Here is a 57,671-nt window from a genome sequence, read left to right as displayed (position 1 = left end):
TCATCGGCGTGGAGAAGACCCCGATGCCGTGGCTCTTCGAATGGCTCGAATTCCTGGTCATCGACCTGGGCGGCACGCTGGGGCAAATCGGCGTGGGCGAACACGGCACGGCATTCACGCATGCCGGCATCACGGCCGGCCCGGCGATCTGCTACGAAGGTCTCTACGGCGACTTCTACGGCGGCTTCGTCCGCCGCGGCGCGCAATTCATGGCCATCATCTCCAACGACGGCTGGTGGGGCGACACGCCAGGCTACCGCCACCTGTTCGCCATCTCGCGCCTGCGGGCCATCGAGCACCGCCGGGCAATCGCCCGCTCGGCCAACACGGGGCGTTCGGGCTTCATCTCGGCACGCGGCGATGTGGGCGCCACCCTCGGCTGGGCGGAGCGCGGCATCCTCACGGCCGACGTCCCGCTCCACTCGCAACAGACTTTCTACACCCGCTACGGCGACTGGTTGGGCCGCATGGCCGAATACGTCCTGCTGCTCTCGGTGCTCTACTACCTCGCCTACCGGATAAAAAAGCGAAACCACCTCATAGAATAACGACGCCCGTCCGGCGACACACACCCAGACTATGAACTATACCCAAACCCTCGAATTCCTCTTCCAGGCCCTCCCCGCCTACGAAACCAAAGGCGCCACGGCCTACAAACCGGGATTGGAGCGTATCGCCGCGTTCTGCCGCCACATGGGCAACCCGCAGCGCAACTTCTTCACGATCCACGTGGCCGGCACCAACGGCAAAGGCTCCGTATCGCACATCATCGCCTCAGTACTCCAACAGGCCGGGTATCGCACAGGGCTTTTCACTTCGCCGCATCTGACCGACTTCCGGGAACGCATCCGCGTCGACGGCGAAATGATCCCCAAGCAAAAAGTGGTCAACTTCGTGGACAAACACCACGACAAGATGGTGGAACTCGGCCTCTCGTTCTTCGAAATGACCGCAGCGCTGGCCTTCGACTGCTTCGCCCAGAGCGACGTGGAGGTGGCCGTCATAGAAACCGGACTGGGCGGACGGCTCGATGCAACGAACATCATCGTACCCATCGTGAGCGTCATTACCAACATCGGTCTGGATCACACCGACCTGCTGGGCGACACCCTGCAAAAGATCGCCGCCGAGAAAGCGGGCATCATCAAGAAAAGCATCCCCGTCATCATCGGCGAGGGCGACGCGCGCTACAATCCGGTAATCGAACAAGCCGCCGCAGCCAACAAGTCGAAGACGATCTATGCCGAAGAAGTCTTCGCCTGCGAAGAACAGTCCGCAAAGGACAACGGCCAACAGTTCCGCCTGCGCCGCCTGCGCGACAACCGGGCCTACGACCTCCACCTCGATCTGGCGGGCAGCTACCAACGCCGCAACATCGTGACGGCCGCGGCGACGGTCGACTTCCTGCACGAGGAGACGCCGCTTACCATATCGCGCCGCGCCTTTGTGGAAGGCGTACGCCATGCAGCGGCCAACACCTCGCTATGCGGCCGCTGGCAGCGGATCGCCGAAGCGCCGCTTACCGTATGCGACACGGGACACAACGCCCACGGCATCGCCTGCGTAGCCGAGCAGCTCAACGCCACGCCCCACAAGAAACTCTATTGTGTGATAGGATTCGTACGCGACAAGGATCTGGCCCACACCCTGCCGCTCCTGCCCCGCGATGCGCACTACATCTTCACGGCGGCGCAGAGCCACCGCTCCCTGCCGGCCGCCGAACTGGCCGCGAAAGCGGCGATTTATGGACTGAAGGGCGAGACTGCGGAGACTGTGGCGGAAGCGCTGGCCCGGGCACGCGAACTGGCCGCCCCCGAAGACATGATCTTCATCGGAGGCAGCACCTATGTAGTGGCGGAGGTATTGTAAAACGGTTTCGAAACGCCACGGCACTGGGAAACCGGTGGTTTCCTGATTCGGTATAGATGAAACGAGGAGCCTTCCGGAAGGCTCCTCGTTTATTACGCTTCCCCCATCTTGGGGCCGGCGTCCGATGCCGGCGGAGGCGTGGGAATCTCGATCTTGCCCACGTTGCTCTCGTAGCGTACGATGTTCTCCTGCAAAGAGCGGAGCAGCCGCTTGGCATGCTCGGGCGTAAGAATGATGCGGCTCTTCACGCGCGCTTTCTGCACGCCCGGCAGGACGGCCGCGAAGTCGATGATGAACTCCGACGACGAATGCGATATGATCGCCAGGTTCGAATAGTGGCCTTGCGCCGTCTGCTCGTCCAGCTCCACATCGAGTCCGAATTGTTTCATTTCTGCCATATCTTCTTGAAAATTAGAAAAGACGACTCCGGCACCGCACAGCCACGCAAATCTTTGCAGCCGTTCGCCCGATTATCCTCGTCGATGCAAATTTACCTTTTTTCAGATTCGGTGCGGCATCCCCCGAACCGAAGTTTTCGATATTTTATCAACATATCCGACCTTAAGCGCAATCGGCGTGCCTTTTTTCGTCGACCGTGGTGCGGATGTCGCACCTTTTTCATATCTTTGGCTGCGCCCAAGATACTCCCGCTCGGCAAAATGCAAACGAGTTTGCTTTTGCGCTCGCTTATTCGACTTTGGCTGCGCCCAAGATACTCCCGCTCGGCAAAATGCAAACGAGTTTGCTTTTGCGCTCGCTTATTCGTATCTTTGTGCGGGATAACCGCCGCCCCGGCGCAGCCGAATCCGTTCGCTTCGCCCGCAGCAGGGCTATCCCCGCACACCCAACCGAAACCATGTCATTCGAAACCCTGGAAGTCCTCTTTCGCGGCATCTGCGTAGGCATCGCCGCTTCGATTACCGTCGGCCCCGTAGCCGTGCTCTGCATCCAGCGCACGCTCTCCAAGAACCGGCGTTCGGGCATCGTCTCGGGCATCGGCGTAGCCTGCGCCGACACGTTCATGGCCATGGCAGCGTTCTTCTTCTACTCGATGCTCCAGAGCCAGATCGAGCAGTACAACACCCTGCTGCGCATCGTGGGCGGATTGTTAGTAATCGTCGTCGGGGTCTACATCTTTTCGCAGAACCCCGTGCCGCAGATCCGCCGCAACCGCGCCGGCAAAAGTTCGCTGTGGCAGGATTTCGCTTCGATCTTCGGGCTGACGATCGCCAACTTCATCATGGTAATCCCCTACATCCTGGCGTTCTTCGCCGTGTTCAACATCTCGTCGGGCGACGTCACGGGCGCAGGCTTCGGCGGCTTCGTGCGGGCGCTTTTCGTCATCGCCGGATTCTTCGGCGGCGCAGCGGCCTGGTGGACGCTCCTGGCGTTCGTCATCAACCTCTTCCGCCGGCGCTTCCGCCCGCGCCACATGCTTACCATCAACCATGTGGCAGGCGTCGTCATCGGTCTGTTAGGCATCTATACAATATTATCCACTTTTTTTGATATTCTCCCCAATGTCGGACACTAAGCACAAGATCATAATCGCCGTGGACGGTTTCTCGTCATGCGGCAAAAGCACCTTCGCCAAAGCCATCGCGGCACGTCTGGGCTACATCTTCATCGACACGGGCGCCATGTACCGCGCCGTGACGCTCTACGCCCAGGAACACGGCGCCATCCGCTCGGGCATCGTCGACGAGGAGGCCGTCTGCCGCCTGCTCGACCAGATCGCCATTACCTTCCGGTTCAACCCCTCGCGCGGAGCCAGCGACATCTATGTCAACGGCGATCTGGTCGAGGGCAAGATCCGCACCATCGAGGTAAGCAACTGCGTGAGCCAGGTCTCGGCCATCCCCGCCGTGCGGCAGAAGCTGGTAGCGATGCAGCAGGAGATGGGACGCCGCCGCGGCGTGGTAATGGACGGCCGCGACATCGGCACGGTGGTCTTCCCCGATGCTGAGCTGAAACTCTTCATGACGGCCGACCCCGCCGTGCGTGCCCGCCGCCGCTACGACGAGCTGACCGCCAAGGGACAGCAGGTCTCCCTCGAAGAGATCGAGCGCAACGTGCGCGAACGCGACAAGGCAGACATGAGCCGCGCCATATCGCCGCTGCGGCAGGCCGAAGACGCCATCGTGCTGGACAACAGCCGCATGACCGTCGCCGAACAGATGGAGTGGTTCATGAAAACATTCAGCAACATAACAAAATAGCACAAGCGACCGGATAATCTGCCCCCGACCGGCAACCGGGCAATCGAACAATCGGGATTCGGGGTTCGGGTAATCAAGCCATCGGGTTCGGATTCGGACATCCAGCCTATAAAATAATCTACTTTCGTGGTTATCGAGATCGACCATAAATCGGGATTCTGCTTCGGCGTCGTCCGGGCTATCGGCGAGGCCGAGGCGGCGTTGGCCGAGGGTGGCACGGTCTTCTCGCTGGGCGACATCGTCCACAACCGGCTCGAAGTGCAGCGGCTCGAAAACCTGGGGTTGCAGACGCTGACCCGGGCCGACATGGCCCGCGCCGCAGGGTGCCGCATGCTCATCCGCGCCCACGGCGAGCCGCCGACCGTCTACGCCGAGGCCCGGCGTCTGGGCATCGGCATCATCGACGCCACTTGTCCGGTGGTCGCCCGACTGCAAGCCCGCGTGGTGCAGGCCCACGAGCAGATGCGCCCCGTCGGCGGGCAGGTCGTCATCCTCGGCAAACGGGGCCACGCCGAGGTGGTGGGCCTCACGGGGCAGGTCGACGACCCCACGATCGTCATCGAAAACGAAGCCGACCTGACGCAGATCGACTTCGCCCGCCCCATCCACTTTCTCTCCCAGACCACGCAGAGCATCGCGCTTTTCGAGCGGCTGGGCGCCGAGATGCGCCGCCGGGCCGCCGATCCGGCCGCCGTGCGCATCGACGACACGATCTGCCGCCAGGTCTCGGGCCGCGAGCAGCATCTGACCGAATTCGCTTTGCGCTTCGACATCGTGATCTTCGTCTGCGGCCGCAAATCGTCCAACGGCAAGGTGCTGTTCGAAGTGTGCCGGCGCGCCAACCCCCGCACCTACACCGTCGAGGAGGCAGCCGAACTCCTCCCCGAATGGTTCGAGGGCGTCCGCTCGGCAGGCATCTGCGGCGCCACGTCGACCCCCGGACGGTTGATGGAGGAGGTGGCAGAAAAAATCAAGAACATAAATATAAATAATCCATAACCCCCGCAAACCCTTTTTCTCATGTATCTACTGCGTGCTTTCAAATATTTCGTCGCCATGTGCGTGCTCTGCGTAGCGATCATGGCCCTGATGCTTCTCTCGGGCACCTCCGCGCTCTCGCTCGATGAGACGATCTACGTCATGCTCCACACGGATCGTTACCTGACCCTGCTCATCGCCATCATCGTGCTCGCCGCCTTGTATCCGCGCTTCGGATTCGTCTCGCGCAAAGTAGAGGGCGACCTGGAGCGGCACCGCCAACAGCTCGTCAATGCGTTCAAGTCGGCAGGATTTTCGCTGTCCGAAGAATCGGACGGCAAACTGACGTTCCGCGCCGACACGCTCCTGCACCGCACGATGCTTCTGTTCGAAGACCGAATCGAAGTGTCGCAATACGGCCAATGGATCGTGCTGGAGGGGATACGCCGCGGCGTCGCCCGGGTCGGTTACCGGCTCGATTCTTACATACAAACGGCAGAACGCAATGAATAGAAAATACCTTCTCTGCGCCGCAGGGGCCATCGGCGCCGCGCTGTTGCTGACCTACGCCCAACCCAACGATTTCGGTTTGGGCCGCAACATGGAGATCGCGGTCAACATGATGCGCGAACTCTCGCTCGGATACGTCGATCCCGTCGATCCGGACAAACTCATGACCGGAGCCGCCCAGGGCATGGTGCGCGGACTCGACCCCTATACGGAATTCATCCCGGCCGACGAAATGTCGACTTTCGAAATCCTTACCACCGGGAAATACGGCGGCGTAGGTTCGCTCATCCGCCAGAAAGGCGACCGCGTGATCTTCGCCCAGCCCTACAAGGGTTCGCCCGCCGACCGCGCCGGGCTGAAGATCGGCGACAAGATCATGTCCATCGACGGCAAGGACGCCCGCGGCTTCACGACCGACCAGGTGTCGGCCCTGCTCAAGGGCGACCCGGGCACACAGGTAAAAGTCAGCGTCGAGCACCTCGACGGGCAGCAGCAGACCGTGACGCTGACCCGCGAACGCATCGCCATCCCGAGCATCCCCTATGCCGGCTGGGCAGCCGAGGGAATCGGCTATATCCGCCACAGCGACTTCACGGAGGGTTCCTACGAAGAGATGCGCGCCGCCATCGAACGGCTCCGCAGCGAGGGCCGGCTCCAAGGGCTGATCCTCGACTACCGCTCCAATTCGGGCGGCATTCTCCAGGAGGCCGTCAAGATTCTCTCGATGTTCCTGCCCAAAGGCACCGAAGTAGTGACCACCAAGGGGCGCACCGCCGAGTCGGCGCAGGTCTACCGCACGGCCTCGGAGCCGGCATTTCCCGACCTGCCGCTGGTCGTGCTGGTCAACGGCAACTCGGCTTCGGCAGCCGAAATCGTGGCCGGCGCGCTGCAAGACCTCGACCGCGCGGTGCTCGTCGGGCAGCGCACTTTCGGCAAGGGGCTGGTGCAGAGCACCCGCCCGCTGGGCTACAACGCCATGCTGAAACTCACGACGGCCAAATACCACATCCCCTCGGGCCGCTGCATCCAGGCCATCGACTACTCGCACTCGCAGCAGGGCGCCGTGAACGCCGTTCCCGACTCGCTGATCTCGGAGTTCACGACCCGCGCCGGGCGCAAGGTTTACGACGGCGGCGGCGTGATGCCCGACCTGCGCACCGAGCCGGAGTACATCAGCCGCTTTGCGGCGACGCTCTATGCGCTGGGCTTCATCGAGGATTTCGCCGACGACTACATGCGCCGCAACCCCGGGAAGCCGGACGACTTGGTATCGTTTACCATTACCGATGCCGACTACGACGACTTCCGCACCTTCATGCAGGACAAGGAGGTGCCTTACGAGTCGGATTCGCGCCGGGCGCTCAAACAACTGCGCGACGCGGCCAAGGCGGATCGCTTCGACGCCATCGACGAGCAGATCGAAACCCTCGAAAAGAACCTGCGCGACGACACGCAGGCCAACCTGGAGACCTACCGCAAGGAGATCGTCCGCTCGATCGACAACGACATCGTGCTGCGCCATGGCTACACCGAAGCGGTGCTCGCCCACTCGCTGCCCGACGACCGCGACGTGCAGCAGGCCATCGAGCTGCTGCACAACCCGCAGGAATATGCGCGCATCCTGACCGAGCAGGATACACCGCGCAAGTAACCGCCGCCCGCCATGAAATTCCGTCGCATCTTCTCGTTCCGCAACCGCGTGGTAGTAATCATTATCGGCGTGCTTCTGGGTGCGCTGTCGCTGCTCTACACCAACAACATGGCCCAGCGGCTCAAACAGAAGGAACAGCACGACGTCGCGCTCTGGGCGCATGCGATGGAACGCGTCAACCGCAATGCGACGGGCAACGCCATGGCCGACCCGCTGATCGCCGACATCGTGTCGAACAGCAACAACATTCCGTTCATCATTACCAACGAGAATCTGGAGGTCATCAACTCGCACCTCATTCCCGACCGCGTGATCGACCATCCCGACCTGCTGCGCCGCCAGATCGAGCGCTTTACCGAGGAGAACACCCCGCTGCCCGTGCGGTTTTGGTGGACGAACGACCACTACCACATCATCTTCTACGGCAAGTCGCGGCTGCTCAAGTCGCTCTACTGGTTCCCCTACGTGCAGCTGCTGGTCGTCACGCTCTTCATCCTGCTGGGATTCATCGCTTTCCGTTCGACCAAGCAGGACGAGCAGAACCGCGTATGGATCGGTCTGGCCAAAGAGACGGCCCACCAGCTGGGCACGCCCACCTCGTCGCTGCTGGGCTGGATCGAGTATCTGCGCTCGCAACCCGTGGATCCGGCGGCCGTCGAGGAGATGAACAAGGATCTGACGCACCTGATGAAGATCGTCGACCGCTTCTCGAAGATCGGCTCCGAAACGCCGCTTACCCCGGCCAACATCAACGAGACCGTGGGCGAATCGGTCATGTATTTCCGCAAACGCATCCCCCGCAACGTGACGCTCGACTACAACGGGCTGGCCATCGCGCCCGTGCAGGCCAACATCAACGCGGCGCTCTTCGAATGGGTGGTCGAGAACCTGATGAAGAACTCGCTCGACGCCCTCCAGGGCCACGGGGCGATCGACGTGCGGATTTCGGCAGACGAAAAACACGTGATGATCGACGTGCGCGACACCGGCAAAGGCATCCCCAAAAGCAACTGGAAGCGCATCTTCGAACCCGGCTTTACCACCAAGACCCGCGGCTGGGGCCTGGGATTGTCGCTCTCGCGCCGTATCGTCGAGGAATACCACCAAGGACGCATCGCCGTGATCGACTCCGAACCGGGCAAAGGCACCACGATCCGCATCACGCTCAAACGCATTTTTGAGACATGACCGGCACCCAGACACCCCGCAGCGACAGCTTGCCGCCCCAAACGACCGACAGACAGCCGGCAGGCGACGCAGTGACGATCGCCCCGACGGCCGCACCCGCTCTTTCCGACGTCTCTGCTCCAAAGACGGCGGACACGACCGCAAACGCGCGCTCGGCAACCCCGCCCCACGATGCTTCGGCCGCAACCCGGCCGACGACCGCCGCATCGTTGCCCGAAGAAAACACCGTTTCCGGCTCCGATTCGTTAATGGCCACGGCCTCTCTTTCCGGCCCCGATTCGCTTCTTGCTTCCGGCTTGTTCTTTTCCGACGACCTTGGGCATGCGCACGATTCGCTGCCCGCAACAACCGTCGCCGAACCGGCCTTCCGCAACGTTGCACCGCAGGAGGTTTTCGGCGCCGCCTCGTTCCGTGCGGCCGGCATTCCGGTTCCGTCGCCCGCGACCGCCCCGGCCCGCTCCCTGACCGGCACCCCGGCGTTCGAAATCCTGGTGTTGCTGCTCACGGCGGCCTATGCCATCTTCCTCTATCGCCATCTGAACGACATCGTGTTGCTTTTCCGCCGGATTTTCCACACCCGGGCTTCGCACGAACGGCTCACGGAGAGTTCGGGCAGCGGCAACAACATGCTCCGGTTCCTCAACATCGCGGCAGTCTTCGGCCTGCTGTTCCTGGGCGCCGCAACGATCAAATGCGTCGACACGCTGCTGCCCGCCGAGATTCCGGAAGCCTGGCCCCGCGAACTGCTTGCCACAGCAAGCCTGCTTGCCACAGCGCTGTGGGCTTTGATCGCCGTCTACCAGTCGTTGTTGCTGAAGACCGTAGGCACGGTCACGCTCGCCATGTTGCTGACCGACCAAATATGGATGCTCAAACGCACCTATTTTGCATTGGCGGCCATTTTCGCCCTCCCGCTGTTCCTGCTCCTGGCGCTCGTTCCCTCGGACTTGGGTACCAGCTGGCTCTACATCACGGCCATCGGATTGGCCATTACGGCAATCTTGTGCCTCAGAGAGACGTCGCAGCTGTTTCTTGTAAAAAAAATTCCGATTTTATATTGGTTTTTGTACCTTTGCATCGTGGAAATCTTCCCTTTCAGCCTGCTGTGGCTGTTAGCGGTAAGATAAACCCCAGAAGCAACAATAACCGTAAAAGGAGGTACATTTGAAAATCGACAGCGTATTGGTTTCGCAGCCGAAACCAGCCATCATCGAGAAATCCCCGTTCTACGAATTGTCCCGGCGGCACGAAGTGGAAATCGACTACCGCCCTTTCATCCGCGTGGAGGGCGTCTCCCTGAAAGAATTCCGCGCCCAGCGGGTCGAGATACTCACACACACGGCCGTCATCTTCACGTCCCGCACCACCGTCGATAGTTTCTTCCACATCTGCGAAGAGGCCCGCATCGCCGTGCCGGAGACCATGAAATACATCTGCCAGACCGAGGCCGTGGCCCTCTACCTGCAAAAATACATCGTTTACCGCAAGCGCAAAATATCGTTCGCCGACGGGTCGTTCACGTCGCTCGTCGAACTGATCATCAAGCACAAGGAGGAAAAATTCCTCCTGGCGCTCAGCGAGCCGCACAAACCCGAGCTGCCCGATGCGCTGTCGAAGCTCAAACTCGCAGTCGACCCCGTCATTCTGGCCCGCACGGTCGCCGCAGACCTCGATGCGGTGCACGTCTCGGAATACGGCCTGCTGGCCCTCTATTCGCCCTCCGACGTCAAGACGCTCGTGGCGAAGTACAAGCCGGCCGACCTGCCCCCCGTGGCGGTCTTCGGCGACGGCACGCTGCGCGCGGCGCTGGATGCCGAACTGCGTGTGCTGGCCAACGCTCCCACGCCCGCCGCACCCTCGATGGCCAAGGCGATCGACTTGTATCTGACCAAAATCGAACGCGGCGAAGAGGTCGAGCCGGTAGCCCTGACGACCGACACGCACAAGGAGGAGTTCCTGCGCACCCAGCAGCACAAACTGGCCAAGAGCCGCACGCGCCGCGCCAACGCCGAATCCCGCAAATAGCCCCGCAGCATGTCCGACCGTTCGCTTCCCCGCGCAGAGCGGCTTCGGTCGCTCGGAGCGATCCGCCGTCTTTTCGAGCAGGGCCGAAGCGGCTTCGTCTTTCCGTTCCGTTATATCTGGCTCGCGGAATCCGCCGCAAACGACGCCGGCCGGCCGGAAGTCTTGTTTTCCGTACCCAAGAAATACCACAAGCGGGCCAACAAGCGCAATCTGCTGCGCCGCCGCACCAAAGAAGCCTATCGCCAGCAAAAACAGCTCCTCGCCCCCGGCCAAACAGGGACGGATCTTACGATGGCTTTGATCTATACATCGAAAGAGGCGCTGCCTTACAAACACATCGAACGCGCCGTCGTGAAAATTCTTTCGACAATAGGCGAACAAATGCAAACGGCGGGTCGGCAGCCGGACGATCTCCTTTGACCGATTCGGCCATGAACGACAAAACGCATACTTTGTTCAAGCGCTTATTAGCTCTGCCCCTGCTGCTGCTCGTGCGATTCTATCAGCTGTGCATCTCGCCGCTCACGCCGCCCGCATGCCGCTACACGCCTACCTGCTCGCAATATGCGCTGGAAGCACTGCGCAAATACGGCCCGCTGAAAGGAGGATGGCTTACCTTGCGGCGCCTGGCCCGCTGCCACCCCTGGGGCGGAAGCGGATACGATCCGGTGCCATAGAAAACCAGAACGGCGACTTCGCCTCCCGCCGGAGAGTACGGCACTCGCACGGCAGAAAAGCCGCCCAACGCACCGGATCGCAACATTCCGATTATTTCATTCGCACCGCCCGCTGCAATGTTCCGCAACGATTTCGCATTCGAGCGTCGCATGGCAGATGCCCGCCTCGGAAAGCATTGCTTTGAGCCGGGGTTTTACCTGCACCATCATACACGGATCGGAGAGCAGCACATGGGCTGTCAGTGCATTTTCAGTCGTGCTCATGGCCCAAACGTGGATGTGATGCACCGCTTCGACCCCCTCGACGGCGATCATGCGTCGTTCCAACTCGGCGACATCGATCCCCGCCGGCACGCCGTCGAGCGAAAGGCGCAGGCTGTCGCGCGTCAGCGACCACACCGAAGCCACGATCACGACAGCGATGATCATCCCCACGATGGGATCGACGATCGTCCAGCCCGTGCGGACGATTACCAACCCCGACACCAGCACGCCGACCGACACCAGCGCATCGGCCGCCATGTGAAGATAAGCTCCCTTGACATTGAGGTCGCGTTTGCGATCTTTCATGAAAAGCCACGCCGTAAAACCGTTGACCAGCACGCCGATGCCAGCCGTCCACGCGATGGCGCCGCCCTGGATCGGAGCAGGATGGAGCATGCGCCCCACGCTCTCGGCGATGATGATCCCCACGGCGATGAGAAGCAGCAACGAATTGAACAACGAAATAAGCACCGTGCTTTTCTTATAACCATAGGTATAACGCTGCGTGGGCCGCACCTGCGCCAGCCGAAACGCCAGCATGGCCAACAGCAGACTGAAGACGTCCGAAAGGTTGTGTCCGGCATCGGAAAGCAAGCTCATCGAACCATACCACAGTCCGGCAAGAAATTCCACAACCACGAACAACACGTTGAGCGCGATGCCGATCAGAAAAGCGCGGTTGAGCGACGAAATCCGATGGTGACCGTGTGATGCGTGGTGGCGGTGCGTCATGCTTGCGTATCGGTTATGGAGTCCTTGATTTCCGAAAGTTCGACCAGCTTGTTGACGATGGCATAGATCGTCAGTCCGGCCGCCGAATGGATCTGCAATTTCGATGCAATATTGCGCCGGTGGGTAATGACCGTATGGGTCGAAATACACAATTCGTCGGCGATCTGCTTGTTGGTCAACCCTTTGACTACACAAACAATAATCTCCCGCTCTCGGGCGCTCAACGGTTCCTGCCGCTCGGCGCACGCCCCGTCGGCCGCCAGCCGTTCGACAGCAGGAATGAAAATCTGGTTTTCGACCGCATTGTGCGAGGTCAGCTCCTCCTCGCACGTAAAGATATCGTACAGCACACCGTTCAGTTCGTTGCTGCCGCCCGAAGGATAGTATTTGATGATGATGTTTTTCAACTCGCGCAGGCGCTCTTCGATCCGATCGTGGTGGCGCCGGAAGACCTCCATCGAATAGTCGGCCTTCTTCTCTCCGGCAAGCAATGCTTCGACATAGGGAAACACCGACTTCTCCTCGTAGGCCATATGACGGTCGACCTCGGCAGCATATTCATCGAAATAGCGCATGATAGCGAACGAAACGTCGCTCAAGCTGCAATCGACAGCCTCGATCAACTTGCGCCGGATGGCCGGCAGGCGGAAGTCGAGGAAATAGCCGTGGGAATTGTGCAGATAATCCAGCAGCGAACGCACCGAGACATCGGCCGCGCACTCCTCGCCGGCACCCGGGCCGGCCGAGAGGTTGACGACGGCCAGGAACGTAGACGCATCGACTTCGTTTTCGGCGCACACCTCGGCCACGGTTTTGTCGCCGAATCCCAGCGCGATGCCGAAACGGCTCATGACCTGCAACACCGCATAACGGTCGCAGACCAGATCGCACATCCGTTCGTCGGAAGAATAACGAGACTTCAACATAACAACAATCGTAAATTTATTCGCCCCCGGACTCCTTGCCCCGGGCACCATGCCGGAACGGCTGCCGCGCACACTCCGGCAACACCCTTTTTATCGGTTCAAAAATAATTGTTGCTCCGCAAGCAGACAATACCTAAAAAAGGGGATTCGAACCGTTCGATGCCACGTTCGAAATCGATACCCCCTCGAATCCGCCCGAATCCCTCCGGAGCGGCCCGGCACTGTCCCCCGCCATCCGCCCCGTCCGGTCATCGGTTTTCTATATCGACATAAGTCGTCTGCAACAGGGTGCGGCCAACGTCGGTCAGCGCCGGCGCATCCTCCGCCACAATCTTGCCCGTCACGGCATCCCATATCGCCTCGCCCGAGGCGTCGACCACACCGAAACCGTCGTTGAACGTATAGTAGGCGAACTTCGGAAGCGCCGGATCGAAAATGTCCTTGCTATAATCGAAATCGTCGTGCGCCACGCCCAGCTGCCCCAGCACCGTGGCGCAGAGGTCGATCTGCGACGCATACTCCTCCACGACGAGCGGGCCTGCCACGGCGCCGCCCGTCCAGATCATCGGAATGCGGTGGCGCAGCGGTTCGTTATAGGCCAGCGGCGGCGGATAGGGCACCCCGTGATCGGCCACGAGCACCACCAGCAGGTCGTCCCATGCAGGCGAGTTCTTCCAACCTTCGATCATGCGGCCCACGCAATCGTCCGCAAAAGCCGTAGCGTTGAACATCCGATCCTCGAACCGGGCGAACGGCACGTCGAACGGCGGATGGCTGCTCAAGGTAAGCAGCCCGGCGAGAAACGGCTCGCCCGAAGCGCTCCACTCGATTACCTGCCGGCCGAACCAATCGCACATGACCCGGTCGTCGTAACCCCAGTCGGCAGGCGGCGTATCGAAATCGAAATCTTTCTGCCAGAAAAGCTCCTGCCAGCCGGTAGCATACATGTAAGATGCTTGGTTCGTAAAATTGAGGTCGCCGCCATAGGCGAACCTCGTGGCGTAGCCCTCGCGGTTCAGCGACCGAGCCAGCGACGGCAGATTGCGGCTCTTAGCCGGAAGTTTCATGATCGACATCCGCGTCTGGGCGGGGAAGCCGCTCAAGATCGCCACTTCGCCGCGGTCGGTGCGGAATGAATTGGCGAAGAAATTCTCGAACCACACGCCCTCCCCTTTCAGCCGGTGCATCCAGGGCATGACCGGCATGCCGTCGACCTGGGCGTCCATGACCGTGCGAGCGAAACTTTCGAGAATCACGACCACGACATTGGGCCGCCTGGTGCGGAGCACCTGTCTCCCGGGTGCGGAGCCGGGCCGGTTGCCGCGCAACGCCTCGAAGCGCTCCGCCCGGGTCTGCTCGTCGAAGAAAGGATATTCGGCTGCATAATCCGTGCGGTCGCCCAAGGTGGAGAGCAACGAAAAGACGGGATTGACGGCCGCATGATTGAGCAACATCCGGGAGCTGAAATAGACTTTCGACACGTTGGCGACCGAAGCCCCCGTGCCGCCGCGGATAGCCAAAAAATCGAACCCGGCCAACAACAATACCCCGAGACTCCCGGCCCCGGCGGCCCGCCATCCGAGCGTCCGGCTGTCGAACAACCGCACGACCCGGCCATAGACCCAGATCATGGCTGCGGCATATGCTGCAAAGATCGCCGTTTGCCGCACGCCGAGCCAGAAATCGACGCTGGCCATCGCCTCGCGCGGATCGGTCAGGTAGATCAACACCGTGGCGTCGATCCGAAACCCCCAATGCTCGTAAAGCGCAAGGTCGACAGCGAAAATTGCCGCCACAACAACAGAAACGACCGCGAAATAGGCCATGAATGCCCGCCGCATGATCCGTTCGGGCAGCGGCACCCACAGCGACAGCAGCACCACAAGCACGGGCAGCGCCGAGACATAGCCGGCCACAGTCATGTCGAGCGACAAGCCGTGCCGCACGACCTGCCACCAGTCGGCCGCCGAAAAGCCCTGCCCGCAGGCATACCACACCAAGAAGACGGGTTTCTGCACGGCCAGAAGCAATACCGTGGCCGCGAAAACGGCGAAAAGAAAGACCGATTTATGTTTCATCGCCCGCATGGAATCAGATCGAAGAATATGAATCCCGCTATCCCTGGCCAAAATCTCTTTCTATATTTTCTCCCCGTACGCCAGGTCGCCGGCATCGCCGATGCCGGGCACGATGTAGGAACGCGAGGTCAGCTCCTCGTCGACGGCCGCCGCCCAGACGGTAGTCGTCTGCCGCGGCATGTTCTTCATCACGTAGTCGACACCCTGCTCGCTGGCGATCACAGCGGCGACATGGGTATGGGCCGGCACGCCGCCCCGCTCGCACAACGCCTGGTGGGCCAGCACGAGCGACGAACCGGTAGCCAACATAGGATCGACCAGCAACAGAGTCTTGCCCTCCAGATCGCCGCACGAGATATACTCGACCTTGACCGTAAACTTCCCGTCCTTGGTGCTCTTGCGGTAGGCCGAGACGAAAGCGTTCTGCGCATCGTCGAAGTAGTTGAGAAAACCCTGATGGAACGGCAGGCCGGCACGCAGAATAGTGGCGATGACGATCCGGTCTTCGGGCAGCTCCACGGTCGCCACGCCCAGGGGCGTCTCCACCGCCCGGGGTGCGAAACCGAACGTCTTCGAAATCTCGTAGGCCGTGATCTCGCCGATGCGCTCCATGTTGCGGCGGAAACGCATCGAATCGGTCTGCACCGACTTGTCGCGGATCTGGGCGATGAACTTGTTGAGAACCGTGTTCTGCTGGCTGAGGATATGCAACTCCATAATAACTTGAGGTTTGATGGTCAATAGAGAAAATTGTTGAACGGGTAGCGCCCGGCGTGGATTTCGCGCACCATGCCGTACAAATCGGTGCGGAACTTCTCCAGGTTGGTCTTCGCCCGGGCCGAGAGGAAGATGCACGGCGTATTGGCCTTAGCAATCCAACTGCGCTTCAGGTCATCGAGCGAGAGGTTCTCGCGCGTGGCGGGCGTGAGGTCGTCCTCGTCTTTCTTGACATAAGTATAGGCGTCGATCTTGTTGAAGACCAGATACACAGGTTTGTCGCCTGCGCCGATCTCCTGCAACGTGCGTTTCACGACGTCGATCTGCTCCTCGAACTGCGGATGGGAGATGTCGACCACGTGCACCAGCAGATCGGCTTCGCGCACCTCGTCCAGCGTCGACTTGAACGACTCGATCAACTCGGTGGGCAGCTTGCGGATGAAGCCCACGGTGTCGGACAGCAGGAAAGGCAGGTTGTCGAAGACGACCTTGCGCACCGTGGTGTCGAGCGTGGCGAAGAGCTTGTTTTCGGCAAACACCTCGCTCTTGGAGATCAGGTTCATCAAGGTGGATTTGCCCACGTTGGTATAGCCGACGAGCGCGACGCGCACCAGCTGCCCGCGGTTGGAGCGCTGCACGGCCATCTGGCGGTCGATCTTCTTGAGGTCTTCCTTGAGTTTGGCAATGCGGTTGCGGATGATGCGGCGGTCGGTCTCGATTTCGCGCTCGCCGGCGCCGCCGCGCGTACCGGTGCCGCCGCGTTGCCGCTCCAGGTGCGTCCACAACCCCGAGAGACGGGGCAGCATGTACTCGTAGTTGGCCAGCTGGACCTGCGTCTTAGCATAGGCCGTCTGGGCGCGCGACATGAAGATGTCGAGAATCAACCGCGTGCGGTCGAGGATGCGGCACGGCATGGCCTTTTCGATGTTGCGCGTCTGCGAGGGCGACAGCTCATCGTCGAAAATCACTACGTCGATTTCATTCTCGCGGCAATAGTCGGCGATCTCCTCCAACTTGCCCGGGCCGACATAAATCCGCGACGAGGGCTGGGGCAGGCGCTGCGTGAAGCGGCGCACGGCCCGGATGTCGGCCGTCTCGGCCAGGAAATCCAGCTCGTCGAGAAACTCCTCGACCTGCCGCGGCTCCTGACCGTCGCGGATCACGGCCACGAGCACGGCCCGCTCGCCGTCGGCAGGCGCAGGGTCTATCGTATGGTTCTTGTTCTCTTCCAAAATTCAAAATTCAAAATTCGAATTGCGTCGTTCGTATCGTTGCGCCGGATACCCGTATCTTATTCCGGGCGGCAAACACCATGCTACGCCGCCCCTTTCGGGTGCCGGACGGACGATCCGGTCAAAAACAAGGGTATCCGCCCGAAAGAGGATACCCTTTAGATTGCCTTGCAGCGGCCGCACACGCTTAATTCTGCACGCGGAAATCGACGGGCAACGTATACTTGACACGCACCACCTGGTTGCGCTGCTTGCCGGGACTCCACTTGGGCGACTTGTTGAGCACGCGGATCGCCTCCTCGGAAAGCGACCGGTCGGGAGTCTGCAAAACCTGCACGTGAGTCAGACGGCCGTCCTTCTCGATGACGAACGTCAGCACGACGCGGCCCTGAATGCCGTTCTCCAACGCGATCTGGGGGAACTTGACGTTCTGCTGCACCCAGTTGCGGAACGTATTGAGGTCGCCGCCCTGGAACGAAGGCATGGTCTCGGCGATCAAGAACGGCTGGTCGTCCTCGACGACCTCTTCGGCCACCTCGACCTGCTGGATCACTTCGGTATTCTCATCGAACTCGGCGAAGTCCACGTCGGTGGTAATCTTCGTCTCGTTGGTCACGACCTGCAACAAGTCGGCGATAACTTTTACCTCGACTTTCTTGGGAGCCTCGGGCGGCTTCTGGTCGTGGCGCGTGATCTCGACGATCTGCTCCTCGACAGGGCCGTAGTTCAGATCGACTTTCTCGATGCGGTGCTCCCGCGGCGTATAGGCGAAAGCCACGATCACCAGAGCCAAGGCGATGATGAGACCGATTTCGAGCAGCAGCCCCCGCTTGTTCTGGAGGTCTGCCTTGGGCGATTTCTTGATTTCCATCTATTCTTAAATTTTTGATCGTTCGGTTAAGGGCGCGCCGAAGCCCGCACTACACCACAAATATATAGATAAAATTTCAAAATCGGACTGCTTCGGACAAAAATCTTCAACTTTTACCTATTTTTGCACTCCGGAAACGCACTCCGGAACAGAAAAACACTGGCAAAAACCACTCCATGACCGCAGAAAAGAGACCTGACGCCGCCTATCTTTACGGACGCTCGCCCGAAGAATTGTCCGCCTTGTGCAAGGAACTGGGCATGCCGCGTTTCGCGGCGGGACAGCTGTCCCGCTGGCTCTATACACGGCACGAGGAAGACCCGATGAAAATGAGCGACATATCGGCTGCGCACCGGGCCGCACTGGCAGCCCGCACGGTGCCGGCGTTAAGGGCGCCGGAACGGGTATGGGAATCGGCCGACGGGACGAAGAAATACCTTTTCCGCACAGGCGAGGGGGCTTTCATCGAATCGGCCTACATCCCCGACGGCGAGCGGGCGACGCTCTGCGTCTCGTCGCAGGCGGGGTGCCGCATGGGCTGCCGCTTCTGCGCCACGGGGCGCCAGGGGCTGCAACACTCGCTTCCGGCGGCGGAAATCATGAACCAGATCGTCTCGCTGCCCGAACGCGACCGGCTGACGAACGTCGTCTTCATGGGAATGGGCGAACCGCTCGACAACCTCGACAATGTGCTGCGGGCGCTGGAGATCATTACCTCGCCCTGGGGCTTCGGCTGGTCGCCGACCCGCGTGACGGTCTCGACGGCAGGCGTGGCGCCCCGCCTGCGGCAGTTCCTCGACTCGACAGACGCCCATCTGGCCGTGAGCCTGCACAACCCGTTCGCCGAAGAACGGGCCGCCATCATGCCTGTGGAACAGGCCTGGCCCATCGCCGAGGTGGCGGCCATCCTGCGCGAATACGACTTCACGCACCAACGGCGCGTGTCGTTCGAATACATCGTCATGAGCGGATTGAACGACACACCGCGCCACATCCGCGGACTGTGCCGCCTGCTCGACGGCATCAAATGCCGCATCAACCTGATCCGGTTCCACAAAATCCCCGGTTCGCCCTACTTCTCGCCCGACCAGGAGGCGATGCTCCGGTTCCGCGACGCACTGACCGCCCGCGGCATCCACACCACCCTCCGTGCCTCGCGCGGCGAAGACATCCAGGCGGCCTGCGGCCTGCTGAGCACGGCCGAGCGGACAACCCCATGACACGGCCGTCCTGCATCCGACCCCACGCAACCGCTCCCCGCTTTTTGGGTGCGGTATTTGCAAGTCCGAACAAAAAACGAACGCAAAATGAAAAAATGGCTCCTTATTCTGGCCGTAACGCTCGCAGCGAACGCCGCACAGGCCCAGGTAAAATTTGAAACCGCCGCGACGGACAACGTGCGCGAAATGGCGATCAAACAAGGCAAGTTGGTCTTCATCGACCTTTACGCCTCGTGGTGCCCGCCCTGCCGCATGATGTCACGGCATGTCTTTTCACGCAAGGATGTGGGCAAATTCATGGACGAACGTTTCGTAGCAGCGAAATACGACACGGACAAGGAACCCGGGAAAACCCTGCTGGCCCGCTATGGCGAGGGCGCCATTCCGCTTTATCTGGTATTCGACACCAACGGCGAACTATTGGGCCGCATGCAAGGCGCCTCATCGGCCGAAGAATTCATGGCCGGAATCCGGAAGATACTGAAATCACGAAACGGGGCCGAAAAGAATCGGGGGCAATTGAAACGCTAAGAAAACACATCCGGAACACCTCTGCGGGGGGGGGCTATCGGGCCGTATACACCACTTTCTTGGTCTCGAAAAACTCCTCGTCGAAGAAGCGCGGGATGTCGTAGATGTCCCATCGTTTGCCAGTCAGGGCCAGCTCCTCGGCCAAGTCGCCGCCTTTAAGATAGAGGATGCCGTTGGGCAGCGTTCCGCGCTGCCCTTTTTCAATGCGGTTCCACACCCACCCGACGAACTGGGGCATGGCCGTCACGGCGCGCGAGACGACATAATCGAACCGCTCGCCCATGGTCTCGACCCGCACGCAGCGAGGCACAAGATTCTTCAATCCCAAACCGGCCGCCACGCCCTCGACCACGGCGATCTTCTTGCGGATCGAATCGGCCGCCGTGAACTGCGCTTCGGGAAAGAGCACGGCCAGCGGCACCGACGGAAACCCGCCGCCGCACCCGACGTCGAGCACCCGGGCGCCGGCATCGAACGCACAGACCTTGGCGATGGCCAGCGAGTGGAGCACATGCCGCAGGTAAAGCTGGTCGAAGTCCTTGCGCGACACGACATTGATCTTTGCGTTCCACTCGGCATAGAGGTCATACATGGCCGCGAACTGCCGACGCTGTTCGTCGGAAAGCTCCGGGAAATATTTCAGAACAAGTTCCACCATCGGATCATGAATTGTGCGGGGCGGGAATCACTCCTCCCCCTGCGTGATGAAGCGGCACATCCGCTCCCGGGCGCGATGGATCTGCGTCTTGACCGTGCCGAGCGGCAGATCGAGTTTGGCGGCGATCTCCTCGTAAGAATACTCCTCGAAAAAACGCATCTCGATCAACTTCCGGTAACGCGGGGAGAGACGCTCCAGATAATTTTCCAGCTGCCGGCGCTGCTGTCCGTTGATGACGCTCTCCTCGGGGGTGGGAGCGCTGGAGGCCGGGGCCGCGAAGCGTTCGTCGATGGGCAGGTCGTCCTGCCGGCGCCGAACATAGTCGACGAACGTATTGCGGGCGATGGTATAGACCCACTGCCCGAACGTATAGGCGGCATTGTAGCGGTGGAGGTTGACGTAGACCTTGACGAAAGTCTCCTGCAACAGATCGTCCACGTCGCGGGCGCCGCCCATGCGCTGCATGAACAGCCGCCGGATCGCCTCATGGTAGCGGTCGAAAAGATACTCGAAAGCCGTATTGTCGCCGGCGAGCACCAACTCGACCAAGCGCCGGTCGTCGGCTACAATGTAGTCGGCTATCTCCATACGCGCTTGTCTTTGCGCAGCAGCATGAGCCGCACGAGGATGGCCCCCGGCAGACTCAACAAATCGTAGATGAAATAACACCATGCGATGCCTCGCTCGCCCACGCGCTGGGCGATGCGCCTTACCTCGATGGCCACGATGACATAACGCAGCAACACGAGCAAAGCAACGGCGGCCTTATACTCCAACGGCATGAAGATCAAGGCGCAAAGAACGGCGGCGAAAAAGAGCAGCCGCGAACCGATCTCCCATTGCACGTAGTTCTTGGCCGAACGAGGATAGAACCGGAACGCCGAACCGAAATAGCGCAGCTGCCCCAACCCCCAGCCCAGGCCGCCCCAAATCTTCTCGCGCAACGTAGCGCGCGGCGAGAGGATGACGCTCACGTTGCTGCGCGTCATGACCTGCTGCAAGAAAAGATCGTCCTCGCCGATGTTCATGTTGAGCCGGTTGAAGCCGTTGGCACCGAAATACAAAGTCTTGGTAAAGCCGAAATTCTGCAACATGCCGCGGTAGGGACGCCGGCGCACGGCACGGCCCAACCACTCGGCGGCGTGCATCATGCGCCAGGTGCGCATGAGGTAGTTGACCAATCCGCCTTTCTGCTCGACGCCGCAATACCCCACGACGACGTCGCCCCGCGTGAAACCCTTGGCCATGAGCGACAACCATCGGTCGGTCTGCGGACAGGCGTCGGTCGAAGTGAAGATCATGTGCTCGTAATGGGCCGACTTGATGCCGACGTTGAGCGCCATCTTGCGCGAAATGGGGAAGCGCGGATTAAGGTGGATCTTAGTCGTCGTGATCTGCGGAAACGACTGCTTCAACCGCGCGAGGTCTTCGTAGAAATCGGTGTCGTGGCCCACGTAGACGATTACCACCTCGAACTTGGGATAGCTCTGGGCCAAGATCAGCGGCAGCCGCTCCTCGACGAAAGCATAGTCTTCGGAAAAAAGCGGCATGACCACCGAGACGGGAGGATCGGCATCGAGCACCACGGGCCGGCGGTTGTTCTTGTAACCGGCGATACGACCGTAAACGAAAATATAATAATAGAGCTGCACACCCAGCAGTACCAGAAGCACGGCGGCAAGCGCTGCGCCCTCCCTGCCGTAGCAAGCCAGAAAAGAGTCGAAGAAAGAATCGAAAAACTGCATAATCCTAAAATAAGCACAAAGGTAGAAAACAATTAAGAATTAAGAATTAAGAATTAAGAATTTTTTTGCGTACTTTTGTCGAGTTATAGGCTTTCCTTGCCCTGGGACGGTTCCACGCAGGATTCGGCAGAAGCGGCGACGCCCTGCAAACCGGGCGCGGAACAAACCGGCTCCAAGAACCGGCCGCTGCGAATAAACCGGACGCTGCGGCGCGCAGGTTTTTCCCGGGAGCAACAAAAGCCGGAACGAAAGCATAGAACGATGGAATTCATCTTGCAACATAAAGACCCCTCGTCGCAGGCCCGTGCGGGCGTATTGCGCACCGACCACGGCGAGATCCTCACGCCGATCTTCATGCCCGTGGGCACGGCCGCCACGGTCAAGGGCATCTACCACCGCGATGTGCGCGACGAAGCACGGGCGCAGATCATTCTGGCCAATACCTACCACCTCTACCTGCGGCCCGGCATGGAGATCATCGAGAAGGCGGGCGGCGTGCACCGTTTCTCGACCTGGGAAGGGCCGATGCTGACCGACAGCGGCGGTTTTCAGGTCTTCTCGCTGGCCGCATGCCGCAAGCTCAAGGAGGAGGGGTGCCACTTCCGCTCGCACATCGACGGCTCGAAGCACCTTTTCACGCCCGAAAGCGTCATCGACACCGAACGCACCATCGGCGCCGACATCATGATGGCGTTCGACGAATGCCCGCCGGGCGATGCGCCGCGCGACTATGCGGCCAAGTCGCTCGACCTCACGGAACGCTGGCTCGACCGCTGCTTCGAACGCTATGCGCAGACAGCGCCCAAATACGGCCACTACCAAGCGCTCTTCCCCATCGTCCAAGGCTGCACCTACCCCGATCTGCGGGCCAGAGCGGCGGAGAACGCGAAGCGCTACAACGCCGACGGCTATGCCATCGGCGGTCTGGCTGTGGGCGAACCCACGGAGACGATGTACGAGATGATCGAGGTCGTCAACGCCATCCTGCCCGACAACCGCCCCCGCTACCTGATGGGCGTCGGCACTCCGGTAAACATATTGGAAGGCATCGACCGCGGCGTGGACATGTTCGACTGCGTGATGCCGACGCGCAACGGCCGCAACGGCCAGCTCTTCACGGCCGAGGGCATCATCAACATCCGCAACAAGAAGTGGGAGGACGACTTCTCGCCGATCGACCCGCAGGGCACAGCGTTCGTCGACACGCTCTACTCGAAAGCCTACCTGCACCACCTCTGCGTCTGCGGGGAGATGCTGGCGGCCGAAATCGCATCGCTGCACAACATTGCGTTCTACCTGCGGCTGGTCGGCATGGCCCGCGAACACATAGCGGCCGGCGACTTCAAGGCGTGGAAAGAGACGATGGTCGCCAAACTGCAACGAAGACTCTAAGATGATGAGGTTCGGTTCCATGCAGTTTTTCGCCTCCCGGCGCAAGGCGGACAAGCCCGGCCCGGTCTCCGGCTTGTCGAAAACGTTCCGATTTCCGGGATACAAGATTCTCGACCGCTACATCTTAGGCAAGTTTCTGTCGACCTACTTCTTCGCCATAGCGATGATTATCGTGGTAGTCGTGCTTTTCGACTATGTGGAGAAAATCGACGACTTTACCGAGCTGCATGCACCGCTGCGAAGCGTGATCTTCGACTACTACCTGAACTTCATCCCGTTCTTCATCAACCAGTTCAGCGGCCTGTTCACTTTCATCGCCTGCATCTTCTTTACCTCGAAGATGGCCTACCAGACCGAAATCGTGGCCATGCTCTCGGGCGGCATGTCGTTCCGGCGGCTGATGTGGCCCTACTTCCTGGGCGCCCTGATCATCGGCGGCCTTTCGCTCACGCTCAACCTCTGGGTCATCCCGCTCTCGCAGCGCAAGATCGTGGAGTTCGAATCGCAGTACATCAAACGCAAGCAGAATACCCAATACGACCAGCACATCTACCGCCAGATCGAGCCGGGCACGTTCGTCTACATCCGCGGCTACCGAGACGCTTCGCACCAGGCCTCGTTCTTCGTACTGGAACACTACGAAAGCGGCTCGATGATCCGCTCGCTCGAAGCCTCGGAGACCCGCTTCGACCCCGAGACCAAGCGCTGGACGGCTCCGCGCTACACCAAACGCGAATTCGACGCCTCGGGAACGGAGACCTTCGAACAGTTCCGCAACCTGGACACGCTCATCAATCTGGAAGTGAGCGAACTGGGGCGGGTCAACGAACTGATCCAGACGATGAACATCTCGGAACTGAACCGTTTCCTGGCCCAGCAGCGGGCCAAAGGCTCGGACGCAATCAACATCATCGAAGTCGAACGCCACGCCCGCTACGCCTATCCGCTCTCGACGTTCATCCTGACGCTCATCGGCGTGTCGCTCTCCTCGCGCAAGGTGCGCGGCGGCACGGGCCTGCACATCGGCATCGGCACGGGCCTCTGCTTCTCCTACATCCTGTTCAACCGCTTCTTCGAGGAATTCGCCAAAAGCGGCTCGCTGCCCCCCTGGCTGGCCGTATGGCTTCCGAACATCATCTATCTGTTCATCGCGGTCTACCTCTACCGGAAGGCCCCCAAATAATGCGAAAGACATGCAGAAACCCGCATCCCTGTGGCAGCGGCTCAAAGAGCACTCGCTGATCTACAACCTCTTCCTGATCTGCGCGATCATCGCGGCCCTGGCCGTGACCGCCCACATAGCCATGCAGATCGGCACCCGCCACGGACACCGGCGCACGGTGCCCGACTTCTCGGGCATGCCGCTGCGCGAGGCCCAGCGCACGGCCCGCAAACACGACCTGCGCCTGCAAATCAACGACTCTCTCTTCGTGCCGACCTACGAAGGCGGCATCGTGCTGGATCAGCTGCCCGCGGGCGGCGTGGAAGTGAAGCCCGGCCGCACGGTCTACATCACGATCAACTCCTTCCGCCAGAAGATGGTGCCTGTGCCCTATGTGGCCGACCGCTCGCTGCGCCAGGCCAAGAATATGCTGGAAATCGCAGGACTGGAAATCAGCGAACTGATCTACCGCACCGACATGGCGACCAATTATGTGCTGAGCCAATTCGTAGCGGGCCGCGCCGTCACACCCTCCAGCCGCCTCGAAGCCGAAATGGGCTCGGGCGTGACACTCTACGTGGGCGTGGCGCCGGGACACAACGCAACCTATGTGCCCGAGACCGTGGGTCTGACGCTCAAAGAAGCCAAGGGCCGGCTGTGGGAATCGGGACTCAACGTCGGAAAGATCGCTTTCGACAAGGGCATCAACCTGCTCAACCAAAAAGATGCGCGCGTCTATCTACAACAACCCGCCGCGGAACGCCGCCTGCATCTGGGCGCGAAAGTCGACCTGCAACTGACCCTCGACGAAGCGAAATTGGAGAAAATTCGCCAGGACGCAGAACAACGGGCCATCGAGGCGGCCCAGGCCCGCCAGCGCCGCGAGCAGGAGCGCGCCGACTCGATCGCCCGGGCGAAACTGGAATACGCCGAACCGACGGCTGCCGAACCGGTCGTCGAAACCCCCGCTGCGGGGAAACAAAACCAATCCGACCCCGACAGCTTCTTCGACTGATGGACAACGCACCCTACATGGACGACGACCTGCTCGACGACCCGGCCCTGGGCGAGGAGGAGAGCGAGCAGGACGGCCTCTACGAACACTTCTCGGTCGTAGCCGACAAGGGGCAGACGATGCTGCGCCTGGACAAGTTCCTGGTGGCGCGCATGGAGCACTGCTCGCGCAACCGCATCCAGGCGGCGGCCGACAGCGGCAACATCCTGGTAAACGACATGCCGGCCAAGGCGAGCTACAAGGTCAAGCCGCTCGACCGCATCCGGATCGTGCTGCCCTATCCGCGGCGCGACAACGAAATCCACCCGGAAGAAATTCCGCTCGAAATCCCCTACGAAGACGACGACCTGCTGCTGGTCGACAAGGAAGCCGGCATGGTGGTGCATCCGGGCGTGGGCAACCACTCGGGGACGCTGGTCAACGCCCTGGCCTGGCATCTGCGCGGCACGGAGATCGCCGACAGCGGCGGCATGCGCGCGGGGTTGGTGCACCGCATAGACAAGAACACGTCGGGACTGCTGGTCGTGGCCAAGAACGAACAGACCCATGCCCGGCTGGCGAAACAATTTTTCGACCACACGATCTACCGCCGCTACGTGGCTCTGGTGTGGGGCGACTTCGCCGAAGACGAGGGAACGATCACGGGAAACATAGGCCGCAGCCCCCGCGAACGACAAAAAATGTATGTATTCGAAGACGGCTCGGACGGCAAACATGCCGTAACCCACTGGCGCGTGCTGAAACGCTACGGCTACGTGACGCTGGTCGAATGCCGCCTGGAGACGGGGCGCACGCACCAGATCCGCGTACACATGGCTTGGCAGGGACATCCGCTTTTCAACGATGAACGCTACGGCGGCGACCGCATACTCAAGGGAACGACGTTCGCCAAATACAAACAATTCATCGAAAACTGCTTCGCCCTGATGCCCCGCCATGCCCTGCATGCCCAGTCGCTGGGTTTCGACCACCCCACGACCCGCCGCGAAATGCGCTTCGAGAGCGAGCTGCCGGCGGATTTCCGGGCCTTGCTGACCAAGTGGGACAACTACGCCGCGACAGCCGAAAAAGAGAACTGAAAAACAAACATCCCCGTATAACAAAAAGGGAATCCGACCGCTCGATTTGTTTTTGCCTACAACCATAAAAGAAGTGCGTGCCCGAGGGTGGGACGAGCTGGACGTCGTGCTTTTCACGGGCGACGCCTACATCGACCATCCGGCATTCGGCGCCGCAGTGATCGGGCGGCTGCTCGAAGCCGAGGGCTACCGGGTGGCGATCGTGCCCCAGCCCAACTGGCGCGACGACCTGCGCGACTTCACGAAGCTGGGTGCCCCGCGTCTCTTTTTCGGCGTGACGGCCGGGGCGATGGACTCGATGGTCAACCACTACACGGCCAACCTGCGGCTGCGCCACGACGACGCCTACACGCCGGGCGGCAAAGCGGGATTCCGCCCCGACTACGCCGTGACGGTCTACACGCGGATACTCAAACGACTCTACCCCCACACGCCGGTGGTCGTGGGCGGCATCGAAGCGTCGCTGCGCCGACTGACCCACTACGACTACTGGAGCGACACGCTCAAACCCTCGATTCTGGCCGAATCGGGCGCCGACCTGCTGATCTACGGCATGGGCGAAGGAGTGATCCAACAAGTGGCCCGCGCGATGCGCAACGGCTACAACGCCAAGCTGCTGCGCAAAATCCGCCAGGTGGCGTTCCTGGCCGACGAAGCCTACGTCTCGCGGCTCGATCCGACGACGACGATCCGCCTGCACAGTTATGAGGAATGCTGTGCGGACAAACGGGCGTTCGGCGAAAACTTCACGATCATCGAAACCCAAAGCAACCTGCCGGAGCCGGAAGCGACGCTGGTCGAACGCGCGGGCGACCGCTACACGGTGGTAACGCCGCCCCAGGCGACGCTGACGACCGAAGAACTCGACCGTTCGTTCGACCTGCCCTACGAACGGGCGCCCCACCCGCGCTACAACGGCAAGGGCGCCATACCGGCGTGGGAGATGATCAAATTCTCGGTAAACATCCACCGCGGCTGCTTCGGAGGCTGCTCGTTCTGCACGATCTCGGCCCACCAGGGCAAGTTCATCCACTCGCGCAGCGAACGCTCGATACTGGCCGAAGTGGAACGAATAACGAAGATGCCGGGATTCAAGGGCTACCTGTCGGATGTCGGAGGCCCCTCGGCCAACATGTACCGCATGGGCGGCCGCGACCGCGAAGCGTGCCGCAAATGCCGCCGGGCGTCGTGCCTGCACCCGGCCAAATGCCCCAATCTGAACAACGACCACCGGCCAGCGCTCGACCTCTATGCCAAGATCCGGGCCGTGAAAGGCATCAAGAAAGCCTTTATCGGCAGCGGCATCCGCTACGACCTGTTCGACGACTCGCCCTACCTGGCGACGGTGCTCAAGCACCACACGTCGGGCCGGCTGAAGGTGGCGCCCGAGCACACGGAAGACCCGGTGCTGAAGCTGATGCGTAAACCTCCGTTCGCGATGTTCGAACGGCTGCACACCGACTTCCGACGCATCTGCCGCACCGAGGAGCTGCCCTACCAGCTGATCCCCTACTTCATCTCGTCGCACCCGGGCTGCACGGAACGCGACATGCGGGCGCTGTCGCAAAAAGTGCTGGGCAAACTCCACTTCACGCTCGAACAAGTGCAAGACCTGACACCCACACCGCTGACCCTCTCGTCGGTCATGTTCTACACGGGCGAAAACCCCTACACCCACGAAAAAGTCTACGTCGCCCGCTCGCAGGAGGAGAAACGCCGGCAGAAAAGCTACTTCTTCAAAAAATAAAAGGCCGTGAGGCCTTTTATTTTTCAATTTAGAGCATCGGTTTCAACACCCCGAAGAAGAGACACGCCACGATCAACGTGACCACGACATTGAACGCCTGCGCCCCGAGGAAAGCCCACAGAAGATTGCGGTTCTCGCGGGAAACAATATCCTTGAGCCGAGTATCGAGACCGATGCAGACGAACGCGAGCGAAAAGAAAACCGTGGAAAACATCTTGGCGACGCCCGGCTCGATCCATTTGCCCTTGTCGGAAAGCGTGAAGACCCCGCCCGACTGGCACAAGCTGAACAGGAGCGATGCGGCGACGAAGCCGATGATGAACTTGGGAAACTTCTCCCACACGATGCCCAACGACGGACGTCCGGAGCTGCCTTGCCCGCCGCGGGCCGAAAGATAAAGTGCGATGAAGAACGCCACGACGCCGATCAGGACGTTCTGCGCCGCCTTGATGATGACGGCATGCTGGTTGGCGACCTCACCGACGATGGTGCTCGACGCGGCGACGCCCGACGTGGTGTCGATCGTACCGCCGATCCAGGCGCCGGCCACCTCCTGCAAGGTCTGCGGGTCGGAGAAGATCAAAGGCAGCACCGTACGCGCCAGCCAAGGCATGAGGTAGATCATGGGCACGACGACGATCAGAACGAGCGAGACGATGTACGACAACTTCTTGTCATCGCCGCCGGCTACGCGCGCAGCCGTGATGCAAGCCGAAACGCCGCAGATCGAGACGCCCGACGAAAGGATCATGGCCGACCGCTCGTCGACCTTCGCCCGGCGCGAAAGCCGGAATGCGAAGAACCACACGACGGCGACCACGACGCATGCCTGCAAAAGCCCGAAGATGCCGGACTTCATGACATCGCTGAACAGGATGGTGGCACCCAGACACACGACGCCGATCTTGATGTAGAACTCGCCCTGCACAGCGGGCTTCATCCACTCGGGAACATGCCATAGATTGCGGATCAACAATCCGAAAACAACAGAAAAGAAGACCGACTCGAATCCATAATAAGCCACCTGCGGAATCTTGGCAACGACCTGAGCGAGGAGCGAAACGGCGAAGACCATGACGAACGACGGCAAAAGCCCTTTCATGGGGCGCTGCAAAAGCCATGACCCGACATAAAGCACCGCCAGGCAAAGGAGAAACAACAAGGCGATGTTGTACCACGCGACGCTGCCGATCAAAGTCGACGGAACAGCAGGCAACTTTCCGGGAACCGCGAGCGCCAACAACAACAGCGGCACGGAAATCCAAACTACGACCCAATCTTCGGTGCGGAGTTTTTCAAGCAAATTTTTCATAAGAAGAGGTTTGATCGATCGAAAGAACCGCAGCCCGGCAAGGGCTGCTTGTCACTCAGAACATGCCCGTGAACATGACGGCAACTACGCTGCGGGCCGCAGTATCGAAGGCCGGGCCGTAGTTTTCATAAGTATAGTTGATCTGACAACGCAAATGCTTGACAGGTGCCCAGAGCAAACCCACGGTATAGTTATCCTGTCGAGTCGCGGAACGCGCAGAAGTATTCTCGGCAAAGGTATCGAACCGCACGACGGGCATCAGATTATACGGAGCACGCCAACCGGCCAGCAGATACCAACCGTCGCTGCCGAACTCGCCATGATCGCTGCCGGTGCGTCCGCCGATCCACTCGCCGCGGACGACGACGGCACCGCGGTCGTAGCAGATACCGGCCCCGTAACGCTCGCGCTTGAAATATGACGCACCGTATTCGCCCCAATAATAAGACCCCGACAGCAACAACCCGTCGACGGGGCGCAAGCTCAGACGGGCAACGACATCCTTGGACTTGTTCTTGTCCCAGGTGTTGATCCCCTCGCCGTTGAAGACGCTGAAATCATAGCCGACGACATTCCGGCCCTGCCGCGGAAAGAAACCGCCGGAGAGCGTGGCCCCCAACTCGCGTCCGGAAGCCGAAATCCCGCACAGATCGGAACCGAAGCCGACGAGCTTGCACAAAGCAAGAGGATACTCGATCAACTCAAAACGGGTAGGAGGATAATCGGTATTCTCGATCGAAAAGGGAATCTTGTACTGACCGACCTTGAGCTTGAGCTGGCGGAAAGGACTATACTGCAAATAAGCGTCGACCAACTGCGGCTTGCAGAACTCGAATTGTATCTTGTAGTCGAGTTTCGGCACGATGTCTCCGGCGATGCTCAAACGCACGCGCTTGAGAAAGAACGAGGACGCCTCCCCGCCATATTGGTATCCGGCCTGCACGTAGCCCGAAAACTCGGGCAGCCGGGACACGATCTTGTCCCAGGTCGAAGTCCGCGCTTCGAGCACGGCGACGCGAGCAGCGAGGGTATCGGACGGGGAAGACGCTTCGACGTGATTCCGAGCCGTTGCAACACGGCAAAAGATCGAAGACAAAAAAAAGAGAAACAAATATTTCTTCATGGAACGGGAAAATTCGGGTTGTAAGTACAAAAGTCGGAAATCCCGGACAATGAATCAATAAGCGAAAATACGTAAAAACAGCATATCGTTACCGCGGCATGGGGAACGACAGGGTGCGCGCATCGAGATACGCATTCAGAAACGGCCCCCAATGCCAGGCCTGACCGTTGGAGAGGTTGAAATAACGCCCCAGGCGCAGCGTGTTGTTGTCGATCACAACGATATGGCGGGGCCGGTTTTCGAGCTGAACCTCAACGACCGAAGCCATCGAAACCAGGGGCGACGTGCGGATCGGCTCCATCGACCGGAAGTCGGGCGTCCAGGGCGCAAGCACCCCCAGCGAATCGGACACGACGAAACCCTCCTGCCGCAGGGAGTCGACCAGCAAAAAACCGGGCTGCGGCTCCTGGGCACGACCGACGACGCAACAAAAAACCGCCACCAAGACGGCTCCGCCCCACGCTGCCGACCGGCAGCGCAGATTACGACGCCAAAGGTTCGTGGAGGTGTCTGACGGGTATTTCACGCTATGATTCATCGGCCTCATATGCTCGGAACAGAGTTTTAAAACACCTCCCGCAAAATCCGCACCGATTGTACGGCACTGATGGCGTCGAGATGATAACCGAAGTAAACCAGCATGGCATTGAGAAACTCGACCCGCTGCGCCCGGTTGAGAGCGACGGCACCGAGTTCCTGCACGCCGCAATCCATCATCTCGCGCAGCATGCGGGCGCAATCGCGCGTCATGACCTCGGTATGGGCCGGCTGCACCGGCACGAACAACCCCTCGCGAATGTCGAACCACGCGCCGGGCACATAGTCGTTACCAGGACAGAAACCGAGGAAGCGGCTCAGATTGGCCAAAAACCAGAGGTGGAAATTGGCCACGCCCTCCTGCATGGCGTCGAGCGCACCGACCGAATGCCACACGAAATCGAACAACGCTTCGTTCGGCTCGCTCTCGCGCACCAACCGGTAGAGCACCTCCGCCATGAAAAGCCCCACGGTGGATTTGCGCACGTCGAAAGGCAAGCCTTGCAAGGCGAAAGCCGTACGTATCTCCTTGAACCGGTGCATCTGCCCGCGGGACGGCTCCAACCCTTCGAACTCCACGGGAAACATGGGCTGGAAAAGCGCCAGCTTCGACCCGCGGCCGCTGCGGCTGCGAACGCCCTGCACCATGTAGCTGCGCCGCCCGCCGACGTCGGTCAACAAGAAAGCGACCATCGACGAATCGCCATATTTGAGCGTATGGAGGACTACTCCGCGCCCCTTATAAGTCTTCATGAAAACCCGGTCTCTTTGTCGCGGCCCGGAAAGCCGACCCGGCCGCCGCGACGGAATCGCCGCCGCTCCGTCAATGCGATTTGCAATGCACCATCATCCAACCGTCGCGCGAAACGACATCGACGCACGACAACCCCTCCTGTCCCGCCGCCGCAACGACGGCCTCGACGTCGGCTTCGAGGAATCCGCTCATCAACAGATCGCCGCCCGGCAGAAGCGCCGCGGCATAGGCCCTCATATCGCGCAGCAGGATGTTGCGGTTGATGTTGGCCAAAATAAAATCATAGCTGCGACCCGCGATGCGGCCCACGTCGCCCAACATGGGTTCGACGAGCGCCCCGACACCGTTGGCGGCGACATTTTCGCAGCAATTGGCATCGGCCCACTCGTCGATATCGACGGCATCGACATGCGCCGCGCCGCACTTGGCGGCGAGGATCGCCAACACGCCCGTCCCGCTGCCCATGTCCAGACCGCGGCGCCCGGCCACCTCCAGACCGAGCACCCCGCGGGCCATCAGCCAGGTGGTGGCATGCTGCCCGGTGCCGAACGACATCTTGGGCATGACGACGATTTCCAACTCGCCTGCGGGCGCCGGCTCGTGGAACGGCGCGCGGATGCGCAAGCGCCCCTCGACATCGGTAGCAGGAAAATTCTGCTCCCAGAGGGCGTTCCAATTCTGCGCCTCGATGGAAATATAACGTCCCGCGACACCGTACCGGGCCAACAAAGCGTCGACCTCGAACTTGCAGTCGGCCAGGCGCTCTTGGGGGATGTAGGCCTTGAGCACACCCCCCTCGGTCTCGAAACTCTCGAACGGAAAATCGGCCAACTCGGCGGTAAGAATCTCGGACAGCTCCTCGGAGAGACCGGAAACATTCAAAGCGACAAAATCCATATTATGTAAAATTTTCGTATCTTCGCAAAGGACAAAGTTACGGATAATCCCCCGAAAAGCAGCTGACCGATGGCGGAAAACACAAAAAAATGGGAAGAGGCCGCCCGCCGCTACCGCACCTACATCAAACTGGAGAAACGCCTTTCGGCCAACACGGTGGAAGCGTACATGCGCGATCTGCACCAGTTCGCCCATTTCATCCTGCACCAGTGGGACGTGGGTCCGCGCAAGGTCGAGCGCGAAATGATCGACCGCTACATGGGCCGTCTCTACGAACGCGGCAGCGAGAAGACTTCGCAGGCCCGCCGCTTGAGCGGCATCCGCAGCTTCTTCAACTTTCTGCTGCTGGAGGAGAAGATCGACGCCTCGCCGGCCGAATTCATCGCCGCGCCCAAGTTCGGGCGCCAGCTTCCCGACGTACTGACGACCGAAGAGATCGACCGCCTCATCGGCTCGATCGACCCGGCGACGCCCAAGGGCCGCCGCGACACGGCGATGCTGGAAGTGCTCTACTCGTGCGGTCTGCGGGTCTCGGAGCTGACCTCGCTGCGGCTGTCCGACCTCTTTTTCGGCGAGGGCTATATCCGTGTGATCGGCAAGGGCGACAAACAACGTCTGGTGCCGGTAAGCGCCACGGCGCGCGACAAGATCCAAAACTGGCTGGACGACCGCCGGACGATGGATACGACGGGCCGCGACCGGGAAATCGTCTTCCTGAACAACCGCGGCTGCCGGCTTACCCGAGTCATGGTCTTCACGATCATCCGACAAGCCGCCCGGCGGGCGGGAATCGACAAACGCATCAGCCCCCACACCTTCCGCCACTCGTTCGCCACGCATCTGCTCGAAGGCGGAGCGAGCATCCGCCAAGTACAGGAGATGCTGGGCCACGAAAGCATTCTGACGACGGAGATCTACACCCATCTGGACAACGATCACCTGCGCCGCACGGTAGAAGAACACCTGCCGCCCCTGAAATAAAAAACGCACCGAACCGGGTTTTTACACCTTCATGATGCAGGAGTGCGGCGTGAGACGCAAAGTCTCGTAATCGAGTCCGGAAATGACGACCGGCACTCCGCATCCGGGAGTAACGACAGCCGCCAACGCTTCGGCGAGCGGAATATCGAGCTGCATTTGCATCCGGGCGAAAACAGCACGGAAATCGCGAGGAAAATCGGGCACGAGCAACCCGGCAAAAAACGCCGTGAACGGCTCCCGGTCGGGATCGGCGGACGTCCCGATCCACCGCACATCCCCGTACTCCCCAACTTCAGCCACCGGATGGCGGACGATGCCGCCGGGAGTCCAGAGCAGGTGGGCAGCGATCCGACGGACAGTCATCGGGATGCAGGATTTGCAGACGGAAGTTTCGGAGAACCGCTCCCGGCCGCCGAATCGACCTGCGGGCCGTCGGCTGCCGGCGTCCGATTTTCCGCTTCGGCCCCCGGCCGCTCCTCCCGGTCGTCCGCAAGGCCGCCGAAAAATCCGTCGGCGAAAATCCGGATGTCGAGCTGCTGCTCGTAGAGCCGTTCGACCGCCTCGCGCTTGGGCAGCGTGCGGACGACCTCGAAATCCCGCACCGTGACATGAGGCCGCTGCGGCCGGTCGGCAAACCCGACCAAAACGACATGCAGGCGCCGGTGGGAAGAATCGGTCTTGAAATGGCGCGAGAGCCGCTCCTCGCGATGGCGCCGCAAGACGGACGCGGAGAGCGACGTCTGCGAACCGTCGGCACGCTCCAACCACATGGAACAGCGGATTCCCTTGGCATTGCGGTCGAGGGAATCGATCTCGTAAACCAGACGCACGTCGTAATCGCCGGGCACGACATCGAAGACGAAACGCGCCTTCGCCGTGTCGGCCAACGACCGCACTCGGATCAACGAATCGGTGTACACGATCTGCCGGGAACTCCGCACGGCCACGTTGTCGATGGTGTCGAGCACGGCAACCTCCCGATTGTAATACTTGCCCTCGGCTTCGAGCATGGCGATGGCCCGCTCGACGACATCGCCCAGGCGGGCGCTCTTGCGTTTGGAGAAATTGCCGATCGTATAATGGACATCCTCGGTCGTATAACCGTAACGGGCGAAAATCGGCTCATAGAGGTTGAGCGAATCGCGCGTCATGTTGCGGTTGCCGACATAGGCATTGGCCAAGAAAGCATCGTGGAAAATCAACGCCAACTTGCTGTCGGGAATGATCTTGTGGCGGACACAAGCGACAGCAAGCACCCCGAAACCGACACAAAGCAAACTACGGAGAAACCGTTTCATAGTCAACAAGTTTTTTTTATCATGCTGCGGACAGTAACGGTCGAAAGCACGTAGGCGACGACGGCGAACGCAGCGATGACGATCAACAAATCGGGAAGCCGGAACTCGACGGGGTAACTCTCGATGAGAAACGTTTCGGCCGGAATCTTAATGAATCCGAAATACTGCTGGGCGAGGCTGGCTCCGACGCCCAACAACACGCCGCCGACCGCTCCGACACCGCAGATCAACAATCCCTCGGCACGAAAAACGGCCCGCACGAGCGAACGGCCGGCACCCAAGGCCCCGAGCGTACGGATGTCGTCGCGCTTATCGACGATCAACATGGCCAACGACCCGACGATGGAAAACGACGCGACGACGAGCACCAGCAAGGCGATGAAAAAGATGCCCCACTTCTCGTAAGTCATGATCCGGTAAAACGAAGCCCGCATTTCGTAACGCGTGCGCACCTCGAACTCCTGGCCGGCGACCCGCCCGACCTCCTGCCGCACGGCCAGAGGATCGGCATCGGGCGAAACGCGGACTGAAAGCGCCGAGACCCGCCCGCGATGCGAAAAAAGCGACTGCGCCAGGCGCAGCGACGCAAGGACATAGGTCTGCTCCGAATCGGCATCGATGGAGAAGACGCCCCCTACGGGCACTGAACGCCGCGTATAATTGGCCACCGGCAACAACGACGAGAATGTCCCCCGCCGCACGGCATAAAGATCGACGTCGGCATCGGCCAGCGAACGGATGCCGAGCAGGTAAGCCATTCCACGGCCGATGACGAGCCGTTCAATGTCGCCGATCCGCACGTCGGCGAAGCCGGAAGCGACCGCCTCCCGGAGCGGGAAGACCTCGCCGTAACGATCGTCGACACCCCGGACGGTGGCGGTGGCCTGCCGCCCGTCGTGCTCCAACAAGGCGCTCTGCTCCAAGATGAAGGAGAACGCTCCGACACCGGGAATGCGAGAAAGACGTGCGGTGTCGATGTCCTGCGCGGCGAACGTGCGCCCCTCGCGCGGCAAGACCGTGAGGTCGGCATCGAAAGCAGAACAATTGGCCTTGACGAACGACTCGAACCCGTTGAACACCGACAACAAGACGATCATCGCAGCAACGGGAACCGCCACGGCAACGACGCTCAAACCGGAAATCAAATGGATGACCGACCGGCAGGCGGACGAAAAGAAATAACGACGGGCGAAAAAGAGAGGAAGCATGATTTCAAGCACTCCGGACGGACGTCGTCTCCGATTATTTTTTCAACGCCTGGTCGATCTGTTCGATGTATTCGAGCGAATCATCGAGGAAGAACTGGATTTCGGGCACGCTCTTCAACTGATTGCGGATGCGCTGGCCCAAAGCCCGGCGGACGAACCAGTTGTTCTGCTCCAACTCCTTCATCAACTCCTGGCTGCGCTCGAAAGGAAAGATGCTGACGTAGATCTTGGCATAACCGAAATCGGGCGAGACGCGCACAGCCGTAACGGTAACCAACGACCCGCGGACGAGGGCGGCACCCTCCTTCTGGAAGATTTCGGCGACATCTTTCTGAATCTGTTTGGCGATTTTCTGCTGACGGGTATTTTCCATAATGCGAGAGAACGATTAAGGGAGTGCCATTCTTCGCTGCGCTCGGAATGACGGCTCCCGATATGCTTTACAATCCATATTTGAAAACCTCGCGGCTTTTCTGCCGCTTGGGCCGGGGCTTCCATGTCTGGAAACCCTCCTTGTTGAACCGGTAGCTCAAACCCACGCTGATGGTAATGTTGTCCAGCGGCGAACGCAAGGGCGTAGCCCAGAAAGGGTTCTCGGAACCGTCGGTAGCGTTGTCGGCATAACGCGTACGGTTGCGCAAGATGTCGGAGTAACCGAAATAATAACGGGCGCGGAAATTCAACTCGAACCGCCGGATGAGAAACGCGACGCCCCCGCCGCCGGCCAGGCCGTATCCCCACCGGTTGTCTCGTGCAAGCCGGAAATGGTAGTCGCCGCGCCAATCCTCCCTGCCCTGCGCCTGGGCCTGCCGGTTCTCATAAGAAGAAGAAAAATTGTAGGAGAACGTAGCCGCTGCTTCGAGATAAACGCGGATGCGGTTGCGCACCATATAGAAATGGGGCTGCCAGACGATGGGCAGCACCACAGAATTGATGCGCCGCGTATAATAAAGGTACTGGGACTTATCGTCGACCTGCGAAGCATTAGGCGCGAACGAAAAGCCCTGCTGGAGAAACTCCAGATCGGCGCCGAAGCCGCCGACGAAACGCTGGGAGCCATAATAACGCCACGACAGGCCCCCGCTGTACATGCCCCAGACGGCCCGCGACTCCTGCTTCGGCTCGAAACGCCCGTTGCCCATGCCGTAACCGGCGATCGCCCCCAACGTATGCTGCGCGACGGCGCCCTGCGCCATGACGAGCGCCCCGAAGAAGGCCAAAAAGAAAACCCTATGTTGTCGAACCGCCATACGCCTATCTCATAGAATTGAACATCCCCGACGCGGAACCCAAACCGCCGCCCATGCCGCCGAACCCGCCCATGCCGCCCATGCCGTTCATGCCGTTCATGCCGTTGCGGCTGTCCGAAGACCGCGAACCGGAAGTCTGCCCGTTGCTGGGTTTCTCCTTGGCGCGCTTCTCCTCCTCGCGGCGCAGACGCTGCAACTCGCGCTCGTCCAAAAGCCGCGACAACGACTGCATGGTAACGGGAGCGAAAATGCGGCCCATATCCATAGTGAACTCGATATCCCAATTAGCCTTGGTGGCAAACGTCTCCTCGCCGTTGGAATCGGCGAACATCTCAGCCCGCTCGGGCTGCCGCCGGGCGACGACATCGCCCGAATCCCAACGGCCGTTGCCGTTGACATCCTCGATGATGCGGAACTTGATCTCTCCCGGCGGGACGTAGTTGAACTGCACCGGCCCGGAGACGACGTTGCGCCGCTCCTGCTTGAGCACCCCGCCGCCGTCGAGCAACTGGACGATGTACTGCATCCCGGGACGGCCCTCGACGGCGATCTTGACCGTGGCGAACTTCTCGGGATCGGAGACCGTATACTTGCCGACGATCGAATCGTTGGAGAAACCGGCAATATCGGTAATCGCACCCTCGGGAATGGTCAGCGTATATTGTCCGTCGGGCTTCCAGGGAGCGCGGAGGTGCCACCGCCGCAACGACGCGGTGTCGGGCACGAAATGCAGCGGAATGTCCTCGACCGACTTGTCGGAACGGGTAACGGTCAAAAGCAGGGCGGCGGAATCGACGCGGGCGAGGGGATAATCGAAATCGACGGTAAGATGGTTCTCGGGATTGACCTCGCCGGACAAAGGCAACTTGAAACCGAAAGGATTGTCCGGCTTCGGCTCCGTCCACTCCTCGCCGGCCTCCTCGGCCTTGCGGCGCTCGCGTTCGAGCTTTTCGCGCTTGCGCTGCTGCTCCTTGGTCTCGATGAAATGCCACGAGAGCTTCAACGGCTCGGTAACGCGCTGCAAGAGATTGACGGAATCGTGCCTATAATAAGAGACCGACCCGCGGATCGTATCGGGCAGCTCGGCGGAAGGAACAGTAAACCAAAGGGCCAGCGTATCGCGCCCGAGCGTCTGCGGTTCGACGATGAACCCGCCTTCGGGAATGCTGTCGAAGCGGATGCTGTCGATCTGCGGATGCGGCGCGGAGAAATAGAGCATGGCCTTGTGCTGGAGCGGCCGCTCGGCCTGGGCAAGCAGCTGCCGCCGGAACTGCTTGTCGGTAAACATCCGCAGATACAACTGCGGCTCGGCGGAGACATAATGCCGGAGCGAATCGAACCACATGGCGAAATCGGGCAGCTCGGCGGGATTGTAAGTGCCGTCGAGGAAGCCCACCTGGTCGGTGCCCGGCTCGTACATCTGGTTGTCGTTCTTATCCTGGACGGCATAGACGCGATAGGAAACGGGCTTGAGGTTCTGGGCGATGAATATGCCGTTGTTCTCGGCCCGGGCGATGACGGCGGGCTTGTACTTGAAGATCGTGGAGTCGTACTCGGCAACGTTCTCGACCGAATCGGCGGGAAAGAACCAGACGAACGTCTTGGAGACCGAATCGGCCTTGTAGGCATCGGCAGTATAACCGGAAAGGATCATGGAGTCGATCTCGGGACCGGTGGAGAAGACATAGCGCATGGAGTAGAGCGGGTTGCCCTCGTTGTTGTCGCGCAGGGCGCTGCCGAAGTTGAGGGCATAGGTGGTGTTGGCTTCGAGCGTATCGCGCAGCTGGATGACGACGCCCCGCCCGCGCAGGGTAAGCGTAGGTTTCTTCTTCATCTGCGGCGAGGTAAAGAACTCCTTCTGCTGATCCTTGAGCTGGACGAACTCGTCGAACTCGATGTAGATCTTGGGGTGGCCGACCGTGGGCCGGTCGGTGGAGAAGTTGTCGGGCGTCATGTTGACGATCACGGGCGGCAGCGTATCCTTCGGCCCTCCGGTAGGGGCCATCATGCTGGCGCACCGGCTCAAAAAAGCCGATGCGAACAACAAAACTACGATGCCGCGCAATCCTGCGACGATATGTCTGCGTGCGCTCATTGCTCGGGATGTTGAATTTGTTCTTCGTCGTCCTGGGGCGCGAACCGCTCGTCGACGAAGCACCAACCGTCGCGCAGGACGATCCACTCGTCGACCCAAGGCCGGAAGAGAACGGAAAATGTAGGACTTGCCCCCGCCAGGTCGACCTCCGATTCGGTATAAGCATAAATCCGGTGCGAACGGTCGACGACCACGAGCATCAACGTCGAAGCGGAAACCTCCATGCTGAAGAGGTCGCTCTCGGGAACGGGATAAGCGGGAAAATCGGGCGACGTGCGCGTCTGCCCGGAAGCCTTGGATGTGATGATGCCGGCAACGGCATCGTCGTAGGAAGCGATCCGCCAAGCCGTAGTGTCGGCGGCATAGGCATAGACCTTGGAAGACTGGAGCGGCGCCCCGGCAGCGCCCTCCTCATCCTGCGCCTGGGCATCGACGAAGCAGTCGAGCAACAAAGGCGGCTCGTAGAACGGATTGTAGACGCTCCAATTGCTGCTCTTATAGGAAAAACCCTCTTTCCAAGGCTGGAAAACCAACGAAACGTAGAGCGGACTGTGGTTGACACCGATCAACAGATCGGTATAGGCATAGAGCCTGTCGACGGGGTCGACGACCACCACCATCTGCCGCTCCCGGTCGAGAAACAAGCTGATCCAACCCCTGTCGCCGTAAGACTGCGAAAAAGCGAAAGGGGTATCCCGCTTGACGGCCGGATCGGACTTGGAGGTGATGATCCCGGACACGGCATCGTCGTAGGAAGCGACCGTCCAGGCGGTCGTATCGGCATCGAACGCGAACGCCGCGGCACCGGGGACGACGGAGGGATTGCCATCGTCGGCCGTAGCCTGCTGCAAAGGCTTGACCACGCACTCCGTGCGGTAGGCGACCTTCTTGAAACAAGAGACCGCCGCCAAAGCCAAGGCACAAACGAATATGTATCCTACTCTCCGCATGTCCGGTCGGATGATTGCGCCCGCAGGGCGTCGAGCATCTGCCCGACGGTCGATCCCAAAACGGGATGCCGCTTGTCGCGCATGATCTCGCAAAGCGGCACGAGGGCGAATTCGCGCAGAGCCAGCCGGGGATGGGGTACGGTCAACCGCTCCTCCTCGATGACAGCATCGTCGTAGAAAATGATGTCGATGTCGATGGGCCGCGAAACGTAATCGGCACCCGTACGGGCCTTTTCGAGCGTCTCGGCAGCGCGGTTGCGCCCCAACTCGCACTCGATCTGCTGGAGGGCGTCCAACACTTCGAGGGGCGAAAGGTCGGTGGAGACCTCGATGGCCTGGTTGGAGAACACGGCATCGGAAGCGAAGCCCCAAGCGGAACTCTCGTAACGGTGCGAACACCGCAAGACGGCGCCGACGCGCGCGTTGATGAGCTGCTGCGCTGCCTGAAGGGTGCGCTTGACATCCCCCAAATTGCCGCCTGTCAGAAGAACTGCACGTGCCATAGCTACAAACGTTTTATCAATTTACTTACCGCGAGAGCGAAATGGGTAAAGACGATCGCGGGATTGCCGTTTTGCGTCAACTGCACCGAGGCGCTCTCGATCTGCTCGATGAGCGGCTCGATATTCTGCGGCCCGACGAACGGTGCAAACTTGGTGCAGAAAGCCAACTCCTCGCCCCACAGATACCCGATTTGGGGAATGCCGGCGTGGAGCATGAAACTTTCGCGCAACAGCCGCGAAGCGTCGAACAACAACGACCGCTGCTGCTCGCGCGAAAGCTGTGCGGCCTCCTCGGCCCACCCGAGCAACTCCAAATGCTTGTCGTTATAACTCAACCGCATCAAGGAACAGAACAACTCGAAGTCCTCGTGCCGCGAAACGTTGCTTTCGCCGGCGATCAGATGCTGCAACTCCAAGAGATTGCCATCGGCCAGACGGGCCATGTTGCGCGCCTGGAGAGGGTCGGAAATCCCGCGGGCGACGGCGAAACGCTCCAACACCTCGGGCGCGATACGGGGCACGACGACCTCCTGGGTGCGGGAAAGGATCGTGGGCAGCAACTTGTCGGGCCGCTCGGAAACGAGGATGAAGACCGTACGCTCCCATGGCTCTTCGAGAATCTTGAGAATCTTGTTGGCGGCCTCCTCGTTCATGGTCTCGGGAAGCCACACGAGCATGATCTTATAATCGGACTCGAAACTCTTGAACGAGAGTTTGCGGATGATCTCGTCGGCCTCGCGCGCAGAAATCATCCCCTTGAGCGTCTTGCCCAGATCGAGCCGGTTGTACCAGACGTGGGGCGAGACGTAACCGCGCCGCTCGGCGAACAACTCGCGGAAACGGGGCAAAAACTCGTCGCTCAACATCGCCTCGCCGGACTTCTTGCCCTGCTTGTTGACAGGGAAGACCATGTGCAGGTCGGGATGGGCCAAGGTCTCGATCTGCTTGCAGTCGGGACACACGCCGCACGAATCGCCGTTGCTGCGATGCCGGCAACAAAGGTACTGCACATAAGCGACGGCCAAGGCCAAGGCTCCTGTTCCGGCGCTGCCAGCGAAAAGCTGGGCATGACTCACGCGCCCGGCATCGATGGACTGCACCAGATGCCGCTTCAACTCCTCCTGCCCTATGATATCCGCAAACCGCACGATCGGCTACTTTCTTTTCCAGGCTGCCCGCAACAATGCCGCCACGTCGATATGCTCGCGCCGGACGAGGTAGAGGGCATAACCCGCAAACAACACAATATTAAACGCATAGCCCGCGAAGATATTGCCTGCACGGGCACTGAAGAATTCAGCGGCGAAGAACGCAGCCAACGCCACGACGACCGCTTCGCCGATACGGCCCCAGGGGTAGGGCGTAGGGAAGAAACGCCGGTTGAGCCACCAACTGACGGCGACCATGACCGTTTCGCTGACCAGACGCGCCCAAGCGGCGCCGTAATATCCCCACAAGGGGATGAACCACCCACCGAACAACAACATGGCGGCCAATCCGCTGCCGGTAACGACGATAGCCAGCGACGTGCGCTCCTCGCGCTTGTACCAGAACGAGAGGTTGAGCCACACGCCGGCGAGGATGTTGGCCCCGAGCACGACGGGCAAGATGAAGATCCCCTCGCGGAAATCGCGCCCGACGATCAAGGCGAAAAAATCGCGGAACAAAGCGATGCCGAGGAAGATGAGCATCGAGACCATGACGTAATATTTCAAAGCGGCGGCGTTCATCGCGACGAAGTCGGACTTCTTGAAATTGGAAAGGAAAAACGGCTCGGCCGCCAGCCGGTACATCTGGTAAAAGAGCATCATGACGACGGCGATCTTGGTAATGGCGCCGTAGACGCCCAACTGCGCCATGGCGCCGGAGGGCACGAGATACTTGATGAGCTGCCGGTCGATAAACTCATTGGCTGTGCCGGCAAGCCCACCGACGAGCAACGGAAGGGAATAGACGAAGACGGCGGCGAGCAACGCCCGGTCGATGCGCGGAACGGTGCGGTCGACGGTAGAAAGGATGACACCCCACGTAACGACGCTGGCGATGAGGTTGGCGACGAAGACCCACCCGACGCCGAAGTCGGAAGCGAAAAGACCCGCGATACCGAAAGCGAAGGCGAGCGCGACGTTGAGAACGACGTTGAGCGCCTTGAACCCGACGAACGTGAGCGACCGTCCCTGCTCGCGCAAGCGGGAGAAAGGGATGCAAGCCCAGACGTCGAACAAAACGATGGCGCCGACCCAGACGACATACTCGGGGTGGGCGACGTAAGCAGCCCCCATCCAACGGGAGAAAGAGCCGCGGAAAAAGACGACGGCAGCGAAAAAGAGCAGCGCCGCTAACGAAGTGACGCCCCAGGTGGTCGCGAAAAGCCGCCGCTTGGCCGCGACGACATCGCCGCCAGCCTGATCGGCCTTGGCGGAAAAGCGGAAGTAACTGGACTCCATGCCCATAGTAAGGAGCGTGAGGGCCAAGGGGATAAGGGCATAGACGTCGGTAACGATGCCATAGGTCTCCTGCCCGAAAATACGGGTATAGTAAGGCGTGAGCAGGTAGCTGAGGAACCTGACCACGATGGTGCTGATGCCGTAGACGGCAGTCTGTTTGACCAACTTTTCGAGCATGGGAAACCGAATATATCCAGCAAAGATACGAATAAGCGAGGGCAAAAGCAAACTCGTTTGCATTTTGCCGAGCGAGAGTATCTTGAACGAAGTTAAAGATACGAATAAGCGAGGGTAAAAGCAAGCTCGCTTGCATTTTGCCGAACGAGAGTATCTTGGGCGCAGCCAAAGATAAGAAGAAAATCGGATAAAACGGGCGAACGAAGCGTAATAAATAGGTGGTTGAAACGCAGAATCGCAACCGATAGTTTCTCGGCTCCTTGCCGAACGGTCGGAATACGGGATCGAAACGTCGAGCGAAATGTTCGCCGCCGATTCGTTCTTCGATTCGGAAACGGCAACGGATCAGGGAACGGATCGCACTCCACAACCATTTTACAAACAACGATTTGCAGCGGGAATAACGCCGAAATAAGAATAATAGCAATCGTGTTTTTGTACGATTTTACCATTTATCCGGATATTTCTTTCATCGCAAAAACCGCCAAGAGGATTACTTTGTTAAAAAATACCTCTCCATGCGACCGCAACTGCTTCTTTTGCTTCTTTTCGTCATTCTCTGCACGCCCTTGCAGGCCGAAGTACGGCTTCATTCCTTATTCGGCAATCACATGGTGCTCCAACAACGGAGTTCAGCCATGCTGCGCGGAACAGCCGAACCCGGGCGTCAGGTCGTGGTTCGCTGTTCGTGGGAATCGAACGACCGGATTGTCAAGACAGCGGAAGACGGCAGCTGGCACATTGCGCTCGATACTCCGGAAGCCTCGTTCGAACCGCAATGGATCGAAGTTCGGGAGGAGAACACGATTCGTCTCGACGACATCCTGATCGGCGAAGTATGGCTGTGCTCGGGACAATCGAACATGGAGATGCCCATGCGCGGCTTTCCGTCGCAGCCCGTCGAAGGTGCTGCCGCGGAAATCGCCGCTTCGCTGAAATACAAAGGATTGCGTCTCTTTACGGTGGGCCGATGCTGCGCAGATACGCCGCAAAGCGGATGCAGGGGCGTGTGGTCGCAGGCCACGCCCAGGCAGGTCGCGAACTTCAGCGCCGTGGCCTACCTCTTCGGACGCCGCCTGACCGAAACACTCGATGTGCCGGTGGGACTCATCGTATCCAGCTACGGCGGATCGCGCATCGAATCGTGGATGGATGCGGAGACGATCGCGAAATTCGACCCCAAAGACTATATCGCCCATGCCGACAAGCCCTACCGCGACCCCTGCAAACTCTACAACGGCATGATCGAGCCTCTGACCGGTTATGCTGTTCGGGGCGTGGTCTGGTTGCAGGGCGAGAGCAACCGCCGCAACGCCCACGTCTACGCTCCGATGTTGCGCGAACTGATGGCCCTCTGGCGCCGGAAGCAGGCACAACCCGAACTTCCTTTCATCGTTTGCCAAATCGCGCCCTGCCCCTACCATGGCGAGGGCAAACTTGGTGGCGCGCGTCTTATCGAAGCTCAAATCAAAGCGACCGATGCGGACAGCCACGCCTGGATGGTCGGCACCTCGGACATCGGCGACGAACACTTGGGCCACTACCCCAAAAAGGACAAGGTCGCCGAACGGGTTTTCTACTCGGCACTGGTCAACGTCTACGGAATCGAAGGACTGCCCGCTTCGGGGCCGACGGTCTCAAGGGTCGACTACATCGAAGGAGGCGCCATCGTCCATTTCGACCACGCGGAACGAGGACTCAATCCACTGAACCGGCCGATAACAGGCTTCGAACTGGCGGGAGCGGACGGCATCTATCATCCGGCTACGGCCCGGGTCGGCACAGCGCGGTCTACCGTCGAGGTGCGGTCGGCGGAGGTGCCGGCACCGTGTGCGCTTCGTTATGCTTTCGCCGACTGGCACCGAATCGACTTATACAACCACGCAGGGCTGCCCGCTTTCCCGTATCACTCCGATTCGGCCGACTGCGACGCGGCACAACCAAAATAAAAGGGCCGGCAACGCATCGGTCGTTCGATTTTTGCAAGAGACCCTATACCGAGCAGCATTCCTAAAACAAAAAAGAAATGAATGCCATGAATCGTTGTCGTCTACTGGCTGTCGTTCTTTGCATCGCCGCGCCATGGACAGTGCACCCTGAAACGCGGGACATCCAGATGCGTTTTCTCAGCGTTACCGAAGGCCTTTCGCACCAGACGGTCAATTGCTTCTGCCAGGACGAGTTCGGATTCGTGTGGATCGGGACACAAGACGGTCTCAACCGATTCGACGGACGCACGGTCGACCAGTTCAAACCCGACGGCTCCCCCTACGGAATCAGCAGCAACAACATCCGCCAACTGCACAGCGACCGCAACGGCCACATCTTCATCCGGTCGCTGCAATGCGTCGAACGCTACGATCTGCGGCACGAGCGGTTCGACCTGCTATACAGCGGGGACGTAAGCGCCATGGCCTGCAACGGCGATGAAATCTACATCGTCGACAACGACCGTATCCTGCGCATCGACAGCACGCTGCCTGCGGGAGAATACCCCCAGCCCGAAACCGTCTTCTCATTCAACGGCCTCGAAGAACATCCGGGCCATGTCAACAACCTGATCGTTTCGCACAACAGACTGATTCTCACTTCCTCCAAACTCGGGATGCTCTGCATCGAGAATGGGCGGATCGTGCACAGGGAGCAAATGGGAACCGTCAACTCGTTGCAGACCGACGCCGAAGGGAATCTTTGGATCGCGACGCGGGACGCAGGATTGTGCCGCATCGACCCCATGTGGCGCACGAGTTGGTACCAGCATCGCAGCGGCGACAAAACATCGCTGATACACAACAATGTAAGAGCCGTCGTACAAGCCGAAAACGGATTCTACTATGTCGGCTCCTACGGCGGACTCCAGATGCTCGACCTCCATTCGGGACGCTTCATCCTGTGCAACTACGAACAAAACGAAGAGATCAACGTCCGCTCGATCATCTCCATGCTCTGCGACGACAACGGCACGCTGTGGATCGGCACATTCCACTGCGGCGTGCAATACCACAACGTAGCCAACGACAACTACCGGTTCTACCGCGTCTCTTCGAACCATCACGGAGAACACATCTCCCCGGTCATCAGCGCCATCGCCGAAGATAACGACCGCACGCTGTGGCTTGCTACCGAAGGCAACGGACTGATTCGGTTCGACCCCGAAAATGCCTATTTCGACCTGTTTCCCGGTTTAGCGAACAACACGGTCATCAAGACGCTTCATTACGACGCCGACCGGCATCAGCTGTGGGCCGCATCGCTCTTCAACGGCATCGACTGCATCGATCTGCGCACGAGACAATGCACCCATGTGGAACCCTCGGTGTGGAACGCAGAAGAACGCTGCGTGGGTCGGGCGCACAACATCCTGCGCATCATCGACGACGGCCGATCGGGTCTGCTGTTGGCGACCCGCATCGGCCTGGTGCGGCTCAACCGGGAAAAGATGCGGCTGGAAGCGGTCGACAACGAAGCGATTTTCCGGCGCAGCGTATCCCAAATATGGGACATCGCCCGCAGCAACGGGAAATTGTGGATAACCACTTCGTTCGATCTGATGCAGCTCGACGAAGCAAGCGGCGCCGTGCGTCATTACTCGTTCGCCGAGATTTCGGGCACGCAGGCCAAACAACACATCAACCATCTGCTTTGCGACTCTGCCGGCGAGCTGTGGCTCGGCTCCACGGGGTCGGGCATCTTCCGGTACGACCCGCAAAACGACACGTTCGAACATTATGGCAGCGACCGGGGTCTCGCCAGCGGATTCGTGACCGCCCTGGCCGACCGCCCTGCCTTCATGCCGAAAAGCGACAGCACCTCGAACACGATCTACGTGGGACACAGCCACGGCATCAGCTGGCTCGACGAACACCGGTCGCAGTTCGAAAATTACGGTATGGCGAACGGTTTCCCCCTGTCGAACGTCTGCGAAAACGGTCTCTACATCTCGGACAACCAGAACATCTTCGTCTGCGGACCGCAAGGCGTCGTCCACATCCGTTCCGGACAGTTCCGGGAACGATATGCCGACTATCGCATCCACATCAAGGGGCTGCTGGTGGACAATTGCCCCGTACATCCGGGCGACTCGCTCCGACTGCTCGCCGCGTCGCCGCTCTACTGCCATCGGATGACCCTTCCGTCGCGCTATTCGTCCGTCACGTTCCGCATCGCCGGCAACCATTTCGTGAATGCCCCCGCCGCCGGACTGGAATATTGTCTCGAAGGATTCGATTCGCATTTCATCAAGGCCGAAAATACGACTCAAGTTACCTACATGAATCTCAAGGCAGGGCGCTACCGTTTCGTGGTGCGAGGCATGCTGCCCGACAGAAACGGCCGCCGGCCCGAGACGACGTTCGACTTGCGGGTCAAGGCGCCGCTTTACGCCCGGCCGTGGTTTCTGCTGCTGATCGCCGTCAGCAGCCTCATCGTGCTCTGGAAATTGTGGAAATTGTGGCTGCAACATCAGAAACTGGAGCAGATGCTGCGCATCGAGCAACTGGAGAAAGAACATATCGAACAATCCAACACCCAGAAATTCAGATTTTTTACCAACGTATCCCACGAATTCCGAACTCCCCTGACCCTCATCATGGGACAAGTCGAAGTCCTGCTCATGCGGCAGGACATCGCCCCGTCGGTCTACAACCGGATTCTGAGCGTATACCGCAACACCCAACGCCTGAAAAACATGGTCGACGAGATCATCGACATCCGCCGGCTCGACCAGTCGCAGCTGCGTCTGCATGTCGATCGCGAAGAACTCGGAGCCGTAGCCAAAGGCATCTGGCTGCTGTTCCAGGACTACGCCTCGCAACGCGGCATCGAATTTCGTTTCGCGAAACCCGAAACGCCGCTCGAACTGGAGTTCGACCGACGACGGCTGGAAAAAGTTTTGGACAACCTGCTCTCCAACGCCTTCAAATACACGGCCTCCGGCGGCTGCATCGCGATGAGCGTGAGCGCCGGGGACAACGAAGCCGTGATCTCCGTGGCCGACACGGGCGTCGGCATAGCACCCGAACATCTCGACCGCATCTTCGAACGCTTCTGGCAAGACGAACAAACCAATGCTGCAATCAACCAATACGGCTCGGGCATCGGTCTTTCGCAAGCCAAAAATCTGGTCGAAATGCACGGCGGACGCATCACGGTCGAGAGCGAACCCGGCAAAGGCTCGGTTTTCAGCGTCCATTTGCCGCTCTCGCTCCACCGCGACGATCCGAACATCATCTTCGTCGACAACACGGAAAAACACCCCGCTGCTTTTCTCGAACAAAAATGCCTTGAAGAAGCGCCGCAGCCCGAAATAGAGAAAAACACGAAGATCCTGCTCGTCGAAGATCATGCGGAGATGCTCGAAATGCTGCGTCAAATCTTCGAACCGCTCTACGAAGTGCATACCGCCGCGAACGGTGCCGAGGGTCTGGAAGCGGCCCGGGCGCTTCAACCCGATCTGGTGCTGAGCGACATCATGATGCCCGTCATGTCGGGGTTCGAAATGTGCAAACGCATCAAGACAGGTATCGAAACAAGTCACATCCCCGTGGTGCTTCTTACAGCCTACCACACCGAAGAACATACGCTCGAAGGCCTGCTTACCGGTGCCGACGACTATATCGCCAAGCCGTTCAACGTCCGCATCCTGCTGGCCCGCTGCAACAACATCATCGTGCAGCGCCGGCACCTCCAATCGAGATTCCGCGATACGATCGACGACCGCGAATTCGTGGCCGCGACCCACCCGCACGACCGAAAGATCCTTTCCGACGCCGTAGCCATCGTCGAACGGCATCTTGCCGACAGCGAATTCGACGTCAACGCTTTCGCCAGCGAACTCGGACTCAGCCGCACGCTGCTTTTTACCAAACTGAAAGGCATCGCCGGACAGACTCCCAACGAATTCATACTCTCTGTCCGGCTTCGTCAAGCCCTGGAACGGCTCAAGACCGACCCCCGGGCGAGCGTCGCTGAAATAGCCTATGACACAGGCTTCTCGTCGCCGAGCTACTTCATCCGCTGCTTCCGCAACAAGTTCGGCGTAACGCCCAGCGTCTACCGAAAACGATCGTCGGGCGCGCCACCGAAAGTTTAAGATGATTTTACCGTTTTTACGGATGATTTTTTCATTCCGCGCAGCGTTTCTTGCCGTCCTTTGTCAAAGAGAAAACCAACCGTAAAAACGATGCAATCATGAAAAAACTTTTGCTCCTCGTTCTTCTCGCCTGCCTCGCTCCGACGATGAAGGCCGAAGAACGTCCGGTGTGCGACAAGGCTACGGTACGCACCGTCGGCCGCACCCTCGACTTCGCCGTCGAACAGTCGCTCCGACTCTATGAATCGGTAAAAGAGACGCCCGATCAGATGCCCCGCAGCTGGTATGCGTCCAACGACTCGCTCATCATGTGCCCGATACGCTGGTGGGCCAGCGGGTTCTTTCCGGGTACGATGTGGTATCTGTATGAACACAGCGGCCGCGAAGACCTGCGCCGTATCGCCGAACAGCTTACCGAGCGCATGGAGAGCGAGAAAGACCGTACCGACAACCACGACATCGGCTTCGCCATCAACTGCACCTACGGCAACGGCTACCGGCTGACGCACAAGGAAGCCTACCGCGACGTCATCCTTACCGCAGCGCGCAACTTCGCCACACGATTCGACCCCAAGGTGGGCTGCACCCGCTCGTGGAACACCAAGAAATGGGGTTACACGGTCATTATCGACAACATGATGAACCTCGAACTGTTGACCGTGGCTTCGCACCTGGCGGGCGACAACAGCTATTGCGACATGGCCAAATCGCACGCCGATGTGACGATGCACAACCACTTCCGGCCCGATGCCAGTTCGTATCACGTCGTAGGCTACGACGAAGAAACAGGCAAGGCCATCCATCATGTGACTCGGCAAGGCTATTCCGATTCGTCGTCTTGGGCACGCGGTCAGGCGTGGGGTCTCTACGGCTACACGATGATGTATCGTCAGACGGGCGAACGCCGCTACCTCGATCATGCGGTGCGCATCGGCAAATATCTGATGAATCATCCGAACCTGCCCGCCGACAAGATTCCCTACTGGGATTACGATGCGCCCGACATTCCGAAAGCGGTGCGCGATGCCTCGGCCGGCGCTCTGATGGCTTCGGCCTACATCGAACTTTCGACTTTCGTCGACGGAGAAACCGGCGAACGCTTCCTGCGCATGGCCGAACATCAACTGCGCTCGCTCTGTTCGCCCAAATATCGCTCGAAAGCGGGCCGGAACGGCAACTTCATCATTACCCATTCGACGGGATTCTTCGCCAGCAACTACGAAATCGACGCTCCGATTTCCTATGCCGACTACTATTTCGTCGAAGCCATGATGCGCTACAAGCGTCTTGCCGCCGGACAACCCATAACCGACAACACTGCTCCGGCCACGGCCTGCAACGACCGGGAAACATGGATCGCATCGCTCGACCGCATAGCCCGGCCCGTGCTGACCGCCCTGGCCGACAATGAACTGCGCGCCACGATGCCCGTCGAGAGCATCGGCGACATTGCACGCCGCCGCACCTGCACGCACCTGGAAGCATTCGGCCGCGTCATGGTGGGCATCGCCCCATGGCTCGCACTGGGCGAAGATGCTACACCCGAAGGCCGTTTGCGCGGAGAGTATCTGCGTCTTTCGGTGGCGGCGCTCGCAAATGCTGTCGATCCCGATTCGCCCGACTGTCTGAACTTCAGCGAAGGCCGCCAACCGCTGGTCGACGCAGCCTTTCTTGCACAGGCTCTGCTGCGTGCTCCGCAGCTGTGGGAGCAGCTCGACGCTGTTTCGCGCACCCGCCTGCTCGACGCACTGCGTGCATCGCGCGCGATCCGCCCCTCCGAGACCAACTGGCTCTTTTTCTCGGCCATGGTCGAAGCGGCATTGCGCGAATTCGGCGGCCAATGGGAATACGACCGTATCGCCTACGCATTCGAACGCTTCGATGCGTGGTACAAGGGCGACGGCTACTATGGCGACGGCACCGACTTGCACCTCGACTACTACAACAGCTTTGTCATCCAGCCGATGATGATGACCCTCATCGACGTGCTGAAACGTTACAATGCCCCGGATGCGGCATTCGCCGTCAAACAAAACAGCCGTTACACCCGCTATGCCGCCCTTCAAGAGCGGATGATCTCTCCCGAGGGCACCTATCCTGCGACGGGGCGCTCGCTGGCCTACCGGTTCGGGGCTTTCCACGCACTTTCCGATGCCGCACTCCGCCGCATGCTGCCCGAAGCGCTCGCTCCGGCTGCCGTACGCAGCGCGATGACCGCCGTGATCCGCCGCCAGACGGATGCACCCGGCACCTTCGACGAGCAGGGATGGCTCCGCGTGGGTTTCTGCGGCCACCAACCGTCCATCGGCGAAAGCTACATTTCGACAGGCAGCCTTTACCTCTGCTGCGCCGCATACGTCGCGCTCGGACTGCCGGCCGACGATCCGTTCTGGAGTGCGCCCGCCGAACCGTGGACAAGTGTCAAAGCCTGGTCGGGCGCCGACCTGCCGGCCGACAAGGCACTCAAAGAATAAAAAACTGCACAACCTAAAACCAACCGCTTATGAAACCAACGATCCATCTAAAATTCGTCTTGCTCGTCGCAACGCTGTTCGCCTGGACGAGCCTTTGGGCGCAGCAGACGACAGTCACGGGCGTTGTGAAAGATGCCAACGGGCCGCTGCCCGGCGTCAACGTTACCGTAGCCGGCACCGCCATCGGCGTGACGACCGACATAAACGGTCGATACCGCATCGCGGCCGATGCCCGTGCGACCCTCGAATTTTCGTTCATCGGCTACCGCAAGGAGCAGACGATCATAGGTTCCCGCACCACGATCGATGTCGTGATGGAAGAACTGGCCAATGCCATCGACGAATTGGTCGTGGTGGGCTACGGCTATCAACGCAAGAGCGACGTCGCCACCTCGGTCACTTCGGTAAAAGCTGACGAAATGAAGACTTTCCCATCGAGCAACGTAGCCGACATGCTTCGCGGCCGGGCGGCCGGCGTACAAGTCACCGCTTCGTCGGGACGTCCGGGTTCCATCCCGACCATCACGATTCGCGGTGCGCGCTCGATAGCGGCCGAAAACACGCCGCTTTACATCATCGACGGCTCGCCGTCAAGCGCTACCGAATTCAGCACGTTGAGCGCAGAGGAAGTGGAATCGCTCGAAATCCTGAAAGATGCCGCGGCACAAGCCATCTACGGAGCACGCGCCAGCGACGGTGTGATTCTCGTGACCACGAAACGCGGCAGCGCCGGCCGCACGGAGGTCTCCTACAACGGGTATGTGGGCGTTCAGAAACTGTGGCGCAATTTCGACTTCTATTCGGGCGAGGAATATTTCAACCTGCGCCGCGAGGCCAAAGCCAACGATGCCGGACTGCTCGACGCCCGGGAAATGTCGGTCGAAGATGCACTCGGCGACGAAATCATGGCTCGCGTATGGGCCAGCGGCAAATCGGTCGACTGGGAAAGCCTGATGTTCCGCAACGCCCTCTACCACAACCACGACATCAGCATCCGCAGCGGCAGCGAGAAGCTCAAGGCGGCGGCCAGTGCCGGATTCTTCGACCAAAACGGCATGGCCCGTCTCGGATCGGGCTACCGGCGCGGCACGTTCCGCATCAATGCCGATCTGAAGGTCAACAAATGGCTCTCCGTAGGCGTCAACTCCTCCTATGCGATCACGTCGCAGAAACGCGAAGACGGCAACTTCAACGAATTCATTACCCGCCCGCCGCTGTCCGAGATCTATGATGCCGACGGCAACCCTACCGAACTCATCAACTCCAGCGGCCATATCAATCCGCTCTATCGGGCCGAACATTTCGAACGCCGCATCAACCGCGATTCGTACCGCCTGAACTTCTTCGCGGACATCAAACCGTTCAAAGGGTTCAACTATCGCCTCAATACTTCGATTTATCAACGTTTCGACGAAGACAAACAAGCCAAAGACGCAGACTATCCGGGCGGCGGCGCCTCGGCGCAAATTACCAACAGCCGGACTAAAAACTGGCTGATCGAAAACATCCTTACCTATCAGGTGCCGATCCGCAACCAAAACCACAACCTGACCCTCACGGCCGTGCAGTCGATCGACCACAACCTCAACACGACGCTGGGGTACGCCACCGACAACCTGCCTGTGGACAAGGGGCCCGACTTCATCGCCAACGGCGAATTCTCGGGCAAACCCGCACGTGCCTCCAACGAGCACAACCTTGTTTCGTTCATGGCCCGTGCGCAATATGCTCTCCTGGACCGCTATCTGTTGAATGTCGCCGTGCGTATCGACGGCTCGTCGCGCTTCGGTGCGAACAACAAGTGGGGTACGTTTCCTTCCGTAGCGCTGGCATGGCGCATGAACCAAGAAGGCTTCCTGCGCGAAGCGGAGTGGATCGACAACCTGAAACTGCGCCTGAGCTACGGAATCGTAGGCAACCAGAACGGCATCGGCAACTACGAGACCCTCGGCCTGGCCGACGGCCACGGCTACGAATTCGGCGACGACTACGTGATGGGCTACCTGCCAGGCACCGAACTGTCGAACCCCAATCTGAAATGGGAGCGTTCGGCCACCGTGAACGCGGGCGTCGACTTCGGCTTCTGGAACAACCGGCTTGCAGGCACCATCGAGTTCTACGACACCCGCACTTCCGACTTGCTCGTCAAACGAGGCATCAATTCGGCTCTGGGTTACACTTCGATGCTCGACAACCTCGGCAAGACCCGAAGCTGGGGCCTGGACATCGGTCTGACAGGCGAACTACTGCGCAAGAAAGATTTTTCGTGGAGCGTCTCCTCCAACTTCAGCCTCTTCCGCAACGAAATCGTCCGCATCGACAACACGCTCGACGAATACGGGCGTCCGGCCAGCCAACCGGCCAACAACTGGTTCGTCGGCAAGTCGATCAACGTTTACTACAACTACAAGACCGACGGCATCTTCCAATACGACGACTTCGACATCTCGAAAGACGCCTACGGCAACATCGTCTACACGCTCAAACCGACAATCGACACCGACGGCGACGGCAAGGCCGACAAGGCGATGGAATACACCAACGCCGTGAAACCGGGCATGGTAAAAATCCGCGACCTGAACAACGACGGCAAAATCAACGCCGACGACCGTACGCCGATCTCGAAAGACCCCGACTTCACGCTGTCGCTCTCGACGACGCTACGCTGGAAAGGCTTCGAATTCTTCATGGACTGGTACGGCGTACATGGCGGTCGTCTGATGAACCCGTTCTTGCACGAAGCCAACAGCGGCGGCTCGCTGCAAGGCAAACTCAACGGTGTGAAGGTCGACTACTGGACACCCTACAATCCGTCGAACCAGTTCCCGCGTCCGTCGTTCAACTCCAACGCCACCTATCAAAGCGCACTGGCCATTCAGAACACCTCCTACATTCGGCTGCGCACGCTGCAAATCGGCTACAACTTTCAGAAACGGTGGATTTCGAAACTGGGTCTAAGCAAACTGCGTCTCTATGCAACGGCAACCAATCTTCTGACATTCACCGAATTGCTGTCGTACAGCCCCGAGCTGTCACCCGGAGCCTATCCCGAACCGCAGACCTTCGTTTTCGGAGCCAATCTCACTTTCTAAAAATCCACGAACATGAAACGAACCTTATATACGCTTCTGACGCTCGCACTGGTTGCCTCCGCAGCGACCTCCTGCAAGAAGTATCTGGAGTTGGAGTCCAAAACCAATATTACCAACAATTGGCTCTACGACACCCCCGAAGGATTGTCGCGTGCGGTCGTGGCGCTATACGACCTCGACCGTAAAATAGCCAAACCTTCGAACGACAACAACGACTGCTACGTAGTCCAAATGCTCGATTACAGCACCGACCTGATGGTCTACCGAGGAGGCACGGCCGCCTCGCTGGCCCGTCTGAACAACCTGATGCCCAACAACGAGGTCGTCGGAAGTTTCTGGAACCACCATTACAACATCATCGGCAAGACCAACGAAATCATCGGTTCGGCCGAACATATGGATCTCGAAAACCCCGTCGTCCTACGCGCATGGGCCGAGGCGAAATTCTTCCGCGGCCGCGCCTACTTCGAACTTTACAAGCGGTTCGAGCGGCTCTATCTGAACACGACGCCCACGGCGGTCGATAACCTGGAACGGGTGTTCGAACCGGCTTCGCAAGAAGATCTGTTCGAACGCATCCGCACCGACCTCGACGATGCGGCTGCGCATCTGGCATGGGAGACCCCCGAAGGTTCATCCGCCACTCAACACGGCCGCATAACGAAAGCCGTTGCGAAGCATGTGCGGGCACAATTCGCCATGTGGGAAAAGGACTGGGACACGGCGATCGACGCCTGCGAAGAAATCTTCGCGCACCCCGACCTGTTCAAGCTGGAGAGCCGTCCCGAAGATGTCTTTCTGGCAGGCGTCGAATTGCGTTCGAAAGAGATTCTGTGGGCCTACCAATTCTCGACCAACATGGGCGGCGGCGCCACGGGCAGCACGACGCTCACGGGTCATCGGCTGAGTCTCACAACATTGCCCGTATACCACGGACTGGGCAAATATTTTTCCATCGCCTCCGGCATGGGCGGCTATGGCTGGGGCCGCGTCTACCCGAACACCTATCTGCTGTCGCTTTTCGACCAGGAGAAAGATTCGCGTTACACGAAGCTCATCTGCACCGAACTCATCTGCAACAACCGTTCGGATGCAAGCTACGGCAAACCCTACGATTTGGAGCTTTCGAAAGGCAAGTCCGAGTACATTACCAACCTGCATTTCTTTACGAAGAAATATTTCGATTGCTGGAGCAACACCGACCAGCCCGACCTGCGTTCGAGTTTCAAGGATCTGCCCGTCTATCGGCTGGGCGAAACAGCGCTGATGTGCTGCGAAGCCTATTTCCACCGGGACGGCAGCAGCTCCGATGCGCTGAAGTATTACAACAAGACATGGCAGCGCGCCGGCAACGACGAGGAACACGGGCCGCTGACGCTCGAAAAGATTCTCGACGAATATGCCCGCGAATGCAACTTCGAGGGGGTTCGCTGGCCTTTGCTGAAACGCCTGGGGCTGCTGTCCGAATATGTAAAGGCGCATGCCGGCGATTCGCAAGCAGACGACCCCTATCTGGATCGGAACTACACCGAACCGCGAGACAATTTCGTTGCCGGCAAACATGAACTCTGGCCCATTCCGCAGTCGCAGGTCGACATGATGGGCAAGAATTTCCCGCAACACGAAGCGTGGAACTGATCCTTAATTAACCCCAAATAAAGAAGACTCATGAAAAAGATATTAGGATTCACAGCCGCGCTCGTCGCGATACTATGCGGCGGCTGCACGAGCGACGACGAGGTGCGCGTGATGCCCGAATTCAGTTACTCGGATCACACGGTAACGCTCAACCGTACCGAAGGCTCCTCATTTACCGCCCTGATCGCCACAACGGAACCCATCGTCGAAGCTGAATTCGATTGCCCATGGCTCGCCGTCGACGTGAACACGCGCCGTGCGGTCTTTACGGCGACGCAAACCAACGAAAGTTCCGAAACCCGCACGACGCAAGTGACGCTGCGGGCCGGATCGTTCATCGAACAGGTTACCGTGAACC

Annotated in this window: 52 protein-coding genes (2 of these 52 running past the window's edge); 26 read left to right on the top strand and 26 right to left on the bottom strand. The window is 59.8% G+C overall.

The annotated features are described in order from the left end of the window. Both lnt and QZ298_RS05630 read left to right on the top strand, forming a co-directional pair. Nucleotides 1-548 carry the end of an apolipoprotein N-acyltransferase gene (lnt, locus tag QZ298_RS05635; RefSeq protein ID WP_296006432.1) on the top strand. It extends 1,018 nt beyond the left edge of the window, so 548 of the gene's 1,566 nt are visible here — the last part of the coding sequence; its start codon lies off the left edge, out of view; it ends in the stop codon at nt 546-548. A 31-nt stretch (nt 549-579) separates the two neighbouring features. After that, nucleotides 580-1,869 (top strand): folylpolyglutamate synthase/dihydrofolate synthase family protein, encoded by a 1,290-nt coding sequence (locus QZ298_RS05630; RefSeq protein WP_296006428.1) that lies wholly within the window; start codon nt 580-582, stop codon nt 1,867-1,869. Between the two features lie 92 nt (nt 1,870-1,961). On the opposite strand, the gene QZ298_RS05625 is transcribed toward QZ298_RS05630, so the two are convergent. After that, nucleotides 1,962-2,267 (bottom strand): DUF3467 domain-containing protein, encoded by a 306-nt coding sequence (locus QZ298_RS05625; protein ID WP_296006425.1) that lies wholly within the window; start codon nt 2,265-2,267, stop codon nt 1,962-1,964. Between the two features lie 458 nt (nt 2,268-2,725). On the opposite strand from QZ298_RS05625, the gene QZ298_RS05620 reads away from it, so the two are divergent. The 10 genes from QZ298_RS05620 to yidD all read left to right on the top strand — a co-directional run bounded on the left by QZ298_RS05620 (nt 2,726) and on the right by yidD (nt 11,117). Beyond that, entirely contained in the window at nt 2,726-3,403 is a 678-nt protein-coding gene (locus tag QZ298_RS05620) for a LysE family transporter (RefSeq protein ID WP_296006423.1), read from the top strand. Beyond that, on the top strand, nt 3,390-4,088 hold the full coding sequence (gene cmk / locus QZ298_RS05615) for a (d)CMP kinase (protein WP_296006421.1): 699 nt from the start codon (nt 3,390-3,392) through the stop codon (nt 4,086-4,088). The genes QZ298_RS05620 and cmk overlap by 14 nt, the downstream gene beginning before the upstream one ends. 126 nt (nt 4,089-4,214) lie before the next feature. Continuing rightward, a complete protein-coding gene (locus QZ298_RS05610; RefSeq protein WP_296006419.1) occupies nt 4,215-5,087 on the top strand; it encodes a 4-hydroxy-3-methylbut-2-enyl diphosphate reductase in 873 nt (290 codons plus the stop codon). A 21-nt stretch (nt 5,088-5,108) separates the two neighbouring features. Further along, nucleotides 5,109-5,579, top strand: a complete 471-nt coding sequence (locus QZ298_RS05605; protein WP_296006416.1) for a hypothetical protein — start codon at nt 5,109-5,111, stop codon at nt 5,577-5,579. Then, complete coding sequence (locus QZ298_RS05600) at nt 5,572-7,227, top strand: S41 family peptidase (protein WP_296006413.1); 1,656 nt, start codon at nt 5,572-5,574, stop codon at nt 7,225-7,227. The genes QZ298_RS05605 and QZ298_RS05600 overlap by 8 nt, the downstream gene beginning before the upstream one ends. A gap of 12 nt (nt 7,228-7,239) precedes the next feature. Beyond that, on the top strand, nt 7,240-8,415 hold the full coding sequence (locus tag QZ298_RS05595) for an ATP-binding protein (RefSeq protein ID WP_296006410.1): 1,176 nt from the start codon (nt 7,240-7,242) through the stop codon (nt 8,413-8,415). Beyond that, nucleotides 8,412-9,542: a DUF4271 domain-containing protein gene (locus QZ298_RS05590; protein ID WP_296006407.1), complete on the top strand. Its 1,131-nt coding sequence runs from the start codon at nt 8,412-8,414 to the stop codon at nt 9,540-9,542. The genes QZ298_RS05595 and QZ298_RS05590 overlap by 4 nt, the downstream gene beginning before the upstream one ends. A 37-nt stretch (nt 9,543-9,579) precedes the next feature. Beyond that, a complete protein-coding gene (locus QZ298_RS05585; protein ID WP_296006405.1) occupies nt 9,580-10,440 on the top strand; it encodes a uroporphyrinogen-III synthase in 861 nt (286 codons plus the stop codon). Nucleotides 10,441-10,449: 9 nt separating this feature from the next. Continuing rightward, on the top strand, nt 10,450-10,860 hold the full coding sequence (locus QZ298_RS05580; protein WP_296006402.1) for a ribonuclease P protein component: 411 nt from the start codon (nt 10,450-10,452) through the stop codon (nt 10,858-10,860). An 11-nt stretch (nt 10,861-10,871) separates the two neighbouring features. Next, a complete protein-coding gene (yidD, locus tag QZ298_RS05575; RefSeq protein ID WP_296006400.1) occupies nt 10,872-11,117 on the top strand; it encodes a membrane protein insertion efficiency factor YidD in 246 nt (81 codons plus the stop codon). Nucleotides 11,118-11,213: 96 nt separating this feature from the next. Here the strand turns inward: yidD and QZ298_RS05570 are convergent, their stop codons facing one another. From QZ298_RS05570 to QZ298_RS05545, 6 genes are all read right to left on the bottom strand, one after another. Beyond that, a complete protein-coding gene (locus QZ298_RS05570; protein WP_296006397.1) occupies nt 11,214-12,113 on the bottom strand; it encodes a cation diffusion facilitator family transporter in 900 nt (299 codons plus the stop codon). Next, on the bottom strand, nt 12,110-13,039 hold the full coding sequence (locus tag QZ298_RS05565; protein WP_296006395.1) for a helix-turn-helix transcriptional regulator: 930 nt from the start codon (nt 13,037-13,039) through the stop codon (nt 12,110-12,112). Before QZ298_RS05565 ends, QZ298_RS05570 begins: the two co-directional genes overlap by 4 nt. A 248-nt stretch (nt 13,040-13,287) precedes the next feature. Beyond that, nucleotides 13,288-15,117 (bottom strand): LTA synthase family protein, encoded by a 1,830-nt coding sequence (locus tag QZ298_RS05560; protein ID WP_296006394.1) that lies wholly within the window; start codon nt 15,115-15,117, stop codon nt 13,288-13,290. Between the two features lie 60 nt (nt 15,118-15,177). After that, nucleotides 15,178-15,834 (bottom strand): uracil phosphoribosyltransferase, encoded by a 657-nt coding sequence (gene upp, locus QZ298_RS05555; RefSeq protein WP_296006391.1) that lies wholly within the window; start codon nt 15,832-15,834, stop codon nt 15,178-15,180. Nucleotides 15,835-15,854: 20 nt separating this feature from the next. Then, nucleotides 15,855-17,066 carry a GTPase HflX gene (gene hflX / locus QZ298_RS05550; RefSeq protein ID WP_296006390.1) on the bottom strand — a complete coding sequence of 404 codons (1,212 nt, stop codon included), beginning with the start codon at nt 17,064-17,066 and terminating at the stop codon, nt 15,855-15,857. 187 nt (nt 17,067-17,253) lie between these two features. Then, nucleotides 17,254-17,937, bottom strand: a complete 684-nt coding sequence (locus tag QZ298_RS05545) for an energy transducer TonB (protein WP_296006387.1) — start codon at nt 17,935-17,937, stop codon at nt 17,254-17,256. A 176-nt stretch (nt 17,938-18,113) separates the two neighbouring features. Here QZ298_RS05545 and rlmN point away from each other — a divergent pair, with 176 nt between their 5' ends. Together rlmN and QZ298_RS05535 are read left to right on the top strand one after the other, a co-directional pair. Beyond that, nucleotides 18,114-19,157: a 23S rRNA (adenine(2503)-C(2))-methyltransferase RlmN gene (gene rlmN, locus QZ298_RS05540; protein WP_296006385.1), complete on the top strand. Its 1,044-nt coding sequence runs from the start codon at nt 18,114-18,116 to the stop codon at nt 19,155-19,157. Nucleotides 19,158-19,244: 87 nt separating this feature from the next. Further along, nucleotides 19,245-19,688: a thioredoxin family protein gene (locus QZ298_RS05535; RefSeq protein WP_296006382.1), complete on the top strand. Its 444-nt coding sequence runs from the start codon at nt 19,245-19,247 to the stop codon at nt 19,686-19,688. A gap of 34 nt (nt 19,689-19,722) precedes the next feature. Here QZ298_RS05535 and QZ298_RS05530 read toward each other — a convergent pair whose 3' ends face one another. The 3 genes from QZ298_RS05530 to QZ298_RS05520 are packed head-to-tail and all read right to left on the bottom strand — an operon-like array spanning nt 19,723 to nt 22,091. Further along, nucleotides 19,723-20,343 carry a 16S rRNA (guanine(527)-N(7))-methyltransferase RsmG gene (locus tag QZ298_RS05530; protein WP_296006595.1) on the bottom strand — a complete coding sequence of 207 codons (621 nt, stop codon included), beginning with the start codon at nt 20,341-20,343 and terminating at the stop codon, nt 19,723-19,725. A 30-nt stretch (nt 20,344-20,373) separates the two neighbouring features. Then, on the bottom strand, nt 20,374-20,934 hold the full coding sequence (locus QZ298_RS05525) for a sigma-70 family RNA polymerase sigma factor (protein ID WP_296006378.1): 561 nt from the start codon (nt 20,932-20,934) through the stop codon (nt 20,374-20,376). Further along, nucleotides 20,925-22,091 (bottom strand): glycosyltransferase, encoded by a 1,167-nt coding sequence (locus QZ298_RS05520; protein WP_296006375.1) that lies wholly within the window; start codon nt 22,089-22,091, stop codon nt 20,925-20,927. Before QZ298_RS05520 ends, QZ298_RS05525 begins: the two co-directional genes overlap by 10 nt. A gap of 261 nt (nt 22,092-22,352) precedes the next feature. Between QZ298_RS05520 and tgt the strand changes: the two genes are divergently transcribed. The 5 genes from tgt to QZ298_RS05495 are packed head-to-tail and all read left to right on the top strand — an operon-like array spanning nt 22,353 to nt 28,486. Next, the gene (gene tgt / locus QZ298_RS05515) at nt 22,353-23,483 is read left to right on the top strand and encodes a tRNA guanosine(34) transglycosylase Tgt (protein WP_296006372.1); all 1,131 of its coding nucleotides are present in this window, start codon (nt 22,353-22,355) and stop codon (nt 23,481-23,483) included. Between the two features lies 1 nt (nt 23,484). Beyond that, nucleotides 23,485-24,666 carry an LptF/LptG family permease gene (locus tag QZ298_RS05510; protein WP_296006368.1) on the top strand — a complete coding sequence of 394 codons (1,182 nt, stop codon included), beginning with the start codon at nt 23,485-23,487 and terminating at the stop codon, nt 24,664-24,666. Nucleotides 24,667-24,676: 10 nt separating this feature from the next. Beyond that, nucleotides 24,677-25,660: a PASTA domain-containing protein gene (locus tag QZ298_RS05505; protein ID WP_296006366.1), complete on the top strand. Its 984-nt coding sequence runs from the start codon at nt 24,677-24,679 to the stop codon at nt 25,658-25,660. Further along, nucleotides 25,660-26,739 (top strand): RluA family pseudouridine synthase, encoded by a 1,080-nt coding sequence (locus QZ298_RS05500; protein WP_296006363.1) that lies wholly within the window; start codon nt 25,660-25,662, stop codon nt 26,737-26,739. The genes QZ298_RS05505 and QZ298_RS05500 overlap by 1 nt, the downstream gene beginning before the upstream one ends. 46 nt (nt 26,740-26,785) lie before the next feature. Next, nucleotides 26,786-28,486 (top strand): YgiQ family radical SAM protein, encoded by a 1,701-nt coding sequence (locus tag QZ298_RS05495; RefSeq protein ID WP_296006361.1) that lies wholly within the window; start codon nt 26,786-26,788, stop codon nt 28,484-28,486. A gap of 28 nt (nt 28,487-28,514) precedes the next feature. Here the strand turns inward: QZ298_RS05495 and QZ298_RS05490 are convergent, their stop codons facing one another. From QZ298_RS05490 to prmA, 5 genes are all read right to left on the bottom strand, one after another. Then, nucleotides 28,515-29,798 (bottom strand): putative sulfate exporter family transporter, encoded by a 1,284-nt coding sequence (locus QZ298_RS05490; protein ID WP_296006360.1) that lies wholly within the window; start codon nt 29,796-29,798, stop codon nt 28,515-28,517. 55 nt (nt 29,799-29,853) lie between these two features. Next, on the bottom strand, nt 29,854-30,921 hold the full coding sequence (locus QZ298_RS05485; RefSeq protein ID WP_296006358.1) for a porin: 1,068 nt from the start codon (nt 30,919-30,921) through the stop codon (nt 29,854-29,856). Between the two features lie 88 nt (nt 30,922-31,009). Continuing rightward, nucleotides 31,010-31,468 carry a hypothetical protein gene (locus QZ298_RS05480; protein WP_296006355.1) on the bottom strand — a complete coding sequence of 153 codons (459 nt, stop codon included), beginning with the start codon at nt 31,466-31,468 and terminating at the stop codon, nt 31,010-31,012. 17 nt (nt 31,469-31,485) lie between these two features. Continuing rightward, entirely contained in the window at nt 31,486-32,211 is a 726-nt protein-coding gene (locus tag QZ298_RS05475; RefSeq protein ID WP_296006352.1) for a DNA repair protein RecO, read from the bottom strand. A gap of 70 nt (nt 32,212-32,281) precedes the next feature. Continuing rightward, complete coding sequence (gene prmA / locus QZ298_RS05470) at nt 32,282-33,109, bottom strand: 50S ribosomal protein L11 methyltransferase (protein WP_296006349.1); 828 nt, start codon at nt 33,107-33,109, stop codon at nt 32,282-32,284. Between the two features lie 69 nt (nt 33,110-33,178). On the opposite strand from prmA, the gene xerD reads away from it, so the two are divergent. Then, nucleotides 33,179-34,090, top strand: a complete 912-nt coding sequence (xerD, locus tag QZ298_RS05465; protein ID WP_296006346.1) for a site-specific tyrosine recombinase XerD — start codon at nt 33,179-33,181, stop codon at nt 34,088-34,090. A 21-nt stretch (nt 34,091-34,111) separates the two neighbouring features. On the opposite strand, the gene QZ298_RS05460 is transcribed toward xerD, so the two are convergent. The 11 genes from QZ298_RS05460 to QZ298_RS05410 form a co-directional block, all read right to left on the bottom strand. Beyond that, nucleotides 34,112-34,453 carry a cytosine deaminase gene (locus tag QZ298_RS05460; RefSeq protein ID WP_296006343.1) on the bottom strand — a complete coding sequence of 114 codons (342 nt, stop codon included), beginning with the start codon at nt 34,451-34,453 and terminating at the stop codon, nt 34,112-34,114. Further along, nucleotides 34,450-35,388, bottom strand: a complete 939-nt coding sequence (locus QZ298_RS05455; protein ID WP_296006339.1) for a DUF4296 domain-containing protein — start codon at nt 35,386-35,388, stop codon at nt 34,450-34,452. Before QZ298_RS05455 ends, QZ298_RS05460 begins: the two co-directional genes overlap by 4 nt. A gap of 2 nt (nt 35,389-35,390) precedes the next feature. Beyond that, a complete protein-coding gene (locus tag QZ298_RS05450) occupies nt 35,391-36,596 on the bottom strand; it encodes an ABC transporter permease (RefSeq protein ID WP_296006337.1) in 1,206 nt (401 codons plus the stop codon). A gap of 34 nt (nt 36,597-36,630) precedes the next feature. Then, nucleotides 36,631-36,969 (bottom strand): 30S ribosome-binding factor RbfA, encoded by a 339-nt coding sequence (rbfA, locus tag QZ298_RS05445; protein ID WP_296006335.1) that lies wholly within the window; start codon nt 36,967-36,969, stop codon nt 36,631-36,633. A gap of 67 nt (nt 36,970-37,036) precedes the next feature. Beyond that, nucleotides 37,037-37,846, bottom strand: a complete 810-nt coding sequence (locus QZ298_RS05440; RefSeq protein ID WP_296006332.1) for an outer membrane beta-barrel protein — start codon at nt 37,844-37,846, stop codon at nt 37,037-37,039. Nucleotides 37,847-37,850: 4 nt separating this feature from the next. After that, nucleotides 37,851-39,941 carry an Ig-like domain-containing protein gene (locus QZ298_RS05435; RefSeq protein ID WP_296006329.1) on the bottom strand — a complete coding sequence of 697 codons (2,091 nt, stop codon included), beginning with the start codon at nt 39,939-39,941 and terminating at the stop codon, nt 37,851-37,853. Beyond that, a complete protein-coding gene (locus QZ298_RS05430; protein ID WP_296006327.1) occupies nt 39,938-40,891 on the bottom strand; it encodes a hypothetical protein in 954 nt (317 codons plus the stop codon). The genes QZ298_RS05435 and QZ298_RS05430 overlap by 4 nt, the downstream gene beginning before the upstream one ends. Further along, nucleotides 40,879-41,394, bottom strand: a complete 516-nt coding sequence (gene folK, locus QZ298_RS05425) for a 2-amino-4-hydroxy-6-hydroxymethyldihydropteridine diphosphokinase (protein WP_296006323.1) — start codon at nt 41,392-41,394, stop codon at nt 40,879-40,881. The genes QZ298_RS05430 and folK overlap by 13 nt, the downstream gene beginning before the upstream one ends. A 2-nt stretch (nt 41,395-41,396) precedes the next feature. Next, nucleotides 41,397-42,542, bottom strand: a complete 1,146-nt coding sequence (locus QZ298_RS05420) for a DNA polymerase III subunit delta (RefSeq protein WP_296006319.1) — start codon at nt 42,540-42,542, stop codon at nt 41,397-41,399. 6 nt (nt 42,543-42,548) lie between these two features. After that, complete coding sequence (locus tag QZ298_RS05415) at nt 42,549-44,018, bottom strand: oligosaccharide flippase family protein (RefSeq protein ID WP_296006316.1); 1,470 nt, start codon at nt 44,016-44,018, stop codon at nt 42,549-42,551. A gap of 92 nt (nt 44,019-44,110) precedes the next feature. Further along, nucleotides 44,111-44,470 carry a hypothetical protein gene (locus tag QZ298_RS05410; RefSeq protein WP_296006311.1) on the bottom strand — a complete coding sequence of 120 codons (360 nt, stop codon included), beginning with the start codon at nt 44,468-44,470 and terminating at the stop codon, nt 44,111-44,113. 66 nt (nt 44,471-44,536) lie between these two features. Between QZ298_RS05410 and QZ298_RS05405 the strand changes: the two genes are divergently transcribed. From QZ298_RS05405 to QZ298_RS05380, 6 genes are all read left to right on the top strand, one after another. Continuing rightward, nucleotides 44,537-45,967: a sialate O-acetylesterase gene (locus QZ298_RS05405; RefSeq protein WP_296006308.1), complete on the top strand. Its 1,431-nt coding sequence runs from the start codon at nt 44,537-44,539 to the stop codon at nt 45,965-45,967. 167 nt (nt 45,968-46,134) lie between these two features. Further along, nucleotides 46,135-50,109 (top strand): ATP-binding protein, encoded by a 3,975-nt coding sequence (locus QZ298_RS05400; RefSeq protein WP_296006306.1) that lies wholly within the window; start codon nt 46,135-46,137, stop codon nt 50,107-50,109. A gap of 146 nt (nt 50,110-50,255) precedes the next feature. Next, nucleotides 50,256-52,583, top strand: a complete 2,328-nt coding sequence (locus tag QZ298_RS05395) for a DUF2264 domain-containing protein (protein ID WP_363323909.1) — start codon at nt 50,256-50,258, stop codon at nt 52,581-52,583. Between the two features lie 29 nt (nt 52,584-52,612). Then, on the top strand, nt 52,613-55,675 hold the full coding sequence (locus tag QZ298_RS05390; protein ID WP_296006301.1) for a TonB-dependent receptor: 3,063 nt from the start codon (nt 52,613-52,615) through the stop codon (nt 55,673-55,675). A 12-nt stretch (nt 55,676-55,687) separates the two neighbouring features. Then, nucleotides 55,688-57,313: a RagB/SusD family nutrient uptake outer membrane protein gene (locus tag QZ298_RS05385; RefSeq protein WP_296006298.1), complete on the top strand. Its 1,626-nt coding sequence runs from the start codon at nt 55,688-55,690 to the stop codon at nt 57,311-57,313. A 30-nt stretch (nt 57,314-57,343) separates the two neighbouring features. Continuing rightward, a protein-coding gene (locus QZ298_RS05380) for a BACON domain-containing carbohydrate-binding protein (protein WP_296006294.1) crosses the window boundary here: on the top strand, nt 57,344-57,671 show its 5' end (the start). The gene runs 1,511 nt beyond the window's last position; 328 of the gene's 1,839 nt are visible here — the first part of the coding sequence; the start codon lies at nt 57,344-57,346; its stop codon lies beyond the right edge, outside the window.

This window comes from uncultured Alistipes sp. (genome assembly GCF_910580175.1).
In the GTDB taxonomy this organism is placed as follows: Bacteria; Bacteroidota; Bacteroidia; order Bacteroidales; family Rikenellaceae; genus Alistipes.
This window is presented reverse-complemented; position numbering and strand designations above follow the sequence as displayed.

Excerpts from the sequence above, each read along its gene's own strand:
- QZ298_RS05480 (WP_296006355.1), bottom strand. The coding sequence starts at position 31,468 with ATGAGGCCGATGAATCATAGCGTGAAATACCCGTCAGACACCTCCACG.
- QZ298_RS05525 (WP_296006378.1), bottom strand. The coding sequence starts at position 20,934 with ATGGAGATAGCCGACTACATTGTAGCCGACGACCGGCGCTTGGTCGAG.
- QZ298_RS05500 (WP_296006363.1), top strand. The coding sequence starts at position 25,660 with ATGGACAACGCACCCTACATGGACGACGACCTGCTCGACGACCCGGCC.
- rbfA (WP_296006335.1), bottom strand. The coding sequence starts at position 36,969 with ATGGAAAATACCCGTCAGCAGAAAATCGCCAAACAGATTCAGAAAGAT.
- QZ298_RS05385 (WP_296006298.1), top strand. The coding sequence starts at position 55,688 with ATGAAACGAACCTTATATACGCTTCTGACGCTCGCACTGGTTGCCTCC.
- QZ298_RS05490 (WP_296006360.1), bottom strand. The coding sequence starts at position 29,798 with ATGAAAAATTTGCTTGAAAAACTCCGCACCGAAGATTGGGTCGTAGTT.
- QZ298_RS05435 (WP_296006329.1), bottom strand. The coding sequence starts at position 39,941 with ATGAGCGCACGCAGACATATCGTCGCAGGATTGCGCGGCATCGTAGTT.
- QZ298_RS05595 (WP_296006410.1), top strand. The coding sequence starts at position 7,240 with ATGAAATTCCGTCGCATCTTCTCGTTCCGCAACCGCGTGGTAGTAATC.
- QZ298_RS05395 (WP_363323909.1), top strand. The coding sequence starts at position 50,256 with ATGAAGGCCGAAGAACGTCCGGTGTGCGACAAGGCTACGGTACGCACC.
- QZ298_RS05620 (WP_296006423.1), top strand. The coding sequence starts at position 2,726 with ATGTCATTCGAAACCCTGGAAGTCCTCTTTCGCGGCATCTGCGTAGGC.
- QZ298_RS05410 (WP_296006311.1), bottom strand. The coding sequence starts at position 44,470 with ATGGTAAAATCGTACAAAAACACGATTGCTATTATTCTTATTTCGGCG.
- yidD (WP_296006400.1), top strand. The coding sequence starts at position 10,872 with ATGAACGACAAAACGCATACTTTGTTCAAGCGCTTATTAGCTCTGCCC.
- QZ298_RS05605 (WP_296006416.1), top strand. The coding sequence starts at position 5,109 with ATGTATCTACTGCGTGCTTTCAAATATTTCGTCGCCATGTGCGTGCTC.
- QZ298_RS05455 (WP_296006339.1), bottom strand. The coding sequence starts at position 35,388 with ATGAAACGGTTTCTCCGTAGTTTGCTTTGTGTCGGTTTCGGGGTGCTT.
- QZ298_RS05630 (WP_296006428.1), top strand. The coding sequence starts at position 580 with ATGAACTATACCCAAACCCTCGAATTCCTCTTCCAGGCCCTCCCCGCC.
- QZ298_RS05570 (WP_296006397.1), bottom strand. The coding sequence starts at position 12,113 with ATGACGCACCGCCACCACGCATCACACGGTCACCATCGGATTTCGTCG.
- QZ298_RS05580 (WP_296006402.1), top strand. The coding sequence starts at position 10,450 with ATGTCCGACCGTTCGCTTCCCCGCGCAGAGCGGCTTCGGTCGCTCGGA.
- QZ298_RS05600 (WP_296006413.1), top strand. The coding sequence starts at position 5,572 with ATGAATAGAAAATACCTTCTCTGCGCCGCAGGGGCCATCGGCGCCGCG.
- QZ298_RS05545 (WP_296006387.1), bottom strand. The coding sequence starts at position 17,937 with ATGGAAATCAAGAAATCGCCCAAGGCAGACCTCCAGAACAAGCGGGGG.
- QZ298_RS05625 (WP_296006425.1), bottom strand. The coding sequence starts at position 2,267 with ATGGCAGAAATGAAACAATTCGGACTCGATGTGGAGCTGGACGAGCAG.
- upp (WP_296006391.1), bottom strand. The coding sequence starts at position 15,834 with ATGGAGTTGCATATCCTCAGCCAGCAGAACACGGTTCTCAACAAGTTC.
- prmA (WP_296006349.1), bottom strand. The coding sequence starts at position 33,109 with ATGGATTTTGTCGCTTTGAATGTTTCCGGTCTCTCCGAGGAGCTGTCC.
- tgt (WP_296006372.1), top strand. The coding sequence starts at position 22,353 with ATGGAATTCATCTTGCAACATAAAGACCCCTCGTCGCAGGCCCGTGCG.
- QZ298_RS05520 (WP_296006375.1), bottom strand. The coding sequence starts at position 22,091 with ATGCAGTTTTTCGATTCTTTCTTCGACTCTTTTCTGGCTTGCTACGGC.
- QZ298_RS05510 (WP_296006368.1), top strand. The coding sequence starts at position 23,485 with ATGATGAGGTTCGGTTCCATGCAGTTTTTCGCCTCCCGGCGCAAGGCG.
- xerD (WP_296006346.1), top strand. The coding sequence starts at position 33,179 with ATGGCGGAAAACACAAAAAAATGGGAAGAGGCCGCCCGCCGCTACCGC.
- QZ298_RS05485 (WP_296006358.1), bottom strand. The coding sequence starts at position 30,921 with ATGAAGAAATATTTGTTTCTCTTTTTTTTGTCTTCGATCTTTTGCCGT.
- QZ298_RS05590 (WP_296006407.1), top strand. The coding sequence starts at position 8,412 with ATGACCGGCACCCAGACACCCCGCAGCGACAGCTTGCCGCCCCAAACG.
- QZ298_RS05560 (WP_296006394.1), bottom strand. The coding sequence starts at position 15,117 with ATGAAACATAAATCGGTCTTTCTTTTCGCCGTTTTCGCGGCCACGGTA.
- QZ298_RS05390 (WP_296006301.1), top strand. The coding sequence starts at position 52,613 with ATGAAACCAACGATCCATCTAAAATTCGTCTTGCTCGTCGCAACGCTG.
- QZ298_RS05450 (WP_296006337.1), bottom strand. The coding sequence starts at position 36,596 with ATGCTTCCTCTCTTTTTCGCCCGTCGTTATTTCTTTTCGTCCGCCTGC.
- folK (WP_296006323.1), bottom strand. The coding sequence starts at position 41,394 with ATGGCACGTGCAGTTCTTCTGACAGGCGGCAATTTGGGGGATGTCAAG.
- QZ298_RS05415 (WP_296006316.1), bottom strand. The coding sequence starts at position 44,018 with ATGCTCGAAAAGTTGGTCAAACAGACTGCCGTCTACGGCATCAGCACC.
- QZ298_RS05460 (WP_296006343.1), bottom strand. The coding sequence starts at position 34,453 with ATGACTGTCCGTCGGATCGCTGCCCACCTGCTCTGGACTCCCGGCGGC.
- QZ298_RS05475 (WP_296006352.1), bottom strand. The coding sequence starts at position 32,211 with ATGAAGACTTATAAGGGGCGCGGAGTAGTCCTCCATACGCTCAAATAT.
- QZ298_RS05505 (WP_296006366.1), top strand. The coding sequence starts at position 24,677 with ATGCAGAAACCCGCATCCCTGTGGCAGCGGCTCAAAGAGCACTCGCTG.
- rlmN (WP_296006385.1), top strand. The coding sequence starts at position 18,114 with ATGACCGCAGAAAAGAGACCTGACGCCGCCTATCTTTACGGACGCTCG.
- QZ298_RS05405 (WP_296006308.1), top strand. The coding sequence starts at position 44,537 with ATGCGACCGCAACTGCTTCTTTTGCTTCTTTTCGTCATTCTCTGCACG.
- cmk (WP_296006421.1), top strand. The coding sequence starts at position 3,390 with ATGTCGGACACTAAGCACAAGATCATAATCGCCGTGGACGGTTTCTCG.
- QZ298_RS05565 (WP_296006395.1), bottom strand. The coding sequence starts at position 13,039 with ATGTTGAAGTCTCGTTATTCTTCCGACGAACGGATGTGCGATCTGGTC.
- QZ298_RS05440 (WP_296006332.1), bottom strand. The coding sequence starts at position 37,846 with ATGGCGGTTCGACAACATAGGGTTTTCTTTTTGGCCTTCTTCGGGGCG.
- QZ298_RS05430 (WP_296006327.1), bottom strand. The coding sequence starts at position 40,891 with ATGCGGAGAGTAGGATACATATTCGTTTGTGCCTTGGCTTTGGCGGCG.
- QZ298_RS05535 (WP_296006382.1), top strand. The coding sequence starts at position 19,245 with ATGAAAAAATGGCTCCTTATTCTGGCCGTAACGCTCGCAGCGAACGCC.
- QZ298_RS05400 (WP_296006306.1), top strand. The coding sequence starts at position 46,135 with ATGCGTTTTCTCAGCGTTACCGAAGGCCTTTCGCACCAGACGGTCAAT.